General features: G+C 73.2%; 54 protein-coding genes and 2 pseudogenes (1 of these 56 running past the window's edge). 33 read left to right on the top strand and 23 right to left on the bottom strand.

Annotated features, from left to right (window positions below):
* The 8 genes from ACZ5OX_RS04835 to era form a co-directional block, all read left to right on the top strand.
* Positions 1-736: the 3' portion of a PhoH family protein gene (locus ACZ5OX_RS04835; protein WP_465628896.1), read on the top strand. It extends 305 nt beyond the left edge of the window; only the last 736 of its 1041 coding nucleotides appear in the window; its start codon lies beyond the left edge, outside the window; its stop codon occupies positions 734-736.
* A gap of 14 nt (positions 737-750) precedes the next feature.
* Positions 751-1245: an rRNA maturation RNase YbeY gene (gene ybeY / locus ACZ5OX_RS04830; protein WP_207816018.1), complete on the top strand. Its 495-nt coding sequence runs from the start codon at positions 751-753 to the stop codon at positions 1243-1245.
* 19 nt (positions 1246-1264) lie between these two features.
* Positions 1265-2590 carry a hemolysin family protein gene (locus ACZ5OX_RS04825; protein WP_465628723.1) on the top strand — a complete coding sequence of 442 codons (1326 nt, stop codon included), beginning with the start codon at positions 1265-1267 and terminating at the stop codon, positions 2588-2590.
* A 33-nt stretch (positions 2591-2623) separates the two neighbouring features.
* Positions 2624-2860, top strand: a complete 237-nt coding sequence (locus ACZ5OX_RS04820) for a hypothetical protein (protein ID WP_392869851.1) — start codon at positions 2624-2626, stop codon at positions 2858-2860.
* Between the two features lie 26 nt (positions 2861-2886).
* Positions 2887-3438, top strand: coding sequence for a DUF4383 domain-containing protein (locus ACZ5OX_RS04815; RefSeq protein ID WP_465628722.1), 552 nt, complete (start codon positions 2887-2889; stop codon positions 3436-3438).
* Positions 3439-3466: 28 nt separating this feature from the next.
* On the top strand, positions 3467-3820 hold the full coding sequence (locus tag ACZ5OX_RS04810) for a cytidine deaminase (RefSeq protein WP_189917993.1): 354 nt from the start codon (positions 3467-3469) through the stop codon (positions 3818-3820).
* Positions 3821-3993: 173 nt separating this feature from the next.
* Positions 3994-4182, top strand: coding sequence for a hypothetical protein (locus ACZ5OX_RS04805; protein ID WP_465628721.1), 189 nt, complete (start codon positions 3994-3996; stop codon positions 4180-4182).
* 80 nt (positions 4183-4262) lie between these two features.
* On the top strand, positions 4263-5192 hold the full coding sequence (gene era / locus ACZ5OX_RS04800; RefSeq protein WP_270147040.1) for a GTPase Era: 930 nt from the start codon (positions 4263-4265) through the stop codon (positions 5190-5192).
* 108 nt (positions 5193-5300) lie between these two features.
* On the opposite strand, the gene ACZ5OX_RS04795 is transcribed toward era, so the two are convergent.
* Entirely contained in the window at positions 5301-5567 is a 267-nt protein-coding gene (locus tag ACZ5OX_RS04795) for a protealysin inhibitor emfourin (protein ID WP_465628720.1), read from the bottom strand.
* Positions 5568-5687: 120 nt separating this feature from the next.
* Positions 5688-6713, bottom strand: a complete 1026-nt coding sequence (locus tag ACZ5OX_RS04790) for a M4 family metallopeptidase (RefSeq protein WP_465628719.1) — start codon at positions 6711-6713, stop codon at positions 5688-5690.
* Positions 6714-7052: 339 nt separating this feature from the next.
* Here ACZ5OX_RS04790 and leuA point away from each other — a divergent pair, with 339 nt between their 5' ends.
* The 4 genes from leuA to ACZ5OX_RS04770 all read left to right on the top strand — a co-directional run bounded on the left by leuA (position 7053) and on the right by ACZ5OX_RS04770 (position 11609).
* On the top strand, positions 7053-8849 hold the full coding sequence (gene leuA, locus ACZ5OX_RS04785) for a 2-isopropylmalate synthase (RefSeq protein WP_465628718.1): 1797 nt from the start codon (positions 7053-7055) through the stop codon (positions 8847-8849).
* Positions 8850-9088: 239 nt separating this feature from the next.
* A complete protein-coding gene (locus ACZ5OX_RS04780; protein ID WP_465628717.1) occupies positions 9089-9754 on the top strand; it encodes a TerB family tellurite resistance protein in 666 nt (221 codons plus the stop codon).
* 270 nt (positions 9755-10024) lie between these two features.
* Positions 10025-10771 (top strand): DNA repair protein RecO, encoded by a 747-nt coding sequence (gene recO, locus ACZ5OX_RS04775; protein ID WP_380542322.1) that lies wholly within the window; start codon positions 10025-10027, stop codon positions 10769-10771.
* Between the two features lie 4 nt (positions 10772-10775).
* Positions 10776-11609 (top strand): isoprenyl transferase, encoded by an 834-nt coding sequence (locus ACZ5OX_RS04770; RefSeq protein ID WP_402409751.1) that lies wholly within the window; start codon positions 10776-10778, stop codon positions 11607-11609.
* 116 nt (positions 11610-11725) lie between these two features.
* On the opposite strand, the gene ACZ5OX_RS04765 is transcribed toward ACZ5OX_RS04770, so the two are convergent.
* The 4 genes from ACZ5OX_RS04765 to ACZ5OX_RS04750 are packed head-to-tail and all read right to left on the bottom strand — an operon-like array spanning position 11726 to position 14919.
* Positions 11726-12136: a Fur family transcriptional regulator gene (locus ACZ5OX_RS04765; RefSeq protein ID WP_188298282.1), complete on the bottom strand. Its 411-nt coding sequence runs from the start codon at positions 12134-12136 to the stop codon at positions 11726-11728.
* Positions 12137-12171: 35 nt separating this feature from the next.
* Positions 12172-13098, bottom strand: a complete 927-nt coding sequence (locus ACZ5OX_RS04760; RefSeq protein ID WP_465628895.1) for a metal ABC transporter permease — start codon at positions 13096-13098, stop codon at positions 12172-12174.
* The gene (locus ACZ5OX_RS04755; RefSeq protein ID WP_392869831.1) at positions 13098-13862 is read right to left on the bottom strand and encodes a metal ABC transporter ATP-binding protein; all 765 of its coding nucleotides are present in this window, start codon (positions 13860-13862) and stop codon (positions 13098-13100) included. The genes ACZ5OX_RS04760 and ACZ5OX_RS04755 overlap by 1 nt, the downstream gene beginning before the upstream one ends.
* Before the next feature lie 13 nt (positions 13863-13875).
* The gene (locus ACZ5OX_RS04750; RefSeq protein ID WP_465628894.1) at positions 13876-14919 is read right to left on the bottom strand and encodes a metal ABC transporter substrate-binding protein; all 1044 of its coding nucleotides are present in this window, start codon (positions 14917-14919) and stop codon (positions 13876-13878) included.
* A gap of 194 nt (positions 14920-15113) precedes the next feature.
* Between ACZ5OX_RS04750 and ACZ5OX_RS04745 the strand changes: the two genes are divergently transcribed.
* Positions 15114-16496 carry a glycine--tRNA ligase gene (locus ACZ5OX_RS04745; RefSeq protein WP_449789105.1) on the top strand — a complete coding sequence of 461 codons (1383 nt, stop codon included), beginning with the start codon at positions 15114-15116 and terminating at the stop codon, positions 16494-16496.
* A gap of 106 nt (positions 16497-16602) precedes the next feature.
* On the opposite strand, the gene ACZ5OX_RS04740 is transcribed toward ACZ5OX_RS04745, so the two are convergent.
* From ACZ5OX_RS04740 to ACZ5OX_RS04720, 5 genes are all read right to left on the bottom strand, one after another.
* Positions 16603-17763 carry a hypothetical protein gene (locus ACZ5OX_RS04740; RefSeq protein WP_465628716.1) on the bottom strand — a complete coding sequence of 387 codons (1161 nt, stop codon included), beginning with the start codon at positions 17761-17763 and terminating at the stop codon, positions 16603-16605.
* A gap of 68 nt (positions 17764-17831) precedes the next feature.
* Entirely contained in the window at positions 17832-18998 is a 1167-nt protein-coding gene (locus tag ACZ5OX_RS04735) for a hypothetical protein (RefSeq protein WP_465628715.1), read from the bottom strand.
* The gene (locus tag ACZ5OX_RS04730) at positions 18995-19573 is read right to left on the bottom strand and encodes an NADAR family protein (RefSeq protein ID WP_465628714.1); all 579 of its coding nucleotides are present in this window, start codon (positions 19571-19573) and stop codon (positions 18995-18997) included. Before ACZ5OX_RS04730 ends, ACZ5OX_RS04735 begins: the two co-directional genes overlap by 4 nt.
* A 178-nt stretch (positions 19574-19751) precedes the next feature.
* Positions 19752-20858 carry a threonine aldolase family protein gene (locus ACZ5OX_RS04725; RefSeq protein ID WP_465628713.1) on the bottom strand — a complete coding sequence of 369 codons (1107 nt, stop codon included), beginning with the start codon at positions 20856-20858 and terminating at the stop codon, positions 19752-19754.
* A gap of 216 nt (positions 20859-21074) precedes the next feature.
* A complete protein-coding gene (locus tag ACZ5OX_RS04720; protein ID WP_449807378.1) occupies positions 21075-21677 on the bottom strand; it encodes a DUF6939 family protein in 603 nt (200 codons plus the stop codon).
* Positions 21678-21866: 189 nt separating this feature from the next.
* Between ACZ5OX_RS04720 and ACZ5OX_RS04715 the strand changes: the two genes are divergently transcribed.
* Complete coding sequence (locus ACZ5OX_RS04715; RefSeq protein WP_465628712.1) at positions 21867-22307, top strand: hypothetical protein; 441 nt, start codon at positions 21867-21869, stop codon at positions 22305-22307.
* Here ACZ5OX_RS04715 and ACZ5OX_RS04710 read toward each other — a convergent pair.
* Together ACZ5OX_RS04710 and ACZ5OX_RS04705 are read right to left on the bottom strand one after the other, a co-directional pair.
* Positions 22304-22762 carry a nucleoside deaminase gene (locus ACZ5OX_RS04710; protein ID WP_465628711.1) on the bottom strand — a complete coding sequence of 153 codons (459 nt, stop codon included), beginning with the start codon at positions 22760-22762 and terminating at the stop codon, positions 22304-22306. The two genes, ACZ5OX_RS04715 and ACZ5OX_RS04710, sit on opposite strands and share 4 nt — an antisense overlap.
* The gene (locus ACZ5OX_RS04705) at positions 22759-23568 is read right to left on the bottom strand and encodes an LLM class flavin-dependent oxidoreductase (RefSeq protein ID WP_465628710.1); all 810 of its coding nucleotides are present in this window, start codon (positions 23566-23568) and stop codon (positions 22759-22761) included. The genes ACZ5OX_RS04710 and ACZ5OX_RS04705 overlap by 4 nt, the downstream gene beginning before the upstream one ends.
* Positions 23569-23661: 93 nt before the next feature.
* Between ACZ5OX_RS04705 and ACZ5OX_RS04700 the strand changes: the two genes are divergently transcribed.
* The 4 genes and pseudogenes from ACZ5OX_RS04700 to ACZ5OX_RS04685 all read left to right on the top strand — a co-directional run bounded on the left by ACZ5OX_RS04700 (position 23662) and on the right by ACZ5OX_RS04685 (position 26953).
* Entirely contained in the window at positions 23662-24108 is a 447-nt protein-coding gene (locus ACZ5OX_RS04700) for an Lrp/AsnC family transcriptional regulator (protein WP_449789113.1), read from the top strand.
* 97 nt (positions 24109-24205) lie between these two features.
* A pseudogene (locus tag ACZ5OX_RS04695) lies at positions 24206-24376 on the top strand (serine hydrolase); the annotation flags it as partial.
* Positions 24377-24651: 275 nt separating this feature from the next.
* Positions 24652-26187 (top strand): sensor histidine kinase, encoded by a 1536-nt coding sequence (locus ACZ5OX_RS04690; protein ID WP_465628709.1) that lies wholly within the window; start codon positions 24652-24654, stop codon positions 26185-26187.
* Positions 26188-26248: 61 nt separating this feature from the next.
* On the top strand, positions 26249-26953 hold the full coding sequence (locus ACZ5OX_RS04685) for a response regulator (RefSeq protein ID WP_465628708.1): 705 nt from the start codon (positions 26249-26251) through the stop codon (positions 26951-26953).
* Positions 26954-27076: 123 nt separating this feature from the next.
* Here the strand turns inward: ACZ5OX_RS04685 and ACZ5OX_RS04680 are convergent.
* The 4 genes and pseudogenes from ACZ5OX_RS04680 to ACZ5OX_RS04665 all read right to left on the bottom strand — a co-directional run.
* Positions 27077-27666, bottom strand: a pseudogene (locus ACZ5OX_RS04680) (phosphatase PAP2 family protein); the annotation flags it as partial.
* A 171-nt stretch (positions 27667-27837) separates the two neighbouring features.
* Positions 27838-28254: a type II toxin-antitoxin system VapC family toxin gene (locus tag ACZ5OX_RS04675; RefSeq protein ID WP_465628707.1), complete on the bottom strand. Its 417-nt coding sequence runs from the start codon at positions 28252-28254 to the stop codon at positions 27838-27840.
* Positions 28251-28544, bottom strand: coding sequence for a type II toxin-antitoxin system Phd/YefM family antitoxin (locus ACZ5OX_RS04670; RefSeq protein WP_465628706.1), 294 nt, complete (start codon positions 28542-28544; stop codon positions 28251-28253). Before ACZ5OX_RS04670 ends, ACZ5OX_RS04675 begins: the two co-directional genes overlap by 4 nt.
* A 53-nt stretch (positions 28545-28597) precedes the next feature.
* On the bottom strand, positions 28598-29827 hold the full coding sequence (locus ACZ5OX_RS04665) for an MFS transporter (RefSeq protein WP_465628705.1): 1230 nt from the start codon (positions 29825-29827) through the stop codon (positions 28598-28600).
* A gap of 78 nt (positions 29828-29905) precedes the next feature.
* Between ACZ5OX_RS04665 and ACZ5OX_RS04660 the strand changes: the two genes are divergently transcribed.
* Positions 29906-30268 carry a MerR family transcriptional regulator gene (locus ACZ5OX_RS04660; RefSeq protein ID WP_449789118.1) on the top strand — a complete coding sequence of 121 codons (363 nt, stop codon included), beginning with the start codon at positions 29906-29908 and terminating at the stop codon, positions 30266-30268.
* Between the two features lie 70 nt (positions 30269-30338).
* Positions 30339-31214, top strand: coding sequence for an alpha/beta fold hydrolase (locus tag ACZ5OX_RS04655; RefSeq protein ID WP_465628704.1), 876 nt, complete (start codon positions 30339-30341; stop codon positions 31212-31214).
* 176 nt (positions 31215-31390) lie between these two features.
* On the opposite strand, the gene ACZ5OX_RS04650 is transcribed toward ACZ5OX_RS04655, so the two are convergent.
* The gene (locus ACZ5OX_RS04650; protein ID WP_465628703.1) at positions 31391-32872 is read right to left on the bottom strand and encodes an MFS transporter; all 1482 of its coding nucleotides are present in this window, start codon (positions 32870-32872) and stop codon (positions 31391-31393) included.
* A gap of 102 nt (positions 32873-32974) precedes the next feature.
* On the opposite strand from ACZ5OX_RS04650, the gene ACZ5OX_RS04645 reads away from it, so the two are divergent.
* Complete coding sequence (locus ACZ5OX_RS04645) at positions 32975-33910, top strand: helix-turn-helix transcriptional regulator (RefSeq protein ID WP_465628702.1); 936 nt, start codon at positions 32975-32977, stop codon at positions 33908-33910.
* A gap of 34 nt (positions 33911-33944) precedes the next feature.
* Here the strand turns inward: ACZ5OX_RS04645 and ACZ5OX_RS04640 are convergent, their stop codons facing one another.
* Together ACZ5OX_RS04640 and ACZ5OX_RS04635 are read right to left on the bottom strand one after the other, a co-directional pair.
* On the bottom strand, positions 33945-34331 hold the full coding sequence (locus tag ACZ5OX_RS04640) for a hypothetical protein (protein WP_465628701.1): 387 nt from the start codon (positions 34329-34331) through the stop codon (positions 33945-33947).
* Entirely contained in the window at positions 34328-34867 is a 540-nt protein-coding gene (locus ACZ5OX_RS04635) for a hypothetical protein (protein ID WP_465628700.1), read from the bottom strand. The genes ACZ5OX_RS04640 and ACZ5OX_RS04635 overlap by 4 nt, the downstream gene beginning before the upstream one ends.
* A gap of 135 nt (positions 34868-35002) precedes the next feature.
* Between ACZ5OX_RS04635 and ACZ5OX_RS04630 the strand changes: the two genes are divergently transcribed.
* The 6 genes from ACZ5OX_RS04630 (at position 35003) to ACZ5OX_RS04605 (ending at position 43049) form a co-directional block, all read left to right on the top strand.
* Complete coding sequence (locus tag ACZ5OX_RS04630; RefSeq protein ID WP_465628699.1) at positions 35003-36217, top strand: sensor histidine kinase; 1215 nt, start codon at positions 35003-35005, stop codon at positions 36215-36217.
* Positions 36205-36849: a response regulator gene (locus ACZ5OX_RS04625; protein WP_449789125.1), complete on the top strand. Its 645-nt coding sequence runs from the start codon at positions 36205-36207 to the stop codon at positions 36847-36849. Before ACZ5OX_RS04630 ends, ACZ5OX_RS04625 begins: the two co-directional genes overlap by 13 nt.
* 2 nt (positions 36850-36851) lie before the next feature.
* Positions 36852-37682, top strand: coding sequence for a DUF4097 family beta strand repeat-containing protein (locus ACZ5OX_RS04620; protein WP_465628698.1), 831 nt, complete (start codon positions 36852-36854; stop codon positions 37680-37682).
* A gap of 88 nt (positions 37683-37770) precedes the next feature.
* Complete coding sequence (dusB, locus tag ACZ5OX_RS04615) at positions 37771-38940, top strand: tRNA dihydrouridine synthase DusB (RefSeq protein WP_449789127.1); 1170 nt, start codon at positions 37771-37773, stop codon at positions 38938-38940.
* 564 nt (positions 38941-39504) lie between these two features.
* Positions 39505-42213 carry a pyruvate, phosphate dikinase gene (gene ppdK / locus ACZ5OX_RS04610; RefSeq protein ID WP_465628697.1) on the top strand — a complete coding sequence of 903 codons (2709 nt, stop codon included), beginning with the start codon at positions 39505-39507 and terminating at the stop codon, positions 42211-42213.
* A 299-nt stretch (positions 42214-42512) separates the two neighbouring features.
* A complete protein-coding gene (locus ACZ5OX_RS04605) occupies positions 42513-43049 on the top strand; it encodes a ribonuclease (protein ID WP_465628696.1) in 537 nt (178 codons plus the stop codon).
* 63 nt (positions 43050-43112) lie between these two features.
* Here the strand turns inward: ACZ5OX_RS04605 and ACZ5OX_RS04600 are convergent, their stop codons facing one another.
* On the bottom strand, positions 43113-44108 hold the full coding sequence (locus ACZ5OX_RS04600) for a hypothetical protein (protein ID WP_465628695.1): 996 nt from the start codon (positions 44106-44108) through the stop codon (positions 43113-43115).
* Between the two features lie 112 nt (positions 44109-44220).
* On the opposite strand from ACZ5OX_RS04600, the gene ACZ5OX_RS04595 reads away from it, so the two are divergent.
* The gene (locus tag ACZ5OX_RS04595; protein ID WP_465628694.1) at positions 44221-45489 is read left to right on the top strand and encodes an ADP-ribosylglycohydrolase family protein; all 1269 of its coding nucleotides are present in this window, start codon (positions 44221-44223) and stop codon (positions 45487-45489) included.
* Here ACZ5OX_RS04595 and ACZ5OX_RS04590 read toward each other — a convergent pair.
* Positions 45479-46213, bottom strand: coding sequence for a GNAT family N-acetyltransferase (locus ACZ5OX_RS04590; protein WP_392869775.1), 735 nt, complete (start codon positions 46211-46213; stop codon positions 45479-45481). The genes ACZ5OX_RS04595 and ACZ5OX_RS04590 overlap by 11 nt on opposite strands.
* A gap of 773 nt (positions 46214-46986) precedes the next feature.
* On the opposite strand from ACZ5OX_RS04590, the gene ACZ5OX_RS04585 reads away from it, so the two are divergent.
* From ACZ5OX_RS04585 to ACZ5OX_RS04565, 5 genes are all read left to right on the top strand, one after another.
* On the top strand, positions 46987-47931 hold the full coding sequence (locus tag ACZ5OX_RS04585; RefSeq protein ID WP_449789132.1) for a PAC2 family protein: 945 nt from the start codon (positions 46987-46989) through the stop codon (positions 47929-47931).
* A 225-nt stretch (positions 47932-48156) separates the two neighbouring features.
* Complete coding sequence (locus ACZ5OX_RS04580) at positions 48157-49164, top strand: SGNH/GDSL hydrolase family protein (RefSeq protein ID WP_465628693.1); 1008 nt, start codon at positions 48157-48159, stop codon at positions 49162-49164.
* Positions 49165-49323: 159 nt separating this feature from the next.
* A complete protein-coding gene (locus ACZ5OX_RS04575) occupies positions 49324-50634 on the top strand; it encodes a deoxyguanosinetriphosphate triphosphohydrolase (protein WP_449789134.1) in 1311 nt (436 codons plus the stop codon).
* Between the two features lie 139 nt (positions 50635-50773).
* The gene (gene dnaG / locus ACZ5OX_RS04570; protein WP_465628692.1) at positions 50774-52681 is read left to right on the top strand and encodes a DNA primase; all 1908 of its coding nucleotides are present in this window, start codon (positions 50774-50776) and stop codon (positions 52679-52681) included.
* A 142-nt stretch (positions 52682-52823) separates the two neighbouring features.
* Entirely contained in the window at positions 52824-54062 is a 1239-nt protein-coding gene (locus ACZ5OX_RS04565) for an RNA polymerase sigma factor (protein WP_465628691.1), read from the top strand.
* Here the strand turns inward: ACZ5OX_RS04565 and ACZ5OX_RS04560 are convergent.
* Positions 54059-55258 (bottom strand): helix-turn-helix domain-containing protein, encoded by a 1200-nt coding sequence (locus tag ACZ5OX_RS04560; protein ID WP_465628690.1) that lies wholly within the window; start codon positions 55256-55258, stop codon positions 54059-54061. The genes ACZ5OX_RS04565 and ACZ5OX_RS04560 overlap by 4 nt on opposite strands.
* Between the last annotated feature and the right edge of the window lie 422 nt (positions 55259-55680).

Genomic DNA, 55680 nt, shown 5'->3' with positions numbered 1-55680 from the left:
GAAGACCCTCAACCAGCAGCGCTACGTCGAGGCGATCGACAAGCACACGATCGTCTTCGGCCTCGGCCCGGCCGGTACCGGCAAGACCTACCTGGCGATGGCCAAGGCCGTCCAGGCCCTCCAGGCCAAGGAGGTCAACCGGATCATCCTGACCCGCCCGGCGGTCGAGGCGGGGGAGCGGCTGGGCTTCCTGCCCGGCACCCTCTACGAGAAGATCGACCCGTACCTGCGCCCGCTGTACGACGCGCTGCACGACATGATGGACCCGGACTCCATCCCGCGCCTGATGGCGGCCGGCACCATCGAGGTCGCGCCGCTCGCGTACATGCGCGGCCGCACCCTCAACGACGCCTTCATCATCCTCGACGAGGCCCAGAACACCTCGCCCGAGCAGATGAAGATGTTCCTCACCCGCCTCGGGTTCAACTCCCGGGTGGTGGTCACCGGCGACACCAGCCAGATCGACCTCCCGGGCGGCACCCGCAGCGGGCTCAAGGTCGTCCAGGAGATCCTGGCCGACGTGCCCGACATCCACTTCTCCGTCCTCACCAGCACCGACGTGGTCCGCCACAAGCTGGTCGGCCGGATCGTGGACGCCTACGAGCGCTGGGACGCCCGCCAGGAGGTCGAGGACGCCGCCCCGGCGGCCCGCAAGCCCGCCCAGCGGCGGCCCGGCAAGGCCACCGCACCCCGCGCACCCCGCGCACCCCGACAGTCCCATCGCACCGAAAGCTGAGCACAGAGCCCGTCATGTCGATCGACATCGCCAACGAGTCCGGTTGGGAGGCCGATGAGGAAGCCATCCTCGACGTCGCCCGCTTCGCACTGGACAAGATGCGGATCCACCCGCAGTCCGAACTGTCCGTGATCCTGGTGGACGGAGCGGCGATGGAGGAGCTGCACATCCAGTGGATGGACCTGCCAGGGCCCACCGACGTGATGTCCTTCCCGATGGACGAGCTGCGTCCCGGCAAGGAGGGCGAGGAGCTGCCGCAGGGCCTGCTCGGGGACATCGTGCTCTGCCCCGAGGTCGCCGAGCAGCAGGGCAAGGCGGCTCCCTCCAAGCACTCGATGGACGAGGAGCTGCAGCTGCTCACCGTGCACGGCGTGCTGCACGTCCTCGGCTACGACCACGAGGAGCCGGAGGAAGAGGAGGAGATGTTCGCCCTCCAGAAGCGCATCCTGGACGACTGGCGGGCGGGCCGCGGCCTCGGCGGCATCTCCCCGGCTCCCACCACCCACTGAGCGCGGAGCCCGAACCCCTGTGAGTGGTGAGAGTACGAGCTTCATCCTCGGTGCCGTGCTGCTCGTCGTGCTCGGCTGGCTGGCCGCGTGCGCCGAGGCGGGCATCTCCCGGGTCTCCCGGTTCCGGGCGGAGGAGGCGGTGCGCAGCGGTCGGCGCGGTTCCGCGCGGCTGCTGACCGTCGCCTCCGACCCGATCCGCTACCTCAACCTGGCCACCCTGATCCGGGTGGCCAGCGAGATGGCGGCTGCGGTGCTGGTCACCGTGGTGTGCGTGCGCAACGTGACGCCCACCTGGCAGGCCGTGCTGCTGGCGTTCGGTGTGATGGTGCTGGTGTCGTTCGTCGCGGTGGGGGTCTCGCCGCGCACGATCGGGCGCCAGCACCCGGTCACCACCGCGGCCGCGGCCTCCTTCGTGCTGCTGCCGCTGGCCGCGGTGCTGGGGCCGATCCCGCGGTTGCTGATCCTGCTCGGCAACGCGCTGACCCCGGGCAAGGGCTACCGGGAGGGTCCGTTCGCCTCCGAGGCGGAGCTGCGGGCCCTGGTGGACCTCGCCGAGAAGGACGACCTGATCGAGGACGAGGAGCGCCGGATGGTGCACTCGGTCTTCGAGCTGGGCGACACCATCGTGCGCGAGGTGATGGTGCCGCGCACCGACCTGGTGATGATCGAGCGGCACAAGACCGTCCGGCAGGCGCTCACCCTGGCGCTGCGCTCGGGCTTCTCGCGCATCCCGGTGGTCGGCGACAACGAGGACGACGTGGTCGGCATCGTCTACCTCAAGGACCTGGTGCGGCGCACCCACATCAACCGGGAGGCGGAGTCCGAGGAGGTCGGCGCGGTGATGCGCCCGGCCGTCTTCGTCCCGGACTCCAAGGCGGCCGGTGACCTGCTGCGCGAGATGCAGCAGCGCCGCTCGCACGTGGCGATCGTGATCGACGAGTACGGCGGCACGGCCGGGCTGGTCACCATCGAGGACATCCTGGAGGAGATCGTCGGCGAGATCACCGACGAGTACGACCGGGAGATCGCCCCGGTGGAGGACCTCGGCGACGGCTCGTACCGGATCACCGCCCGGCTGCTGGTCGAGGACCTGGGCGAGCTGTTCGGCATCGAGTTGGAGGACGAGGACGTCGAGACCGTCGGCGGCCTGCTGGCCAAGCACCTGGGCCGGGTGCCGATCCCCGGTTCCTCCTGCGAGATCCCGCTGCCCGAGCCGGTCGACGGCGGCCTGACCGGCATTCTGCTGACCGCCGAGTCCTCGGCGGGCCGCCGCAACCGGATCGGCTCCATGGTCGCCGCCCCCGTCCGCCACACCGAGGGCCCGGAGGAGCCCTCGGGCGAGTAGCGGCCGGGCGGGCGCCGAGCGACCATGGAGGGCATGACGCACAAACTTCGCGCGGAGTACGGCCCGCAGGGGGCGGCCGGCGGAGTCAAGTCCTGGCACGTGGTGCGGGACGAGGACCTGTCGGTGGCGCTCTGCGGCCGGACCATGCCGGACGACGCCGAGACGCGGCCCGAGGAGGAGTGGGGCACCGGGCTGCGCTGCTGCCAGCAGTGCGGCTCGCTCTACATGCACGAGACGCCGCACATGGAGAAGCTCCATCCCTACAGCTAGACCATGGCCGAGCTCTGGAGGTCGCCATGAAGCTGCAAGACACGCTGAAGCCCGTCGACCGGCGGCTCGCCATGGTGTGGCGGATCGGGGCGGGGGGCGGGGGGATCTTCCTGATCGTGTTCGGGAGCCTGGGGCTGGCCGACCATCCCGGCTTCCTGGCCACCCACGGCGACCGGATCGCCGGGCTGTCGACCAACGGGGCGCTGAGCATCCTGTCCATCGTGGCGGGCGCGGTCCTGCTGGTGGGGGCGGTGATCGGCGGGAACTTCGCGTCCAACCTCAACATGGCGGTGGGCGTGCTGTTCGTCCTGTCCGGCTTCTACGGTCTGACGGTGCTGGAGCGGCCGGAAGCGAACATCCTCAACTTCCGGTTGTCGAACGTGCTGTTCGCGTTCGTCTTCGGGATCGTCCTGACGACCTTCGGGATGTACGGCCGGGTGAGCAGCCACCTGCCGCACGACAACCCGTACTGGCGCAAGCGCACCGAGCGCGAGGAGGACCTGCCGTCCGGTGCGGCGAAGACCTTCGTCAAGGTCATCCATCCGAACCGGGGGCGGACCCACCCGGTCGGCCACTGACCGGCGCCGGGTGCCTATGCTCGGCGGCATGAGTGACATCGTCGAGCTCGACCCCGAAGACAAGAAGATCATCACCCTGGCCCGCTCGGCCCGCGCCCGCAACGGCGTCGCCGAGGGGGCCGCGGTGCGTGACGAGACCGGGCGCACCTACGTGGCAGGGACGGTCGCGCTGGAGTCGCTGCGGCTGAGCGCCCTCCAGACGGCGGTGGCGATGGCGGTGGCCAGCGGTGCAAGGTCGCTGGAGGCGGCGGCCGTGGTGAGCGAGGCGGAGCAGCCGGCCGAGGCGGACCTGGCGGCCGTGCGGGACCTGGGCGGGGCCGGGACGCCGGTGCTGCTGGCCGGGCCGGACGGGGCGCTGCGGGTGGCCGCCGAGGCCCGCTGAGGGGCCGTACGGGCCCGTGTGCCGGGCCTGCGTGCGGGCCCGTGCCGGGCTCTTCCGGGGCGTCGGGGGGCCGTGGTGCGGGCCTTCGGCGGCCTCGCCGGAGGGCATGGTCTCGGCCCAGGCCCGGCAGATAGTCTCACCGGGGGAGTGGACTCGGTGAGGGGGACTGGGGCATGGGGGCGGTGGCGTTCTTCGCCGGGCTGCTGCTGTTCGTGATGGGGCTCGGCAAGTGGCAGGAGACCGGCTCGGACCTCTGGCTGTTCGGCTCGCTCGGTTTCCTGCTGGTGCTGGTGGTGGTCTCGCTGGTCCCCACCGACGGCAAGGGCGGCAAGGGCGGCAACAAGCCCGCCAAGAAGGGCTGAACGCGCCCCCGGATGCCCCCGGACGCCCCCGGAGGCGGGCCCGGACCGCGGGGCTCCGGTGATCAGGGAGAATGGAGCCCATGAATGCCCCTTCCTCCTCGTACCGCTCCGGGTTCGCGTGCTTCGTCGGCCGGCCCAACGCGGGCAAGTCGACCCTGACCAACGCCCTGGTGGGGACGAAGGTCGCGATCACCTCCGACCGCCCGCAGACCACCCGGCACACCGTGCGCGGCATCGTGCACCGCCCCGACGCCCAGCTCGTGCTGGTCGACACCCCCGGTCTGCACAAGCCGCGCACCCTGCTCGGCGAACGCCTCAACGATCTGGTCCGCACCACCTGGGCCGAGGTCGACGTGATCGGCTTCTGCCTGCCCGCCGACCAGAAGATCGGCCCCGGCGACAAGTTCATCGCCAAGGAGATCGCCGGGATCAAGAAGACCCCGAAGGTCGCCATCGTCACCAAGACCGACCTGGTCGACTCCAAGCGCCTGGCCGAGCAGCTGATCGCCATCCAGCAGCTCGGCGTCGAGCTGGGCTTCGAGTGGGCCGAGATCATCCCGGTCTCGGCGGTGGGCGACAAGCAGGTGGAACTGGTCGCCGACCTGCTCACCAAGCTGCTGCCGGAGGGCGACCAGCTCTACCCGGACGGCGACCTCACCGACGAGCCCGAGCAGATCATGGTCGCCGAGCTGATCCGCGAGGCCGCGCTGGAGGGCGTGCGCGACGAGCTGCCGCACTCGCTGGCCGTGGTGGTCGAGGAGATGCTCCCGCGCGAGGGCCGCCCGGCGGACCGCCCGCTGCTGGACATCCACGCCAACGTCTACATCGAGCGGCAGAGCCAGAAGGCCATCGTGATCGGTGCCAAGGGCTCGCGGCTCAAGCACGTCGGCACCACCGCCCGCAAGCACATCGAGGCGCTGCTCGGCACGCCGGTCTACCTGGACCTGCACGTCAAGGTCGCCAAGGACTGGCAGCGCGACCCCAAGCAGCTGCGCAAGCTGGGATTCTGAACCGGCGCTCCCGACAGGGGAGTTCGAGCCGCCGGAAGGCCCGGGCCCGTTCGGACGCGAATGCGTCCGGGCGGGCCCTCGCCGACTCCGGGGGCCCGGCCCCCGGTGCTACGCGCCCTCGCGCAGCACCAGGGAGACCAGTTCGCGCTGGGAGTCGGTGAGCTTCGGGTCGGCGCAGTACACCGACCGGCCGTCGACGGTGATCTCGTAGTGGAAACCGTCCGGCACCCCGTACGAGGGCGTGCGCAGCCCGCCCGCGACGGCCTCGCGGGCGAGTGCGTGCACGTGCGGGGCGTCCGTGCGGTCGGCGGTGTCGATCTCCGCCTGGCGGACGATCCCGGCGAAGCCGCCGGTCCGGGTCACCTGGATGCGCATGGTGTCCATGGTGCTACCTGGGGAGGGGGTTTGCCGGGTTTTTCCCGGACCGTGACCTCAAGCCCGCCTCGACCCGGATCAACCGTCCTCCGGGCGCGCTCCGGTGGCCCCGGCCGGCGCTCACCCAGGGCTGATCCCGACCTGCGCCCAGGAGGCCGTGACGGTGTCCACGACCGACCGGTCGTCGGGGTAGCGGGCCTTGGCGGCGGCCACGGTGGCCCGGGCGAAGGCGGTGAAGTCGGCGTCGGCGGGCAGCGTGCGCCCGGTCAGCGCGTCGTACCAGATCCGCCCCGCGCGCTCCCAGGCCGAGCCGCCGAGCGCGGTGGCCAGCAGGTAGAACGCGTGGTTGGGGATGCCGGAGTTGACGTGCACCCCGCCGTTGTCCTGGGAGGTGTGCACGTAGTCCCGCATGTGCGCGGGCTGCGGGTCCTTGCCGAGCTGCGGGTCGTCGTAGGCGGTGCCGGGCGCCTTCATCGAGCGCAGCGCCACGCCCTGGACGCCCGGGGCGAGCAGCCCGGCGCCGATCAGCCAGTCCGCGTCGGCGGCGTCCTGGTGCAGCGCGTACTGCTTGACCAGCGAGCCGAAGACGTCGGAGACCGACTCGTTGAGCGCACCGGGCTGGTCCTGGTAGTCCAGCCCGGCGGTGAACTGGGTGACGCCGTGGGTGAGTTCGTGGCCGATGACGTCGATGCAGGCGGTGAAGTCGCCGAACACCACGTTGTCGCCGTCGCCGAACACCATCTGGTGGCCGTTCCAGAAGGCGTTGTCGTAGTTGCGGCCGTAGTGGACGGTGGCGTCCAGCCGCAGGTTCCGGTCGTCGATCGAGTGCCGGCCGAAGACGTCGGCGTAGAGCGCGAAGGTGGCGCCGAGGCCGTCGTAGGCGTGGTTGACGGAGCTGTCGGAGGACGCGGCCCGGCCCTCGGTGCGCACGCTGCGCCCGGGCAGCCGCTGGCCGTGGCCGGCGTCGTACACCACCCGGTTCAGGCCGGGGACGGAGGCGGCGACGGACGGGGGCGCGTCGAGGCGGGCCGCGCGGTGCGCCGCGTCGAGGGCCAGGGAGTGGACGGCGGGCTCGTGACCGGCCTCGGCGAGGCGGTCCAGGACGTACGGCGGGACGATCGTGCAGATCGGTACTGCTGCAGTCATGTGACCCAGGGTGGGGCCTTCATGACCGGCTGTCACCACCTCCGGCGTGATCAGCCGCGTCTCAAGGAGTGGAACGGAAGCCCGGATCACTTCGGGGGCGCGCGGCGCTGGGTTACGCTGGGGCCATCATGCGCAACGGGCTGCTTCTTCTTAGCTGCCGCGTCGAGGGCCTGTAGTCCACCGGGCCGGCACCCTCGCCGCGGGGAACGAGCTGTGCGCGCAATCGGCGATCCGACGGTGTATCGCGAGCGACAGCCGAGGCCGGCCAGTCGGTACCGACCACGTGTCGACCACCCCGACCCGCCCGCATCACGCATCACAGGAAGCCGAGTCACCTCCATGACCGAGCAGAACTCCGCCGCGTCCGTCCCCGTCGGCCGTCCCTTCGTCGACCGCCCCACCCCGATCACCGCCGCCTCGGTGCGCCAGCGGCCCTCGGGCATGCGGCACGGGCGCTACCTGCCGTTCGGCACCGTCGACCTGCCGGACCGCACCTGGCCGAACGCGGTGATCACCAAGGCGCCGCGCTGGCTGTCCACCGACCTGCGGGACGGCAACCAGGCGCTGATCGACCCGATGTCGCCGGCCCGCAAGCGGATGATGTTCGACCTGCTGGTGAAGATGGGCTACAAGGAGATCGAGGTCGGCTTCCCCTCCTCCGGTGCCACCGACCACGCCTTCGTACGGTCGCTGATCGAGGAGGGGGCGATCCCCGAGGACGTCACCATCTCGGTGCTGACGCAGGCCCGCGAGGAGCTGATCGAGAAGACCGTGGAGTCGCTGGTCGGCGCCCCGCGTGCGACCGTCCACCTGTACAACGCGACCGCCCCGCTGTTCCGCCGGGTGGTGTTCCGCAACGACAGGGCGGCCACCAAGGCGATCGCCACCGACGGCACCCGGCTGGTGATGGAGTACGCGGAGAAGCTGCTGGGCGACGACACCGTCTTCGGCTACCAGTACTCGCCGGAGATCTTCGTCGACACCGAGCTGGACTTCGCGCTGGAGGTCTGCGAGGCGGTCATGGACGTCTGGCAGCCGGGCGAGGGCCGCGAGATCATCCTGAACCTGCCCGCCACCGTCGAGCGGGCCACCCCGAACGTCCAGGCCGACCAGTTCGAGTGGATGTCGCGGCACCTGTCGCGCCGCGAGCACGTCTGCCTGTCGGTGCACCCGCACAACGACCGCGGCACCGCCGTCGCCTCCGCCGAGCTGTCCTACATGGCGGGCGCCGACCGCATCGAGGGCTGCCTGTTCGGGCAGGGCGAGCGGACCGGCAACGTCGACCTGGTGACGCTGGGGATGAACCTGTTCTCGCAGGGCATCGACCCGCAGATCGACTTCTCCGACATCGACGAGGTGCGCCGCACCGCCGAGTACTGCAACCAGATGGAGGTGCACCCGCGCCACCCGTACGCCGGCGACCTGGTGTACACCTCCTTCTCCGGCTCGCACCAGGACGCCATCAAGAAGGGCTTCGACGTCCTGGAGGCGGACGCCGCGGCCGCGGGCGTGCCGGTGGAGGAGCACACCTGGGGCGTGCCGTACCTGCCGATCGACCCGAAGGACGTCGGCCGCACCTACGAGGCGGTCATCCGGGTCAACAGCCAGTCCGGCAAGGGCGGCGTGGCGTACGTGCTGAAGAACGACCACAAGCTGGACCTGCCGCGCCGGATGCAGATCGAGTTCTCCCGGATCATCCAGGCCAAGACCGACGCCGAGGGCGGCGAGGTCAGCCCGGCCGAGATCTGGCGGGTCTTCGAGGACGAGTACCTGCCGACCACTGACAATCCGTGGGGCCGGATCTCGCTGTGCGGCTCGCGCACCCTGACCACCGAGGACGGCCGGGACGCGCTGACCGCCGAGGCCCTGGTGGACGGCGCCCCGGTGACCCTGACCGGGGCCGGCAACGGCCCGGTCTCGGCCTTCGCCGACGCGCTGGCCCGGATCGGCGTGGACGTGCGCGTCCTGGACTACGCCGAGCACGCGCTGAGCGAGGGCGGCGACGCCCAGGCCGCCGCGTACGTGGAGTGCGCGGTGGACGGCAGGGTGATGTGGGGCGTGGGCATCGACGGCAACACCGTGCTGGCCTCGCTGAAGGCCATGATCAGCGCCGTCAACCGCTCGCAGCGCGGCTAATTCGAACGGGTGGTATGCGAAGGGCCGTCCTGCGGGGCGGCCCTTCGTCGCGCCCACCTGGCACTGTGGCCTGCGCCACATTTTTTCGAATCGGAAGCCGTTCGAGGTACTGACACGTGCCGGTAACCGTGGCAACATCGATCCACCGGAAAGCCGGGTCGGTGGGACGGCCTCGGTGTCCGGTCGCGTGACCTGCCCATTGTCGAGCAGGCCGCCTGCCATGTCTGGGGAGTGGCGCCGTGACCAAGTTGTGGGGTGTTCGCCCGCGGTGGCGGACTGACGTTCTCGGTGACTTCTTCTGCCCGGGCTGCGGCGGGGACCGCAACTACCGCCGGCAGCACGGCCGGCGGTGGCTGCGGTTGCTGGGGACCCCGGTGGTCCCGCTCGGTCCGGTCATCGGCAGCGTGCAGTGCACCGGCTGCCACGGCCGGTACGGCGTCGAGAGCCTGGAGCAGCCCACCAGCGTGCGCCTCGGCGCGATGCTGCGGGACGCCCAGTACACCATCGCGCTGGCCCTGCTCGCGGCCGGCGGCACCGCCCACCGGGCGGCCCGCGAGGCGGCCTGCGCGGCGGTGCGCGAGGCCGGGTTCGAGGACTGCGGCGAGGCCCAGGTGCTGGCCGCGCTCGCCGCGCTCTCCGGGCTCGGCGGCGAACTCCACGACGCCCGCGGGATGTCCGGCGGCCTGGCCGTCGAACTGCACGCGGTGCTCGAACCGCTCACCCCGCACCTGGCCCACCACGGCCGCGAGCGGCTGCTGCTGCAGGGCGCGGCGATCGCGCTGGCGGACGGGCGCTACCTGCCGCAGGAGCGCGACGCGCTGGCCGCGGTCGGGGGCTGCCTGGACCTGCCGAAGGCCCGGGTCGGGGCGCTGCTGGAGGCGGCGGCCAGGGCGCCGTACAAGTAGCACCGTCCGACGAGCACACCGCTCGTGGCACTGTCCGTCGAGCACACCGTCCGTCGAGCACACCGTCCGTCGAGTACGCCGGCCGTCGATCACCGCGCACCGCGGTCCGCGACTCCGGAATCCGTAGACCACCTCCGAATCCCCCACAACGGGCCCCGGACTCCCCACCCCGGGCCCGCCGTGACCCGCACCGCAGGCCTCCCCCACGGCCGCCGGTGCGGGCAACACGGCTGTCCGGCGCGGGGCGAGGGGTGGGGGACAATGGTCCCCATGAGTCTTTTCCGGGACGACGGCGTCGTGCTGCGGGCGCAGAAGCTCGGCGAGGCCGATCGGATCATCACCCTGCTGACCCGCCAGCACGGCAAGGTGCGGGCGGTGGCTCGCGGGGTGCGGAAGACCAAGTCCAAGTTCGGCGCCCGCCTGGAGCCGTTCTCGCACGTGGACGTGCAGTTCTTCAGCCGGGGGAGTGAGCTGGTCGGCCGCGGATTGCCGCTCTGCACCCAGGTGGAGACCATCGCCCCGTACGGGGGCCCGATCGTCGCCGACTACGGCCGCTACACGGCCGGCACCGCGATGCTGGAGACCGCCGAGCGGTTCGCCGAGAACGAGGGCGAGCCGGCCGTCCAGCAGTACCTGCTGCTGGTCGGCGGACTGCGCACGCTGGCGGCCGGGCTGCACGAGTCGCACCTGGTGCTGGACGCCTTCCTGCTGCGCTCGCTCGCGGTGAACGGGTACGGCGCGAGCTTCACCGACTGCGCCAAGTGCGGCCTGGAGGGGCCGAACCGTTTCTTCTCCCTTCCCGCGGGCGGGGTGCTCTGCGGCGACTGCCGAGTGCCCGGATGTGCCGTACCCTCCCCTGAGACACTGGTACTGCTCGGGGCGCTGCTGTCAGGGGACTGGCAGACGGCCGACGCCTGCGAGCCGCGGTACTGGCGGGAGGGCAGCGGCCTGGTCGCGGCCTATCTGCAGTGGCACCTGGAGCGGGGCATCCGCTCGATGAGATACGTGGAGAAGTGAGCACATGGCAGCGCGACGGCTCTTCGGCGGCGGCAAGCAGCGGGCGTACGTCCCCCCGACCCCGCACCCCAGCGGCGCACAGCCCCCGAAGCTCCCCGGCGAGCTGATCCCCCAGCACGTCGCGATCGTCATGGACGGCAACGGCCGCTGGGCCAAGGAGCGCGGACTGCCGCGCACCGAGGGCCACAAGGTCGGCGAGTCCGTGGTGCTGGACGTCCTCAAGGGCGCCATCGAGCTCGGGGTCAAGAACATCTCGCTGTACGCGTTCTCCACCGAGAACTGGAAGCGCTCGCCCGACGAGGTGAAGTTCCTGATGAACTTCAACCGGGACGTCATCGCCCGCCGCCGCGACGAGATGGACGCCATGGGCGTGCGGATCCGCTGGGCGGGCCGGATGCCCAAGCTGTGGAAGAGCGTCGTCCAGGAGCTGCAGGTCGCCGAGGAGCAGACCAAGGGCAACGACGCCGTCACGCTCTACATGTGCGTCAACTACGGCGGCCGGGCCGAACTCGCCGACGCGGCGCAGGCGATCGCCATGGACGTCGCGGCCGGGAAGCTCGACCCGAAGAAGGTCAACGAGAAGACCCTGGCCAAGTACATGTACCACCCGGACATGCCGGACGTGGACCTGTTCCTGCGCCCCAGCGGCGAGCAGCGCACCTCCAACTTCCTGCTCTGGCAGTCGGCTTACGCCGAGTTCGTGTTCCAGGACGTGCTCTGGCCGGACTTCGACCGCCGTGACCTGTGGCGCGCCTGCGAGCAGTACGCGATGCGTGACCGGCGCTTCGGCGGGGCGATCCCCAACGAGGTCGGCGCGCCGGTGCCGTCCCAGCGCTGAGGAGCCCTCGGAGCTGGGGAGCCCCTCGCTCCCGCGTCACCCGGACGACGGAGAGGACCCACCGGGATCATCCCGGTGGGTCCTCTCCGTCGCGCACGGGCCGTCGCGCACGGGGCTCAGATCCGCTTGGCGCACTCCGCGCAGGTCCCGAAGATCTCCAGGGTGTGCGCGATGTCGCTGAAGCCGTGCTCGGCGGCGACCGAGTTGGCCCAGCGCTCCACCGCGGGGCCCTCCACCTCGACGGTCGCGCCGCAGTGCCGGCAGACCAGGTGGTGGTGGTGCCCGCTGCTGCACCGGCGGTAGACCGCCTCGCCGTCGGCGGTGCGCAGCACGTCCACCTCACCGGCGTCCGCGAGCGACTGGAGCGTGCGGTAGACCGTGGTCAGACCGACGGAGTCGCCGCGGTGCTTGAGCAGGTCGTGAAGCTCCTGGGCACTGCGGAAGTCCGCGATCTCGTCCAGGGCCGCCGAGACGGCGGCACGCTGCCGGGTCGATCGGGCGCGCGGCGACGGGCCTGCGGTGGTCACCGTGGGTCCTCCTGGGGTCGTGGGCGTCTCGCACATCATTGTGCCAGCCCCGCCCGCCCCTCAGGGGTGCTCGTGCCGGAGGGCCCGGAGGTGGCCTGTCCCGGCAGTTCGACGTCGCAGACCTTCGGCCCCTGCTCGACCGCGCCGCGGTGGCGCCGCCGGGCCAGTGGCGCGGCGAGCAGGCTGAACACCGCGAAGACCGCGATGGCGAGCAGCACGATGGCCGGGCCGGAGGGCACGTCGAGGTGGTAGGAGCCGGTGACGCCGGCCAGCGAGACGACCACGCCGAGCGCGATCGAGGCGGCCTGGGTGGCGGCGAAGGAGCGGGTGAGCTGCTGGGCGGCCACCACGGGGACCACCATCAGCGCGCTGACCAGCAGCAGCCCGACCACCCGCATGGCGACCGTGACGGTGACCGCGGCCATCACCGCGAGCAGCAGGTTGAGGGTGCGCACCGGCACCCCGGTGACCCGGGCGAAGTCCTCGTCCTGGCAGATCGCGAAGAGCTGGCGGCGCAGGCCGACGGTGACCGCGATGACCACCGCGCCGAGCACCGCGATGGTGGCCAGGTCGGCGGGGGCGACGGTGAGGATCGAGCCCCACAGGTAGCTCTCCAGCGAGCCGGCCCCGGCCTGGGCGGACATCGAGACCAGCAGCTTGCCGCAGGCCATGCCGCCGTAGAAGAGCATCGCGAGGGCGATGTCGCCGCGCTGGTTGCCGCGCGAGCGGACCAGCTCCATGGTGACGGCGCCGAGCACGCAGACCAGCACGGCCATCCAGACCGGGCTGGTCTGGAAGATGAAACCGAGGCCGACGCCGGTCATCGCGACGTGGCCCATGCCGTCGCCCATCAGCGCCTGGCGGCGCTGCACCAGGTAGATGCCGACGGCCGGGGCGGTGATCCCGACCAGGACGGCGGCGAGCAGGGCGCGCTGCATGAAGTCGTAGGAGAACATCTCGATCATGCGAGCAGCCTCGGCGGGGTCAGGTCGGCGTGCGGGTGGACGTGGTCGTGGCCGGGCAGCGCGTGCAGGCCGGTGTTGGGCACCGGCGGGCCGTCGTGGGCGACGCAGCCGTCCCGCAGCACCACGGCGCGGTCGATCAGCGGCTCCAGCGGCCCGAGTTCGTGCAGCACGAGGAGGACGGAGGCGCCGCGGCCGACCTCGGCGCGCAGGGTGTCGGCGAGCACCTGCTGGCTGGCGGCGTCCACGCCGGCCATCGGCTCGTCCATGATCAGCAGGTCGGGGGAGCCGACCAGGGCGCGGGCGATCAGCACCCGCTGCTGCTGGCCGCCGGAGAGGTCGGCCACGCCGTCCGAGGCCCGCTCCAGCATGCCGACGGCGGCCAGCGCGCGGTCGACCGCCTCGCGGTCCCTGCGGCGGAAGGGCAGCAGCCGGTGCTGCGGCAGCCGTCCGGTGGAGACCACCTCGCGGACGGTGGCGGGGACGCCGGAGGCGGCGGTGGTGCGCTGCGGGACGTATCCGATCCGGTGCCAGGCGCGGAAGGAGCCGAACGGCGTGCCGAACAGCTCCAGGGTGCCCTGCTCCAGTGGGACGGAGCCGATCACGGCCTTGACGGTGGTGGACTTGCCGGAGCCGTTGGCGCCCAGCAGGGCGACGACCTCGCCGGGGCGGACGGTGAGGTCGACGCCGCGCAGCACCGGCCGGCCGCCACGCGAGGCGACGGCGTCACGGAGGCGGACGGCCGGGGGTATCGGGTCGGTCATGGTGCTGGTCCCGTCAGCTGGTGGCGGCAGGGGTGGCGGCGTCGGTCGCGGGGGCGGTTCCGGCGGGGGTGGCCGGGGTGGCCGGGGCGCCGAGGGCGGCCTGGAGGTTGGCCAGGTTCTGCTTCATCACCGTCAGGTAGTCGTCCTTGGAGGGGTCCTTGACGCCCTCCAGCGGGTCCAGGACGGCGGTCTTGAGGCCGAGGTCCTTGGCGACGGTGTCGGCGAGCTTGGGGCTGACGAGGGTCTCGAAGAAGACGGTGGTGACGCCGTTGTCCCTGGCGGCCTTCTGCACCGCGGCGAGGCGGGCCGGGGTGGGCTCGGACTCCGGGTCGACGCCGTTGATGGCGACCTGGGTGAGGCCGTAGTGGTCGGCGAGGTAGCCGAAGGCGGCGTGGCTGGTGACGAAGGTCCTGGTCGTGGCGTCCTTCAGCCCGGCCTGGAACTCCTGGTCGAGCGCGGTGAGCTTGGTGACCAGCTCGTCGGTGTTCTTCCGGTAGTCCTCGGCGTGCGCCGGGTCGGCCTTGGCGAACTCGTCGCCGACGCTCTTGGCGATCGCCGCGTAGCGGGTCGGGTCGAGCCAGATGTGCGGGTCGCCGGCCGGGCCCTCGTGCCCGTGGCCGTCGCTCCCGTGGGCGTTGTCCTCGGTGCCCTCGTCGAGGTGGTGGTCGACCAGCGGGCTGGCGGCGGTGGCGTCGATCTTGTGCTTGCTGGACGACTGCGCGACGGCCTGGTCGACGGTGGGCTGCAGGCCCTTGAGGTAGATGATCGCGTCGGCCTTCTGGACCGTGCCGACCTGCTTGGCGGTGAGCTCCAGGTCGTGCGGCTCGACGCCGGCGGCGGTCAGATCGGTGACCGCGACGTGCTCCTTGCCGATCTGCTGGGCCAGGAACTCCATCGGGTAGAAGGACGCGACGACCTTCAGCCGGCCGGTGCCGCTGTCGGCGCTGCTGCTGCCTCCGCAGGCCGTGAGGGCGAGTGAGGCGGCCAGGGCGGTGGCGCCGAAGGCCAGGGAACGACGGGTCCGGCGAGTCAGTCCGAGGTGAGGCAGTCCGATCATCATGACAATCATTCTCATCTCACATGGAAATGATTGTCAAATCACTCGGGTGGGTGAACGGAGGGTGGCCGAGGGCGGGGGCGGCCGGACGATACCGATTTGAATCACGTACCCGTATGGCCGGTAACCTGAGGTATTCGGGTACGCGCAACCAGCCGTGCCCTGACCGTGCCGTACGTACTGAAGAGAGCACTGTGGCCGCCGACAAGATCGACACGATCGTCAGCCTGAGCAAGCGCCGTGGCTTCGTCTACCCCTGCAGCGAGATCTACGGCGGCACGCGTGCCGCCTGGGACTACGGGCCGCTGGGTGTCGAGCTCAAGGAGAACATCAAGCGCCAGTGGTGGCGCACGATGGTCCAGGCCCGTGAGGACGTCGTCGGACTCGACTCGTCGGTGATCCTCGCGCGCGAGGTGTGGGAGGCCTCCGGCCACGTCGCCACCTTCAACGACCCGCTGACCGAGTGCCTCTCCTGCCACAAGCGCCACCGGGCCGACCACCTGGAGGAGAAGTACGAGGCCAAGCACGGCTTCCCGCCGCCGAACGGCCTCAAGGACGTCAACTGCCCCGACTGCGGCACCAAGGGCCAGTTCACCGAGCCCAAGGACTTCTCGGGCATGCTGAAGACCCACCTCGGTGTCACCGAGGAGGCGAGCGGCCTGGCGTTCCTGCGCCCGGAGACCGCCCAGGGCATCTTCACCAACTTCAGCGCCGTCCAGACCACTTCGCGCAAGAAGCCGCCGTTCGGCATCGCCCAGACCGGCAAGAGCTTCCGCAACGAGATCACCCCCGGCAACTTCATCTTCCGGACCCGCGAGTTCGAGCAGATGGAGATGGAGTTCTTCGTCAAGCCGGGCGAGGACGACCAGTGGCACGAGTACTGGCTCCAGCAGCGCTGGGACTGGTACGTCGACCTCGGCATGCGCACCGAGAACATGCGCTTCTTCGAGCACCCGAAGGAGAAGCTCTCCCACTACGCCAAGCGCACGGTGGACATCGAGTACCGCTTCAACTTCGGCGGCAGCGAGTTCTCCGAGCTGGAGGGCGTCGCCAACCGCACCGACTACGACCTGCGGGTGCACAGCGAGGCCTCCGGCAAGGACCTCCGGTACTTCGACCAGGAGTCCGGCGAGCGGTACTTCCCGTACGTCATCGAGCCGGCGGCCGGCCTCAACCGCGCCATGCTGGCCTTCCTGATCGACGCCTACTTCGAGGACGAGGCGCCGAACGCCAAGGGCGTCATGGAGAAGCGCGTCGGCATGCGTCTGGACCCGCGCCTGGCCCCGGTCAAGGTCGCCGTCCTGCCGCTGTCGCGCAACGCCGAGCTCTCCCCGAAGGCCCGCGGCCTGGCCGCCGACCTGCGCACCGCGTGGAACGTCGAGTTCGACGACGCCGGCGCCATCGGCAAGCGCTACCGCCGCCAGGACGAGATCGGCACGCCGTTCTGCGTCACGGTCGACTTCGACACCCTCGAGGACAACGCGGTGACCGTCCGCGACCGCGACACCATGTCGCAGGAGCGCGTCTCGCTGGACCAGGTCAAGGCGTACCTCGGCGCGCGGCTGATCGGCTGCTAGCGGGGGCCTGATCGGCTCGGGAGCCCTCGTCCGCCCTGGTGGGGCGGGCGGGGGCTCCTTGCTGTCCGTGGAGCGGGGTGGTCGGGGTGGACCCGGCGGCGGGCCGCTAGCGCCGTCCCCAGCGGGAGCGCGGGGCCGTGGGCGGGCGGGTCGGCAGGCCGGCGGTGCGCAGGGCGGCGAGGGTGGTGCGGTGGCGGGCCTCGTCGGCGAGCAGTGCGGCCAGCAGCTGCGCGTACAGCTCGGAGGTGCCGGCGCCGTTCAGGGCGGTGGCCAGCCGGACCACCTCGACGGGCGGGCGCAGCACGGCCAGTTCGTTCAGCAGCAGGGTGGCGAGCGCGGGTGGCAGCCCGGCCGCGAGGTCCGCGAGGTCGGCGGTGGAGCGGCCGGCGGCCTGGCGCAGCAGGGTCCGGACGTCGGCGGCCCGGCCGTGCTGCTGGAGACAGGCGGCCAGGGAGGTCAGCTCGGCCATCGGCGCCGACCCCCACTCCCAGAGCAGCGTCGCGCTGTCGGCGGCCAGTCCGGCCCGGTCCAGCGCGGAGAGCAGGCCGGGGACGGAGGCGGCCGGGTAGCTCCAGAAGGCGTGGAACACCTCCGCCGCCTCCTCGGCCAGGCCCAGTTCGCGCAGCTCGGCGAGCACGGCGACGGAGTGGTCCGGAGCGGACCGGGAGATGCTGCGGGCGAGGTGGAGCGAGCTGCCGTTCGGGCCGTACCGGGTCAGCATGCCGACCAGCAGCGAGGCGTCGGCGGGGGCGAGGCGGGCGGCGGCCGTCTCGATCACCTCGGCGACCTCGGTGAGGGAGCCGGCCCGGTGGAGGGCGATGATCCGCTCGGTGAGGGCGCCGAGGTCGGGGCGGGCGGGTGGCGGCGGGGCCTGCTGTTGTGAGGGTTGTTGTGAGGGCTGCTGTCGTTGCTGTTGCTGTTGCTGTTGCTGTTGCGGGAAGTGGGGGTGCTGGGGTTGCGGTGGTGGCGGAGGCTGCTGCCGGTGTCTGATCCGGCTCTCCAATGCCTCCAGCTGGTCGCTGAGTTGGAGGCAGCGGGCGCCCAGCCCCTCACGGAGGGTGCGGGCCTGGGCGAGTTGGCGCAGCAGCTCCCCGTCCGGCCGCTGTCGACCGGGGGTTGCGCGGATCGCCTCGTTGAGGCGCCGTTCCCGCTGACTCGCGTAGCGGCTCGCACGGAGTAACTCGTCCAGTTCTGCGCGGAGTTCGGCGGCTTGCTGCTCGCCTTCCGGCTGCTGGCCTGCGGGTTGTGCCGTCGGCCGCATGCGCATGATCGCCCCAACCTGTCCATTCGGACCCTGACTGTGTGACATCCTCGCGTCAGTATGTGGCGTAGGAGTTAAGAGCGCACGACCAGTCGTGTCCGAGTGGTGTCAAGGAGCGCGCAGACGGCGGTCGTTGTGAGAAGTGCGCCGGTCGCGCTCCGTAGCAGGGTCGCCTCGTAGTACGAGCCGGGGGCGAGCGCCGCGACGGCGCATCCGACCGCGCCGCCGGCGAGGGCGGGCAGCAGGAGGAGCAGCGCGTCCCGGCGGGCCGCCGCCCCGATCACCAGGAGCCCGGCCAGGGCGGCGAGTTCGGGCGTTCCGAAGGACTCCGCGTAGCGGATCGCCAGGGCGGGGACGAGGAACAGCGCGAGCGCCCGGCCGATCGTCTCGGCGAGTGCGGTGGTGTGCGGGCCCGGCTGCCGGTGCGGGAGTCGGGGCCGGGGCGGGGTGGTGCGGGTGGCGACGAGCACCGTCAACGCGGCCGCGGCGGACGGGAGATGGTCGCCGAGCCGGGCGAGGTTGTAGAGCAGTGCGGTGTCGTAGAGCACCAGCATCAACTGGCCGTACGCCCACAGGTCGAGGGCGAAGCGGAACAGGCTCCGGGCGGGCTCGGGCTCGGGCTCGGGCTTGGCGTCGGGTTCGGGCTTGGCGTCGGGTTCGGGCTCGCGGCGGGCCAACCAGGCGATCAGCGGGGGCGTGAGGCAGGCGGCGAGCGTGCGCAGCACGAGGTCGTCCACCGTGTACGGGTTGCGCAGGTCCCACTCCACCGCGCAGAACGCCACCGTGTACGAGGCGGCGGCGAGCGGGATCAGGGGCGAGCGGGCCAGCCGGACGTACAGCGCGCGGTCCAGCCGCCGGACGACGGCGACGAACGCCAGCAGCACCAGCGGCAGTTCGAGGAGCGCCGGCACCCGGAGCACGGACGGAGCCAGCAGCTCCGGGGCCGGGAAGCGGGCGGCGAGGGGGTCCAGTCGGGGCACGTCGAACCACCCGGGCGGCAGGTGGCGGGCGATGAAGGAGGCGTCCCCGTGGTGCACCCGGTTCACGTAGACGGCGACGAGCACCTGGTTGAGGTAGATCAGCGCGACGACCACCGCCAGCACCGGCTCCGGCCCGGGCCGGCGCGTGCCGACGCGCCGCCCCTCCGGGGCCCTGCGTCGCAGAACTCCCGGCACCAGGAACAGGGCGGCCGCGACCGAGGCCACCACCGTTCCGTCCAGCAGTGGAGCGATCGTGCTCACGCGCCCAGCCGCGTCCGTGCCTCCATCAGCGCGAAGCCGAGCAGGTTCGACCCGCGCCACTCGGCGGGCTGCTGGGCCCGGATGTCGTCGGCGGCCAGCCCGATGCCCCAGATCCGGTCCAGCGGGCTGGCCTCGACCAGCACCCGGTCGCCCGTGCCCAGCAGGTAGTCGCGCAGCGCCTCGTCCTGCCCGAACTTCGCGACGTTGCCCGCCACCACCAGCTCGAAGCGGCCGGCCGTCCAGGTCTCGTTGTCGAAGTCCCTGACCAGTCGACCCAGCTTCTTCGCCTCGCCGGGCGTCCGGGCCTCCAGCACCCGCTGAGCGATCTCCTCGTCGCCGAACATCCGGGCCTTGCCGGCCATCATCCAGTGCTCGGCGGAGGCGTAGTCGACCCCGTCGACGGTGAACTCGCCGGGCCACCACTGGCTCAGGCACTCCTGGCGCGTCCCGCCGCCCTTGCGCTCGGTGTGCCCCCAGAACATCACCCACTTCGGCCGCACCCCGTCGGCCATCAGCGCGACCAACTCCTCGCGGCTGCGGACGGCGGCCAGGTCCCCCACGTGCATCTCGCTCATATCGTCAGTCTGACATGAAGGGTGATTCACCGCGAACCGTTTCGCGGTGAATCACTCCTCGGAGTGGAGGTCCGGATTCCGGGAACTCCGCAGGGGCGCCGGCCGGCGAGGCCGGAAGGTCCGGGTGCCGGCTGACGAGCAGCCAGTCCGGGCCTGGTGCCTCGGGAGGTCCCTTCCGTCAGGACTTGGCGGCCAGCTCCAGGAAGCGCAGTCCGACCTCCCGCACCTGCGCCGCCGTCCATGCCAGCGCCGGCTCGCCGAGGCTGACTTCGGCCATGGCGAGGCCGGGGGCGGCGTCCTGCCAGGACGAGACGAACCAGATGTCCTCCTTCTCCGCGAGCGCCAGGTGGGCGGCGTTCAGGGCCTCGGCCGGGTGCGGAAGCCAGAGCTGGAACTCGTGGGTGGGCGGGACCTCCGGGTGGAGCCGGGCGCCCGGCAGCGCGGCCAGGGCCGGTGCGAGGGTGGCCGCGTGGCGGGTGCAGTCGGCCAGGCGGGGCAGCGCCGTGTCCAGGCCGTGGAGGGCGGCGAGAGCGGCGGGCCACTGCTGGAAGAGCTGGCCGCCGTAGCGGTGGCGCCAGGTGCGGGCGTGGGCGGTGAGGGCGGCGTCGCCGGCGAGGGCGGCTCCGCTGAGTCCGCCGAGGTCCTTGTAGTACGACACGTAGACGCTGTCGGCGAGGGCGGCGATCTCGTCGAGCCGCTTGTCGAAGTGGACCGTGGTGTTCCAGAGGCGTGCGCCGTCGAAGTGCACCCGGGCGCCGGCCTCGCGGGCGGCGGCGACCAGGGCGGTCAGCTCGTCCCAGTCGGGGAGGAGGTAGCCGGGGTCGCGCAGCGGGAGTTCGACCGCCAGGGTGCCGAACGGCTCGCCCAGCGCGGCGAGTTCCTCGGGCGTCGGCTGGCGTTGCGCGGTGGTGGGCCAGAGGCCGCGCAGGCCGGTGAGCTGAGTGTAGGCGTGGCGCTCGTGCCGCTCGATGTGGCTGAGCGGGTGCAGGGCGACGGCCGTGTTGCCGGTGTGCTCGGCGTGGTGGCGGAGGGCGACCTGCTGGGCCATCGTCCCGGTGGGGAAGAAGACCGCGTCTTCCTTGCCGAGCAGTGCGGCGGTCCTTTCCTCCAACTGCCGCACCGGGCCGTCGTTGCCGTAGAAGTCGGGACAGGTGTCCAGGCCGTCCATGGCGGAGAGCTGGGCGAGGCGCTCGCGGATGCTGAGGACGCGGTCGGTGGAGAGGAAGCGCTTGCAGGTCATGCGGGCTGCGCGGCGCCGCTGGAACTCGCTCTGGTCATCGGTCATCCGGCGATTGTCGGACTCCTCCTTTGTTCGGACCAACTGCTTTTCTCGGCAAGGATGGAGAGGCGTTCCGGAGCGGGCGACGGCACCGCCCGCCCGGGTGGTGCCGTCGGTGGGGAACGGAGGGAACGCGGTCGCCTGCCGACGCGGTGCCGCAGCCGGAACACGGCCGACGGGCCCGGAACGCGGCCGACGGGCCCGGAGGGCTCAGCCCGGGGCTCAGGGCGTTCGGGGCGCAGGGTGTTCGACCGGCCGCGGAGCCGGAGCGTCCGGGTGCTCCTCGGCGGGCCAGCGGCCCTCGACGTACAGCCGGATGAGCGCGGCGTGGGAGAGGGGGCTGGAGGGGTCGGCGACATCGCCGTTGGTGGTGTAGTCGAGGAGCACGACCTCGTCCATCCCCCGGAGCCGCTCGACCAGGTCGGCGGTGCGGTGTTCCAGGACCCACCGGTAGGCGGGCAGGTAGATGCGGCGGCGGGCCGTCTCGTACGACAGGAGCCGGTCGCCGTGCGGGCCGGTTCGGTGGCCCTCGACGGGGCCGAACCGGCGCACCGTCCGCTTGAGGCCCTTCATCGAGGTGATGCGCAGCTTCGCGGGGTCGACGTCGGCGTCCCGGAAGACCTTGAGGGCCTGCCAGATCCCCTCCACCGACTCGCTGGTCAGGCCGTCGCCGTACGGGACGGGGATGCCGCCGTGCGGGAAGAACGGGCTCAGCCGGACCCACGGGTCCGGTGCCTTGGAGGTGACGTCGACGATCTCCGCACCGGGGAACGCGGCGTTCAGTGCGGCTGTCGTGCGGCGGCGGCCGGCGATGTGGATCGGCATCCGTGGGTTGCCCTTCTCGGTGGCGCGGACCACCGAGTGTGCCCGGTGCCACTGACATCGGTGCCGAAACCGGAACCGAGAGCGACACCGACACCGGCGCCGACGGCAGGGCCGGGAACCGGGGCCGGGCCGGTCGATGTCCACACCGGTGGATCGTGACACGGGTTCCCGGGGCGGGAGGGGAGAAGCATGGCGTCGGTTCCGGCGAGTGCCCGGGGGTTCGTCGGGGTGGCGATCGCGGTGGTCGCCTTTCCGATGCTGCTCGTCACGGCGAGGTTCGGCCTCCGCCTCTCGATCGCGGCCGTGGCCGTGACGGTCTGCGTCCTCCTGTGCGCCGTGCCGCTCGGCTGCGCCCGTCCGGACGGCTTCCGGACCGCCACCGTCGTCGCCGGGTGCGCGGTCGGGTTCGCGACGGTGGTCGCGGGAGTCTTCCTGCTTCTGGGTGGAGTCGGGTTCGGTCGCCCGGACTGCCTGTTGCTCGGGATCGTGCTGCCGATCGCGGGGATCGCCCCGCTGGTCGCCGCCTTCCAACGGGTCCGGGGCGCCGAGTACGGCCGCCGACCGGCCGTGCTCGGCGGGTCTGCGGCCGTCCTCTCGGCCGTCGGCTGGCTCCTGATGGTCTTCGTCTAGGGAACGGCCTCTGCGGTCCGACCGGGCCGGTAGTAGGCCGAGATCGGGGCCCCGGCTTCGGCGGGCAGGGCCGGGCCGTCCGTCGTCACCGGCGGCCAGGCGCCCGAGTCGGGGTTGAGGGCGACGAGTTGCTCCGTGGAGAGCGCGTGGACGACCCGGCCGATGCCGGAGCGGAGGATGGCCCCTTCGCACATGCCGCAGGGCTGGCAGCTGGTGTACATCGTGGTGCGCGCGGCGGTGTCCGGGTCGAGTTCGCGGGCGGCCCAGCGGGCGAGCTTCAGTTCCGGGTGGGCCGTGATGTCGTCGTCGCGCCGCACGGTGTTGTGGGCCTCGGCGAGGATCTCGCCGTTCGGGCCGGCCAGCAGGGAGCCGTACGGGGCGTCGCCCCGGGCGACCGCCCGTACGGCGATGGCGATGGCGCGGCGCAGGAGGGTTTCGTCGGCTTCGGTGATCACGCGGTCCTCCAGTGGGTGGCGACGGTGGCGAGGGCCTGCCAGGCCCGTTCCGGTCGACGGGTCTCCTCCGGGTCCCCGTGGTAGGGGTCCAAGACCACGGTCTCGGCGCCGAGTTCGCGCAGTCGGCGGAGGTCGTCGAGGATCTGTTCGACGGTGCCGACGCCGGCGGGCCGCTCGGGGTCGTCGACCGGCGTGGTGGTCGGCCGCAGGGCGATGCGGGGTGCGAAGCCCGGCATCGGGTGCTCGGCCAGGACGGACCGCATCCGGTCGACGGGGAGCCGTAGCGGGTGCCAGGCGTCGCCGAACCGGACCGCCCGGCGTAGCGCCGCCTCGCTGTGGCCGCCGACCCAGACCGGCACCTTCCGGTGTCCGGACGTGTTTGCCCAGGTGTCCCGCAGGGTCTCCAGGTGCTCGTCGGTCAGTCTGCCGCGCGCGTCGAACGGGACGCCGAGGGCGTCGAACTCCCGGCGCGCCCAGCCGACTCCGACGCCCAGGACGAACCGGCCGCCGCTGAGCCGGTCGAGGGTGGTCGCCATCCGTGCCACCAGCAGCGGGTTCCGGTACGGCAGGACGAGCACGGTCGTGCCCAGCCGCAGGCAGGGGGCGACCGCGGCGAGCCAGGACAGCGTGGTGAACGGCTCGTGGAACGGCTCCGGGTACCGCTCGGCCACGTCCGCGGTCACCGCCACGTGGTCCGACACCATGAGGAGGTCGAAGCCGAGACCCTCCGCGGTCCGGGCCCACTCGCGCAGCACGCCGGGGTCCGTCCCGGGGCCGAAGTTCGGTACGTTGACGCCAAGTTGCATGCCCCGAGGCTATCCCCGCGATCATGGCGGACGGAACGGACTCTTCCCGGTTCCGACCGTCGTCGGCCGCGGTTCTCCCGGTAGATTTCCGGAATGGCCGTGAATCTTGACGACACCGACTGGGCGATCATCGAGCAGCTGCAGCGGGAGGCCCGCATCTCCCTCAGCGAGCTGGGGCGTCGGGTGTCCCTCAGCCCGTCGGCGACCACGGAACGGGTGCGGAACCTGGAGTCGCTGGGCGTCATCACCGGCTACCACGCGACGGTGGACCTGTCGAAGGTCGGCTATCCGGTGCTCGCCGTCGTCCGGCTGAAGTACCCCGGCAACCGGCACGAGCCGCTGCGGCGACTGCTCGCCGAACGGCGGGAGATCCTGGAGTGCCTGCGCACCACCGGAGACGACTGCTACACGCTGAAGGTGGCCGCGACCTCCATGGAACACCTGGAGACCCTGGTGGACGAGCTGGCCGGCTTCGGCAGCACCACCACGAACGTCGTCTACAGCCGGACGCTGCCGCTGCGCGGGCCCGGTAGGCCCTGACATCGGGGCGGGCGGTGCTCCCTCGATCGGGGGAGGCCGGCCGCACGCCGCGCGAGCAGACTGGCGATCGTGCCCCGGTGGTCTTCGACTCCCCACGGGGGAGGAGTTCGGCTATAGCAGCACCAACTACGTGCTGGCGGGCCTGATCGTCCGGCGCATCGGGTTGCGGCACACCTACTTCCCGGCCGTGGGCGACCGCACCATCCGGGAGCCCCGCCCCGAGGGCTACCGCAGGGAATCCGCCGACGGGCCGCTGACCGACTTCACGGTGCCGACGAGTGCGAGCAGGAACACCGTGACGAGACCCATGACGTCACTCTTCCCCCGGTTCGAGTGCGTCCGACTTCTGTCTCACGGGAATCGGGCGGACGCACCCGAAGCATCGGAACGAGTCGAACCGTCCTTCAGTGGGCCGACGACGTCGCGGACGAGCGGTCCCGGGCAGGGGAGCCGCCCGCGCTCCGCGTCGTGGGGATGGGTTGGCGCACCGGGCATGACTTTCGACAGATCCGCCGCGACGGCGGCGCTCATAGGGTCGTGGGCATGCGGATGAGTGGGGTGGCGCTGCCCGTGGTGGCGTCGGTGTGTATCGGGCTCGGTGTCACCAGCCTCTGGTGGGCGCTGCCCGCGATCGGGTTCTCCTTCCTGGCCGGGCTGCGGATGGAGCGGGTACGGCCGGCGGCGGTGGTGTTCGCCGTCCTGGTGGCGGCCGGGGTGCTGATGGTCGGGTCGATGCCCTCCTGGATCGTTCTGGGCCTGCGGTTCGTCGCGCTCGCCGTGAGCGCCGGGATGGGGCCGTGGTTGCTGGGCAGGTTCTGGCGGCAGTCGCAGGAGCTGGTGCGCGCCGGCTGGGAGCGGGCCGAGCGGCTGGAGCGCGAGCAGCAACTCGTCGCCGAGCAGGCCCGCCTGCGTGAACGTGCCCGCATCGCCCAGGACATGCACGACGCCCTCGGGCACGACCTCAGTCTGATCGCTCTGCGCGCCGGGGCCCTCAAGCTCGCTCCCGGCCTGGCCCGGCCCCACCGGGAGGCCGTCCAGGAGATCCGGGCGGGCGCGGCCGCCGCCGTCGACCGGCTCGGCGAGGTGATCGGCATCCTGCGCGCCGGGGACGAGAACGGCGAGGGCACCTCCGTGGCCCACGGGCCCGCGGACTCGGACATCCCGCAGCTCGTTGCCGAGGCGGCCGCCGCCGGCCTGGACGTCCGCTCGGAGATCATCGGGGAGCCGGACGGGCTCCCGCGCGCCACCGAGCACGCCGCTTTCCGGGTGGTGCAGGAGGCGCTGACCAACGCCGCCAAGCACGCACCGCGGGCGGCCGTCACCGTGGAGGTGGCCTACGCGGCGGACGGCGCCCGCCTCCGGGTGGTCAACGGGCCCGTGCCCGTGTCCGCCGGCGCCCGTGCCGGCGCGGCGTCGTCGGCCCCCGGGTCAACCCCTCGCAGCGCAACGCCCACCGCGACGTTCGTCGAGACGTTCGCCGGTACCTCCACCTCCGCCGCAGCGCAGACCGCGGTGCCCGCCGTGCCGTCCACCGGCGGCCGCGGCCTGGTCGGCCTGACCGAGCGCATCCGGCTCGCGGGCGGCACCTTCGCCCACCGGGCCCGCCCGGACGGCGGGTTCGAGGTCGTGGCCGACCTGCCGCGCCGTGCCGCGGGGCCCGTCCCGCCGGTGCCCGCGGCCCCGCCGTCGCCGGTGCGCGAGCTGCGGCAGGCTCGGCGCAGGGTGGGGCGAACACTGGCCGCCGTGGTGCTCGTCCCGCTGGTGACGGCCGTGCTGCTGACCGTGGCCCTGCGAGTATGGACGCTCTACGTGGTCAGCCTGTCGGTGCTGGACCCGGAGGTCTACGCCTCCCTCCAGGTGGGGCAGGAGCAGGCCTCGGTCGAGCGCCTGCTGCCGGGCCACCGGCTGCCGTACCGCCCGCCGGCCGGGTCGTCGACACCGGCGCCGCCGTCGGGGGAGGGGGTCTCGTGCACCTACTACGCCATCACCGCCCAACTGTTCGTGGACCGGGCCGGCGACGCCTACCGGCTCTGCTTCCGGGACTCCCGGCTCGTCTCCCGCGACGTGCTCGTCTCCTGACCTCCCGTCGCACCTCCCTTTCCGCACCACCTCCGTCCCGAGCGACCGACAGGAGCTGCCGATGACCACCGCACCGATCCGGGTGCTGCTCGCCGACGACGAGCCCATGATCCGTGCCGGACTGCGCGCCGTGCTCGCCACCGACCCGGGCATCGAGATCGTCGCCGAGACCGGGGACGGCCGGGAGGCCGTCGAACTCGTCCGGCGCCACCGGCCGGACGTCGCCGTGCTGGACATCCGGATGCCCGGGACGGACGGCATCACGGCCGCCGCCGAGATCCGCCGCAACGGTCTGGCGACCGGAGTGCTCATGCTGACCACCTTCGGTGAGGACGACTACATCCTGCGCGCGCTCAGCGGCGGCGCGAACGGCTTCCTGATCAAGTCCGGAGAGCCCGAGGAACTGCTCGCCGGGGTGCACGCGGTGGCGGGCGGTGCGGCCTACCTCTCACCCAAGGTGGCCGCCCGGGTGGTCGCCCACCTGGCCGCCACCGGAGCCGGCGGCCCCGCCGACCGGCGCGCCGGTGCCCGGGAACGGGTGGCCGCCCTGACCGCCCGGGAACGGGACGTACTGACGCTGATCGCCGCCGGGCTGTCCAACGGTCAGATCGCCCGCCGACTGGGGGTGGTGGAGGGCACCGTGAAGGCCCATGTGAGCTCCATCCTGGCGCGGCTGGGCGTGGCCAACCGGGCGGCCGCCGCCGTCCTCGCGCACGAGGCCGGGCTGACCCTCGGCGCCACCTGCGCGGGTGGCCCGCGGGACTGAGACCGTCACGCCCGAGCCAGAGTTCACGCCCGAGCCCGAGTTCGCGCCCGAGCCCGAGTTCGCGCCCGGGGCCGACGGTATCGCCGGCGCCGACAGCAGCCGCCCGAGGACGGGCACCCCGGTCAGCGCCGTCACCACGGTGGTGGCCGCAGGCCGCAGGGTGAGGACGACCGCCGCCGTGACCGTGCCGCCGAGCGCGGCACCGGCGAGCACGTCGTGCGGATAGTGCACTCCGGCCGCCACCCGCAGCGCGGCCGTGGCACCGCCGACGGGTATGGCCGACAGCGCCCAGCGCGGGCGCAGCAGCACCAGCCCCGTCGCCAGCGCGACCGCCAGGGTGGCGTGGTTGCTGGGGAACGACCAGTCACCCGGCGGCGGGCACTCGGCCGCCGCCGGGCCCGGGCCGTCCACCAGCAGAACGCCAGCAGCAGCCCCAGCACCAGCAACCCCACCTCGGTGGCCGGCTCCAGCAGCGAGGCCACCGCACGCGGGGCATCGGCGACGGCCTCCGCCACCCGCCGGTAGCCGGCCGCCGACCACCCGGCCGACACCCGCACCGGCCCCGCCCCACCACCCCGCTCCGGCGCCAGCCACGCCACCACCCCGGCCCCCGCGCAGAGCAGGGCCGCGGCCGGGACGGGCCTGCCCGCCCCCGCGGTCCGGATCCTTCGGCCGGCCGTGGACTTCCTGGATTTTCTGTCCGTGTACGTCATGGTCCGGACGGTAGAAGCCGAGGAGCCCTTTCCACCCGACCCGAAAGTCAGGCAACGACCATGACGATGGTCAGGGTTGACACCACTGGTCGAGCCGCGCGGAGGGGCCGGGCGGGCGAACGGCCGGTGTCGAGACGAGCAGCGCGACCCGGCCGGGGCCCTCGTGTCCGCCTACCGGGAGCCGGCCGGCTGCCCGGGCATCACCACCGGCAGGTCCCGCTCCTCCGCCGCGTCGGCCAGGCGCTTGTCGTACGTGACGAAGGCGGTGAGCGCGTGCTCCAGGTGCTCGGCGCTGGCGAGGTGAATCGCGTCGAGTGTGCGCAGGTGCCGGGTGGGGAACCGGCAGGCAGCCCTGAGTACGGGATCGGAAAGCCGGACGCGGAGCAGCCGGTCGAGCAGGTCGGCCGACGTGTCCAACAACTCCTGCGGTGCACCGATCCGGATCAGTGCGCGTGGCACCTCGACCTGGGCCAGCGCGCTGGTCGCATGGCCCTCGGAACCGTGGGAGGAGAGGAACGTGCGCAGAGCGGTGGATTCGTTCTCGGGAACCAGGAGCTTGAGGATCGCGCAGGAGTCGAGGTAGATCAACGGTCCTCCTCCTCCCGCATGGCGAGCAGGGCCTCGGAGGCCGATCCGAGCCCGATGCCGGCCTCGGGCAGCGTCCAATCGGCCAGGCCGCGTGCGGTGGCGGCGTTCTCCGGGTCGATGGTGCCGTCGCGAACGAGGTCCTCCAATACCCGTTGCTCGGGGTCGGGAGGTGCGAGGACGGCGATCAGCCGTCCGTTGCGGGTGATCTCGACGCGCTCGCCGGCCGCGACCCGGTCGATCAACTCGCTGGCGTGCTGCTGGAGCTGGCGGATGGGGACTCTGGCTGTCATGCGACTCACGGTACGGCGGACCGTGCGGCGGCCACGAGGAACGTGCGTCGATTTCACACGGAAGAGTGCTCACCCCGCGTCGGGAAGGCGTGGCGCCGTCCGCCGAGGGTGACGGTCAGTGCGGCGGCCAGCAGGACGAGGGCGGACCAGGGCAGGGCCGTCGGCCCGGCGTGGTCGAGGAGGAGGCCGCCGGCCAGGCCGCCGACTGCGATGCCGAGGTTCCAGCAGGTGACGAGCAGCGACTGGGCGATGTCCCCGGCCGGCCCGGCCGCGTCGGCGACGGCGGTCTGGAGGAGGGTGGCGGCGCCGCCGAAGCCGAGGCCCCAGAGCGCGGCGGCCGCGTAGACGGGTCGGCCGTCCGCGCCGAGCAGGGCGGCGGCGAGGAGTAGTGCGGCGACGGCGAGGAGGACGGAGGCGGCGATGGTCAGCGGCCGCAGGTGCCGGTCGATCAGGGCGCCGGTGCCGAGGATGCTCGCCAGCGAGGACAGCCCGATGACGAGCAGGACGGTGTCCGTCCGGCCGTCGAGCCCCAGTGGTGCGAGCAGCGCGGCGACGTACGTGTAGAGGACGTTGTGGGCGAGCACGAAGGTCGCCGTGACGGCCAGCACGGCGGCGACGCCCGGCGTCCGCAGCACCCGCCGGACCGGAGTCCGGGCCCGGTCGGCCCGGTCGGCCCGGCCGGGCGGTTCCGGCAGCACGAACAGCATCCAGCCGGTCAGCGCCAGGGCGATCGCGCTCATCAGCCCGAAGGTGGCCCGCCAGCCCACCAGGCTCGCCAGCAGGGTGCCGGCGGGCACGCCCACCGACAGGGCGACCGTCGAGCCGGTCATGGCGACGGCCATCGCCCGCCCGCGCTGCTCCGGGGCGACGATGCCCCGGGCGTACCCGGCCAGCAGCGCCCAGAGCAGCCCGGCGACCAGGCCGGCCGCGAACCGGGCGGCCATGGTGAGCGGATAGCTCGGCGAGACGGCGGTGACGGCGTTGGCCGCGGCGAAGCCTCCGACGGCGACCAGCAGCAGGGGCTTGCGTGGCAGGCGGCCGGTGACGGCGGTCAGCGGGACGGCGGCCGCGATGGAGCCGACCGCGTAGAGCGTGACGGACTGCCCGGCGGCGGACTGGCCGACGCCGAGGTCGGCACTCATCGCGGGCAGCACCCCGGCGGGCAGGGCCTCGGTCATGATCGTGACGAATCCGCCGGCGCTCATGGCCAGCAGCGCGGGCCAGGGCAGCCTCGGTGCCGCGGCCACCGGCCGCGCGGGGGCGTGGAGTTCAGGAGTGGGCATGGGCCCGATCGTTTATCGTTGACATCCGTGTCAAGGTCCAGCCGGGAGGGCGCCGGCCCGGGGTGAGGATGGTCACACATGCGCATCGGCGAACTCGCCCGGCGGGCGGAGACCACTCCGCGCCTGCTGCGCTACTACGAGCAGCAGGGGCTGATCACGCCCCGCCGCGAGGCGAACGGCTACCGCGCGTACGACGAGTACCTCGTGGACCGGGTGCTGCAGATTCGCGGGCTGTTGGACGCGGGGCTGCCGACCCGGATCATCAAGCAGATCCTGCCCTGCCTGGACACCCCGCGGACGATCCACTTCGCCGACGCCACACCGGAGATGCTCACCGCCCTGGAGACCGAGACGGACCGGATGACCCGCCGGATCCTGTGCCTGACGCGCAACCGGGACGCCATCCGGGAGTACCTGGACGTGGTCAAGAGCCTCTCCTGAACTCTCCTGGACCGGCTGTCGGAACCGCCGCTTGACCTTGCCACCGGTGTCAGCGTTGGACGCTGTCGCCATGACCGACACCAACGACACCAACGACACGAACCACGCGACTGACGCGGCCGGCGCGACCGGCGCGCCCGGCTCCGCGATCCGCCACACCGCCTTCGGCGACGGCACCCCGATCGTCCTGATCCACGGCTACACCGTCGACCACCGCGTCCTGCTCCCGCTCGAACCCGCCTTCACCGACCGCCCCGGCTGGCGCCGCCTCTACCTCGACCTCCCCGGCCACGGCAGCAGCCCCCGGCTGCCGGGCCCGGCCTCGGCGAGCGCCCTGGCCGAGGCCGTCTCCGGGTGGATCGAGGAGCAGGTCGGCCGTCGCCCCTTCGCCGTGGTCGGCCAGTCCTTCGGCGGCCAGCTGGCCCGGGCGGTGACCGCGCGGTTCGGCGAGCAGGTGCTGGGCTCGGCGCTGTTGGTGCCGGTGGTGCGCTGGGGCGCCGACCGGGCGCTGCCCGAGGAGTCCGTGGTCGAACGCGACGAGGGCCTCCTCGCCCGCCTCCCGGCCGAGGACCGCGAGCTGTTCCGGTACGTCATGGCCCGCCACACCGAGGCGAGTCGGGAGCTCTTCGAGCGCTACGTCCGGCCCGGCTGGGAGGCGCACGACCGGGCGGCCGCCGCCGAACTCGAAGCCGACTTCCTGCTGCCGCACTGGCCCGAACACCGGGCCCCGCAGCACCGCGGCCACCACCTGCTGGTCACCACCCGGCAGGACGCCCTGGTCGGCTGGCGCGACCAGCTCGCCCTGCTCGACCACTACCCCCGGATGGCCGCCGCCGTCCTCGACGGCGTCGGCCACAACCCCCAGGTCGAGGCCGCCGGAGCCGTCCGCACCCTGTTCGGCCACTGGCTCGACCGGCTCGGCCCCCACCGAAGCCCGCGCCACTGAGACCCGCGCCGCCGGGAAAGCCGCCGGGAAAGCCACCGGGGAGCCGAGGGAACGCCGACGGCCCCGCGACCGGTCGTCCCGGTCACGAGGCCGTTCGCCGAGCCGTCGCCGTCGCCGACGCCGCCCCGCCGCAGCCCGCAGCCCGCAGTCCACAGCCCGGACCCCGGATGCCCGGGTCACCCGATGGAGCGGGGGAGCCGGGTGGTCAGGTACAGGATGGTGAAGGAGCCGAGGAGCTGGATGCCCAGGCACAGCGCGAGGGCCCGGTCCATGCCCAGGACGGGGGAGAGCGAGAGGTAGAGGGTGCCGAGGGTGGCGACGCCCAGGGCGAGGCTGGACTGCTGGCCGGTGGCGAGGACACCGCTGCCGACGCCGGCCCGGGCGGCCGGCACCTTGGCGAGGACGACCCGGAACAGCGGGGTGCCGATCAGGCCCTGCCCGATGCCGGCGAGGGCGACGCCCGGGGCCATCCGGAGCGGGGAGAAGTGCGCCCAGTCGGCCAGGACGGTCAGGGCGAGGGTGCCGAGGCCGGTGGCCTGGACGACGGCGCCCGCGCTGAGCACCCGGCTGCCCCAGCGGCCGATCAGTCGCGGCCCGGCGAGCGAGGCGGAGAAGTAGCCGACCGCCATCGGGACGAGCGCCCAGCCCGCCGCGACCGGGCCGAGCCGGAGGCCCTGCTGGAGGGCGACCGCGATGACGAACATGAAGCCGCCGAAGCCGGCGAAGTAGGGCAGCGCGATGCCGAGGCCGCGCCGCATCTCCGGGATGCGCAGCAGGGACGGCGGCACCAGCGGGGTGTCCCCGCGCCGCTCGGCGCGGCGCTCGACGACGCCGAAGGCGACGGCGAGGACGGGGAACAGCGCCAGCAGTACCCAGGACCAGAGCGGCCAGCCGGCGGCCCGGCCCTCCATCAGCGGGATGAGCAGGGAGAGCAGGGTGGCGGTGAGCAGGACGGTGCCGGGGACGTCGACCCGGGCGGCCGTGGCGGCCCTGTTCTCCGGGACGTAGCGGACCGCGAGCACCACGGCGAGCAGCGCGAACGGCACGTTCAGCAGGAACACCGAGCGCCAGCCGGTGCCGAACAGGTCGGCGGCGACCAGCATCCCGCCGAGCACCTGCCCGATCACCACCGAGATCCCGCCGACGGCGCCGTAGACGCTGAGCGCGCGGCCGCGCCGGGCGCCCTCGGTGGCGGCGGTGATGGTGCCGAGGACCTGGGGGATCAGCAGCGCGGCCGAGGCGCCCTGGGCGGCCCGGGCGGCGACCAGGGACCACGCGCCGGGGGCGAGGCCGCAGGCCAGCGAGGTGAGGGCGAAGGCGACGGCGCCGACGACGAAGAGCCGGCGGCGGCCGTAGTTGTCGCCGAGGCGCCCGCCGAGGACGAGCAGCACGGCGAAGGCGATGCCGTAGCCGGCGGCGACCAGTTCGAGGACGGCGGGCCCGGCGGCCAGGTCGTGGTCGATGGTGGGCAGGGCGACGTTGACGATGAAGAAGTCGAGCATCGGCAGGAAGGCGCCGAGCAGCACGGTGACCAGCCCGGCGGTGCCGAGGGTGGCGGCGGGTCCGGCGGAGCCGGGCGAGGTGGTACGGGCGGCCGCGGTGCCCGGAGTGGTGGCGGTGCGGGCCGATGCGGGGGCGACGGCGAGTTGTTGGGTCACGGGTCATACGATCCGTCGCTCCGTACCCTGGTACCAGAGTGTGGTTATCCAGGTATAAGAAGTACCTGGCAACAGGCTGACGGCTGCCGCATGCTGGGGAGCATGAGTCTCGCCACGCCTCCCGCGCAAGCCCGCACCGGTCCGGCCGGCCCCGCGCGAGCCCGCACCGGTTCGACCGGTCCGACCGGTCCGACCGGTCCGGGCCCGGCCACCCCCGACGACGCCCGCCGCCACGAGCTGGCCGGGTTCCTGCGCAGCCGCCGCGAGCGCCTGGCGCCCGAGCAGGTGGGCCTGCCGATGACCGGACGCCGCCGGACGCCGGGGCTGCGCCGGGAGGAGGTCGCGCAGCTCGCCGCGGTCGGGGTGACCTGGTACACGTGGCTGGAACAGGGACGGGACATCCAGGTGTCCACCCAGGTGCTGGACTCGGTGGCCCGGGCGCTGCTGCTGGATCCGAGCGAGCGCGCCCACCTGTTCACCCTGGCCGGCGCGGAGGACCCGGCGCCGGTGCGGGACTGCCCCTCGGTGACCCCGGGCGTACGGCTGCTGCTGGAGCAGCTGGCGCCGTTCCCCGCCATGGTGGTCAACTCCCGCTACGACGTGCTGGCGTACAACGCCCAGTACACCGCGATCGTCGGCGATCTCGACGAACTGGCCCCCGCGGACCGGAACCTGATGTGGATGGCGTTCACGCCCTCGCAGTTCCGCGAGGTGCTGGTGGACTACCGCACCGAGCGCCTCGGCATCGTGGCCCGGTTCCGCTCGGCGATGGCCGACCACGGCTCGGAGCCGGCCTGGAAGGCGCTGCTGGCCCGGATGCTCAAGGCCTCGCCCGAGTTCGCGGAGCTCTGGCAGCGGCACGACGTGATGCGGCCGGGCAACGGGATCAAGCGCTTCCAGGTACCGGGCGTCGGCCTGTTGCGCTGTGAGTACACCAACTTCTGGCTCAGCCCGCAGCTGGGGACGCGGATGATCACGTACACCCCGCTGGACGACGAGACCCGCGCGCTGATGGACCTGCTGCCCACCCGCGTCTGACCGGCGCACCCGCGCCTGACCGGCGCACCCGCGCCTAGGCCCGCAGCGCCGCGTCCCGCCCGAGCCACAGGCACACCGCGGCCAGCGGCAGTTCGATGCAGGTGGCCATGGCCAGCGCGGCGAGCACCGCGTGGCCCGGCCCGGCGCAGGCGATGTCGGCCAGCGCGTCCCCGGTGAGCAGCAGGGCCACCGCCGCGCCCGCCCAGAGCGCGGCGGGGCTGCGCCGGCGCAGCAGCGCGTCCAGCGAGAGCAGGGCGGCGAACTCGGTGAGGTCGAGCACGACCCACGGGGTCTCGTGGCAGACGGCGAGGACCGCCAGCCAGGGCAGCAGCGCGACGGCCGCCAGGACCGGAAGCCGGGCGAAGCGCGCGGGCAGGACGTACGAGGGGGCGGGGCGGGCGGCGAGGACGGCGGTGGTCACGCGGCACCCCGGCCCAGGCCCCGCACCCGCTCCAGCGGCAGCCGCTCGGCCGCCCCGCCCGCCGGGTGTGCGACCCGTACCGCGTCGAACGGCCCCTCGGCCCAGGCTATCCAGAACCGCCCGGCCACCGTGACCACCTCGGCCGTCGACCGCACCCGGCGGAACGGCCGCCGCCCGGTGAACTCCACCGCGGGCGCCGCACCGTCGGCGGCCAGCCGGCCCCAGGCCAGCACGTGCCGGCTCCGCCCGGTGGACGGGCAGTGCCGGGCACCGCGCAGCAGCTGCGGGGTGAGCCGGGCGGCGACCAGGACGTCGGTCAACTCCCCGTGCTGGTACAGCTCCAGCGCGGCCCGGCCGCGTCCTGACCGCACGCTGCGGACCGACCAGGGCCCGGCCCCGGCCGGCAGCGTGCCATCCGCCGCCGAAACCGACTCCCCCTCCGGCAGCGCCACGTCCGCCGCCGGCGTTCCGGAAGCACCCCCGGGGCCGGGCCGCCCGTGCGGCGGAGTGGCGGAGTGCGATGCAGTGCTCGTCATGCCCTCAAGCCTTCCGCCGGGACCCCCGTCCTGTCGGTAGTGCCCCACACCGAATCGGGGGTGTACCTAGCTACACCCCCACCCGGAACCCCCCTTCATGGCGGCCCGTGATCACGGAGCCCTACGCTGTCCGGCATGCCCTCCACCACGTTGCGCCGAGCGCTCGTCAGGAGCCTCCGGCGCCCACCGTGGTCGCCCGAGGCCTGGCGTGACGTCCGCTTCACCGCCGCCGGAATACCCATGGCGCTGCCGGTCTGGCTGTCCGTCACCGAGTCGAGCCTGCTCTTCCCGCTGCTCGCCGCCGTCCTGCTCTGCGCCCGCCCGTTGACCGCCCTCCAGCGCGGCCGGCTGCGCGCCCTGCGGGGAGTGGAGGTGCCGCCGCTGCGCCCGCCGACGGGGCGTCAGGTCTGGCTGCTGGGGATGACCTGGCGCCAGGCCCTGCACCACCTGGTGGCCGGGCCGCTGCTCGCGGCGGGCGCGCTGGCGGTGCTGTACGCCTGGGCGGCCGCCGTGGTGCTGGCCACCGTGTACGGCTGGATCTGGCTGCTGCCCGCCGGCACCGCGCTGCGCGCCGGCCTGGCCGGGGAGGACGTCCTGCTCACCCTCGGCGGGGTGGTGCTGCTGGTGGTGCTGCCCCCGGTGGGGACGCGACTGGCCTGGCTGGAGGTGTGGGTGGCCCGGCGGCTGCTCGGCCCGGACCGGGCGGAGGCGCTGGAGCGGCGGGTCGAGGAGATCGCCGAGAGCCGGGCCGGGCTGGTCGACGCGGTGGACGCCGAGCGCCGCCGGATCGAGCGCGACCTGCACGACGGCGCCCAGCAGCGGCTCACCTCCCTCGCGATGAACCTGGGCCTGGCCCGGCGCACCCTCAAGGACGTGCCGCCCGAGGTGATGCAGGTGATCGTCGACGCGCACGAGGAGGCCCAGGCGGCCATCGACGAGCTGCGCGACCTGGTCCGCGGCCTGCACCCCGCCGTCCTGGAGGACCGCGGCCTGGACGCGGCGCTGTCCGGCGTCGCCGCCCGTGCCCCGCTGCCGGTGCGCCTGGACGTCGACCTCTCCGAGCAGGTCGCCCCCACCGTCGAGGCGGTCGCCTACTTCACCGTCTCCGAGGCGCTCACCAACGTGGCCAAGCACGCCAGGGCGAACCGCGTCGACCTCTCGGTGCGGACGGCCGACGGCCGGCTGCGCCTGGTCATCAGCGACGACGGCGTGGGCGGCGCGGACCCCTCGCGCGGCACCGGGCTCACCGGTCTGCGCAAGCGCGCCGCCTCGGTCGACGGCACGCTGTCCGTTCTCAGCCCCCTCGGGGGCCCCACCACCATCACCGTGGAGTTGCCGTGCGCGCTGTGATCGCCGAGGACTCGGTCCTGCTGAGGGTCGGCCTGGTCAAGGTCCTGGAGGCGGTGGGCTTCGAGGTCGTGGCCGCCGTCGGGGACGCCGTGGAACTGCTGGCCGCCGTCGAGGAGCACCGCCCGAAGGTGGTGGTGGCCGACGTCCGGATGCCCCCGGGGTTCCACGACGAGGGGGTGAAGGCGGCGATGGTGATCCGCCGGCAGTGGCCGGACACCGCCGTCCTGCTGCTCTCCCAGTTCGTGGAGGAGCGCTACGCCGCGGACCTGCTGGCAACCAACACCAGCGGTGTCGGCTACCTGCTCAAGCAGCGGGTGGCCAATGTGGACGACTTCGTGGACGCGCTCCAGCGCGTCGCCGAGGGCGGCACCGCGCTGGACCCGGAGGTGGTCGCCCAGCTGCTGGTGCGCCGCCACCGGGACCCGCTGGAGAAGCTGACCCCGCGCGAGCGCGACGTGCTCGCCCTGATGGCGGAGGGCCGTTCCAACGCCGCGATCGCGGGCTCGCTGGTGGTCAGCGACAGCGCGGTGGCCAAGCACATCAACTCGATCTTCACCAAGCTCGACCTGCCGCCGGCCGAGGACAGTCACCGCCGGGTGATGGCGGTGCTGCGCTTCCTGGAGGTCGGGTAGCCGTGAAGGGGGCGAGGGCCTGGCGGGCCGCCGGGACGGTCGTGGTCGTCCTGGTCATGATCGGTGCCGGACTGCAGACCTGGTCGATGGCGGTGCAGCAGCGCACCAGCACCAGCCGGCCGTACGACCGGGCGATCCACCGGCTCCAGCTGGAGACCGGCAACGCCTCGGTCCGGGTACGGGCGGGGCGGGAGGGCCACGTGGTGGTCCGGCAGAGCCTGGACTGGCTGGTGCGCAAGCCGGTGGTGTCCACCGTCTTCGATGGCGACGTGCTCACGGTCGGGCTGCACTGCCGGCTGGTGCTGCCGCTCTCGGACCTCGGCTGCGGTGCCGAGATCGAGCTGGAGGTGCCGGCCGCGACGGAGGTGTCCGGCTCGGTGGGCTCCGGGTCGGTCCGGGTGGAGGGACTGAGCGGGGACGTGCGGATGGAGCTCACCTCCGGCCAGCTGTTGCTGTCCGACACCTCCGGGAACGTGTCCGTGCACGGCACCTCCGGGATGGTGCAGGGCACCAACCTGAGCATGTCGCGGGTGGCGGCGCAGTTCACCTCGGGCACCGTGCAGCTGGGCTTCGCGAGGACCCCGCGCGAGGTGGACGCCACGGCCACCTCCGGCTCGGTGGAACTGACCCTGCCGAAGGACAGCCGGTACGCCGTCTCCAGCGAGATCGGCAGCGGCAACGGCCGGATCGACCCGGTGCTGGCGGACTCGGCCAGCCCGAACCGGCTGCACGCCACGGTCACTTCGGGGACGATCACCATCGTTCCGTCGACGTCCTCGCAGCCGGAGCCGTCGTTCGCGCCGGAGCCCGCGGCGCCGCCGTCGGCCCCGTAGCGGGGGCGCCCCGGAGCGGGCGGGGGGCCGCTCACCCGGGTGGGGGACAATGGAGAGTCCCGTCCCCATCACCCGAGGTCAGCCGCGCATGACAGCCACGCCCGCACCCACCGCGCCCGACACCGAGTTCGCGCCGCTCGACATCGGCCCGATCCGGGTGTGGCCGCCCGTCGTGCTGGCGCCGATGGCCGGCATCACCAACGCGCCGTTCCGCACCCTGTGCCGGGAGCAGAGCGGCGGCCGGGGCCTGTACGTCTCGGAGATGATCACCACCCGGGCGCTGGTCGAGCGCAACGCCAAGACCATGCAGCTGATCAAGTTCGACCCGAGCGAGAAGCCCCGCTCGATCCAGCTGTACGGGGTGGACCCGGTGACCGTCGGCAAGGCCGCCCGGATGATCTCCGAGGAGGGCCTGGCCGACCACATCGACCTCAACTTCGGCTGCCCCGTCCCCAAGGTCACCCGCAAGGGCGGCGGCTCGGCGCTGCCGTACAAGCGCAACCTGCTGCGCGAGATCCTGCGCGAGGCCGTCGCCAACGCGGGCGACCTGCCGGTGACGATGAAGATGCGCAAGGGCATCGACGACGACCACCTCACCTACCTGGACGCCGGCCGGATCGGCGCCGAGGAGGGCGTGGCCGCGATCGCCCTGCACGGGCGCACCGCCGCCCAGCACTACGGCGGGACGGCCGACTGGTCGGCGATCGCCCGGCTGCGCGAGTCCGTCCCGGCGCACATCCCGGTGCTGGGCAACGGGGACATCTGGTCGGCCGACGACGCGGTGCGGATGATGCGCGAGACGGGCTGCGACGGCGTGGTGGTGGGCCGTGGCTGCCTGGGGCGGCCGTGGCTGTTCAAGGACCTGGTCGCGATCTTCGAGGGCGACGTGGACTACGCCCGCCCCGACTTCGGCTACGTGGCCGCGGCGATGGTGCGGCACGCGCAGCTGCTCGGCGAGTGGCTGGGCGACGAGGCGCGCGGCGTGATCGACTTCCGCAAGCACGTCGCCTGGTACACCAAGGGCTTCTCGGTCGGCTCCGAGCTGCGGGTGCGGCTCGCCGGCTCCTCCTCGTTGGCCGAACTGGCCGAAACCCTCTCCCAGGTGGAGCAGTCCCAGGGCTGGCCGGAGGGCGCGGACGGCCCGCGCGGGCGGACCAGCGGCAACAACCGGGTGGTCCTGCCCGAGGGCTGGTTGGACGATCCGTACGACTGCGCCCGACCGGGTGTCGACGCCGAATCGGACACATCCGGCGGTTGATCTGTACGGACCGGCGAAATCGACCCCTCGGGGTCGATGGCCATCAGGTCCCAGCCCTCTTGTCCATCCTGGACAAGAGGGCTCCTTTTCGGCGCTAGGAGATCACGGAGAGAGCACGTTTCTGGACGGAGTGCGACGATCGGCGCAGGAGTTCTACGTTCGACCCGTGAGATGCGCTGGTGACGCTTGCCACATACGGTGGGGACTGACGGCCGGTCAGTGGACGAAGTGGACAGGTCGGCTGTGAATCGCTTCCCGAAGTCGGTCGGCCGGTGATCCGCCCATCCGGGTGCAGGAAATCAAGCCGGGGCAACGCGATGGCTCCGCGGTCGCTACGGTGCGTCCGGATCGTGCGATCTGAGAGCCTGCTTGTCTTCAAGAATTGAACACTTGCTCGCGTCAGGCGGACGATTTCACCAACAGAGGTGAACGCCTTTATGTGCATTCGATCTAGCGGGTTACCGCTCGGTACCGGCCTCGTGTGGCCTATTCAGGGCAGAGAAGCGCCTTCGAAATGGGTATGTTCTCCGGCGTCAGGGCAACCGCGTACGAGGAGACCGACCCGTGCCGTCCCAGCAGAAGTTTGTTTACTCCTTCACCGAAGGAAACAAGGACCTCAAGGATCTTCTTGGCGGCAAGGGCGCGAACCTGGCCGAGATGACCAACCTGGGCCTCCCCGTCCCTCCGGGGTTCACCATCACCACCGAGGCCTGCAAGGTCTTCCTGGAGACCGGCAGTGAGCCGTCCTCGCTGCACGAGGAGATCAGCGCCCACCTGGACGCCCTCGAGCAGGAGATGGGCAAGAAGCTCGGCCAGGCCGACAACCCCCTCCTGGTCTCGGTGCGCTCCGGCGCGAAGTTCTCCATGCCCGGCATGATGGACACCGTCCTCAACATCGGTCTCTCCGACGTCTCGGTGGCCGGCCTCGTCGCCCAGTCCGGCAACGAGCGCTTCGCCTGGGACTCCTACCGCCGCCTGGTCCAGATGTTCGGCAAGACCGTGCTGGGCGTCGACGGCGAGCTCTTCGAGGAGGCCCTGGACGAGGCCAAGCACGCCAAGGGCACCGTCAACGACCTCGACCTGGACGCCGCCGACCTCAAGGCGCTCGTCGAGGTGTTCAAGGGCATCGTCGAGCGCGAGACCGGCCGGGCCTTCCCGCAGGACCCGCGCGAGCAGATGGACCTCGCGATCCACGCCGTCTTCCACTCCTGGAACGGCGACCGCGCCCGGCTGTACCGCCGCCAGGAGCGCATCCCGAACGACCTGGGCACCGCGGTCAACGTCTGCACCATGGTCTTCGGCAACCTCGGCGAGGACTCCGGCACCGGCGTCGCCTTCACCCGCGACCCCTCCACCGGCACCCAGGGCGTCTACGGCGACTACCTGTCCAACGCCCAGGGCGAGGACGTCGTCGCCGGCATCCGCAACACCCTGCCGCTGGCCGAGCTGGAGAAGCTCGACAAGAAGTCGTACGACGAGCTGATGGCGATCATGCAGAAGCTCGAGAACCACTACCGCGACCTCTGCGACATCGAGTTCACCATCGAGCGCGGCAAGCTCTGGATGCTCCAGACCCGCGTCGGCAAGCGCACCGCCGCGGCCGCCTTCCGGATCGCCGTCCAGCTGGTCGACCAGGGCCTGATCGACCTGGACGAGGCCCTGATGCGGGTCACCGGCGGCCAGCTCTCGCAGCTGATGTTCCCCCGCTTCGCCCCCAACACCGAGTCGCAGCAGATCGCCTGGGGCCTGGCCGCCTCGCCGGGCGCCGCGATCGGCAAGGTCGTCTTCGACTCGTACACCGCCGTCAAGTGGTCCCGCTCCGGCGAGAAGGTCATCCTGGTCCGCCGCGAGACCAACCCGGACGACCTGGACGGCATGATCGCCGCCGAGGGCATCCTGACCTCGCGCGGCGGCAAGACCTCGCACGCGGCCGTGGTCGCCCGCGGCATGGGCAAGACCTGTGTCTGCGGCGCGGAGGAGCTGGAGGTCGACACCAAGGCCCGCCGCTTCACCACCGCCGACGGCCAGGTGGTCCACGAGGGCGACGTCGTCTCGATCGACGGCGCCACCGGCAAGGTCTACCTCGGCGAGGTGCCCGTCCTGCCGTCCCCCGTGGTCGAGTACTTCGAGGGCACCCTGCACGCCGGCGCCGACGTCCAGGGCGGACTGGTCCAGGCCGTGCACCGGCTGATGTCGCACGCCGACGGCCGCCGCCGGCTGGCCGTGCGCGCCAACGCCGACAACGCCGAGGACGGCTCGCGCGCCCGCCGCTACGGCGCCCAGGGCATCGGCCTGTGCCGCACCGAGCACATGTTCCTCGGCGAGGAGCGCCGCAAGGAGGTCGAGCACCTGATCCTGGCGGACAACGACAAGGACCGCGAGCTCGCCCTCTCCACCCTGCTGCCGCTGCAGAAGGGCGACTTCCTGGAGCTCTTCCAGGCGATGGACGGCCTGCCGGTCACCGTCCGTCTGCTCGACCCGCCGCTGCACGAGTTCCTGCCGGACATCACCGAGCTGTCGGTGCGCGTCGCCCTGGCCGAGGCCCGCAAGGACCCGAACGAGAACGACCTGCGCCTGCTCCAGGCGGTGCACAAGCTGCACGAGCAGAACCCGATGCTCGGCCTGCGCGGCGTCCGCCTCGGCCTGGTCATCCCCGGCCTGTTCGGCATGCAGGTCCGGGCCATCGCCGAGGCCGCCGCCGAGCGCAAGCTGGCCGGCGGGGACCCGCGTCCCGAGGTGATGATCCCGCTGGTCGGCACCGTCCAGGAGCTGGAGCTGGTCCGCGACGAGTGCGAGCGGGTGCTCGCCGAGGTCGCCCGAACCACCGGCGTCCAGCTGGACATCAAGCTCGGCACCATGATCGAGCTGCCGCGCGCCGCGGTGACCGCCGGGCAGATCGCCGAGGCCGCCGAGTTCTTCTCCTTCGGCACCAACGACCTGACCCAGACGGTCTGGGGCTTCTCCCGGGACGACGTGGAGGCTTCGTTCTTCACCGCCTACCTGGAGAAGGGCATCTTCGGGGTCTCCCCGTTCGAGACCATCGACCGTGACGGCGTCGGCTCGCTGGTCAGGCACGCCGTCGAGGCCGGCCGGGCCACCCGCCCCGACCTCAAGCTCGGCGTCTGCGGCGAGCACGGCGGCGACCCGGACTCGGTCCACTTCTTCCACGAGGTGGGGCTGGACTACGTCTCCTGCTCCCCCTTCCGGATCCCGGTGGCGCGCCTGGAGGCCGGCCGCGCCGCCATCGAGTCGGCGGGCAGCGACTCGCGCTGAGGAGGGTAGGCATCCCCTCCGCACGCGCGGGTACGACTGACCGCTCCCCCTCCCGTCGGGAGGGCGTACACCGGAGCTCGGCGCAGGAGAACCGGCGTACGTGACACGGCCGGGCGGGAACGGACAACGGCGTCCGTTCCCGCCCGGCCGTACGTCTGCCCCGCCCGGCCGTGCTTCCGCGCACGGGCCGGGGCGCGGACCGGCCCCGGGCACGGCACGGCCGACGCACCGTCCGGTGTGGTGGCGGCCACGTGTGTAGCTGTGCAGGCGCGGCCCGGTCGCCTGCCAAGCTGGAACGCATGACCAACCGCAGAAACCCGCTCGTCGTCGTGGCCGTGCTGATCCTGGCGGTCCTGGCCGGGGTCGGGTACCTCCTCACCGACAAGGGGAGCGGCCACCCCAAGGCCGCCGCGAGCTCCACCGCGGCCGCCACCGCCGGTCCTTCGACGTCCGGGTCCTCGGCGCCCAAGCCCTCGGCCCCCAAGCCGACCCCGCCCGCCGGGGGCGCCTCGGCCCCCGCCCCGGCCGGCACCTGGGTGCCCACCGACGCGGCCCTGGCCGACGTCTGCCGCAGCAAGCTCCCCAGCCAGGCCGTGGACACCCTCACCCTGATCGCCAAGGGCGGGCCCTACCCGTACAACCGGGACGGCATCGTCTTCGAGAACCGGGAGAGCCGCCTCCCCAAGAAGGCCGGCGGCTACTACCACGAGTACACCGTGGTCACCCCGGGTTCCGACGACCGCGGCACCCGCCGGGTGGTGACCGGCGACGCCGGCGAGCAGTACTGGTCCGCCGACCACTACGCCACCTTCCTGGAGATCGACTCCCGCTGCTGAGCGCGGCCGCACAGGCCCCCGCGCCCGCCGCTCACAGCGCCCGCCGCCCGCCGCGCCCGCCGCTCACCGCGCCCGCCGCCAGGTGATCCGGGGGTGCGGCGGGTGCGGGCCGGTGGTGACCAGGGCGGTCAGCTCGTGGAGCACCGGGGACGGGTCGCGGCGGAGCTGGGCCGGGGTGGTGCGGACCACCGGGAGACCGGCCGCGGCGAGGCGGTTGGCGCGGGCCAGGCCCCGTTCGTGCTCGGCCGGGCGCAGGTGCCAGGCACGGGAGTCGATCTCCAGGGCCACGCAGGCGTGCGGCCAGTAGGCGTCCGGGACGGCGAGGAAGCGGCCGTCCAGGAACAGCACCGGGCTCCACAGCGGCTCCGGGAGGCCCGCGTGCGCCAGCACCTCGCGGGCCTCGCCCTCCACCACCGACCGCACCCCGACCGTCAGGTCCTCCACCACCTGGGCCACCTGGGGCAGCCCGAGCGCACCCGGGCGGGACAGCAACTGGTCGAGCAGTTCGCCGAGTTCGCAGTGTCGGCGCTGGACCGCCTCCGCGCACAGCGCCCGGAACCGGCGCTGCCCGGTCTCCTTCGGCGCGAGGTCCGCCAGCGCCCGGGCGACCGTGGTGCTCCACAGCCCGTCGCTCCGCTCGAAGCCGCCCGGCATGGCCCCGGAGGCGCGGTGGATCCGGACGAACTCCCTGTCTCCTACGCGTCGTTGAGCCGGGATCAGGATGTCGACGGAGTTCAGGTCGGCCGGGTGCCCGGCGCTCGGCAGTCCGGCCTCGGCCAGCACTGTGAAGCCGGTCAGCAGCACCTCGCCGGTCCGCGGCTCGCGCCCCTTCGGCGTCGCGTACGCCAGTGCCGCCCGCATCTTCTGATGGAACGTCAGTCGCCCGCTCTGGAGGCAGATCACCCGGGGCAGCACCTGTTGCCAGGGCCCGCCCGGCCGCAGCCGGTGGGCGATGGTGCCGGAGGGCACCCCGAGCCGGCGCAGCTGTGCCCGGGTGGCGATGTGCTGCTGGTCGGCGCCCAGCAGGGCGACCGGGTCGAGGGGGTGTGCGCGGGTCATGCCCCGGTGCCTGCCCGCCCGGATCGGAGGTATGCGAAACATCCCCCGTCGGTGGGGGTGGCGGTCACGGGTGTTGACGGACCGGCAGCTCAGCCGCTGAGCTGGAGTCCATATGACCATTCCATCCACGCACGCCGGCCCCGCGCTGGACGCGCTCCTCGGCCTCGCCGTCGGCGACGCCCTCGGCGCCCAGTTCTTCGTCCCGGAGACCGCCCGGGCCCACCTCGCCGACCGCACCGAACCCCCCGGCCCCTGGCCCTGGACCGACGACACCGAGATGGCCTGCTCGGTCCACGCCGCCCACACCGAGCGCGGCGCGATCGACACCTTCGACCTCACCCACGCCTTCGCCCTGCGCCACGACTTCGACCGCGGCTACGGCCCGGCCGCCAACCGCCTGCTGCGGCTGATCCGCGAGGGCGGCGACGCCGAACTGCTGGCCGCCGCACTCTTCGACGGCCAGGGCTCCTACGGCAACGGCGCCGCGATGCGGGTCGCCCCGCTCGGAGCCGCGTACGCCGAGGACCCGAAGGCCGTGGTGGGCCCCGCCGCCCGCACCGCCCTGACCACCCACACCCACCCGCAGGCCGTGGACGGCGCGATCGCGGTCGCGGTGGCGGCCGCGTACGCCGCGCGGACCCGCACCCGGCCGATGACGCCGGACCGCTTCCTGGAGGCGGTGGCCGCCCTCACCCCGAACGGCGCCGTCAAGGACGGCCTCCGGGAGGCCCGCGGACTGCTCGCCGGGGCGGACTTCCGGCTCGCCGCACGGATGCTCGGCAACGGCAGCCGCACGTCCGCGGCCGACACCGTCCCGTACGCGCTGTGGTGCGCGGCCCGGAACCCGGCCGACTACCGCGCCGCCGTCCGGGACGCGATCGCGGCCGGCGGCGACATGGACACCGTCGCCGCGATCACCGGCGGGGTGGTCGCCGCGCGCACCGGCACCGCGGGCATCCCGCGCGAGTGGCTGGACGCCTGCGAACCACTGCCGGACTGGGCGTTCCCCGAGCCTGGCAGCGTCCGGGCGGCCGGTGAACCGCACCTGACGCCGATCAGCCTTCCCCGCCCGCACCCGGTGCCCGACCTGCTCTGGTCGGACGCCGACTGGGAGCGGATCAGGCGCGGCCTGCGGGCCCGGGACGCGGACGAGCGCTGGGTCGCGTTCACCTCCGAGGGCGTCCTGCACCTGCACCGCAGCGCGGGCGGCGCGGAGATCTACCGGGTCCGGGTGGCCCGGGTGCGGGGCGGCTGGCGGCCGACCGAGGTGCTGGTGGAGGCCGACCCCGGCCGCCACCGCGGCTGGGACGACCACACCGTCCTGCCGGTCGTCCTGGACCTGGTGCGGTCCGGCTACGGGCTGCCCGGCCTCAGGCCGTGATCATCAGCTGCCCGGTGCCGCTGCCGCCCTGTCTAAGGCACTCCTGGTTGATCGCCGGATCCGGGGCGCTCGGCGAGGTGGCGGCGGCGATCCGCAGCTCGATGATGTCCCGCACGGCCGGCCACTCGTCGTCGAGGATCGAGTAGAACGCGGTGGAGCGCACCACGCCGTCCAGCCCGCGCGAGTGCGCCCGGCGGACGCCCTCGGAGGTCGCGCCGAGCCGCTCGATGGCGGTGCGCGAGCGCAGGTTGCGGGCGTCCGCGCGCAGCGAGATCCGCTGCACGCCCCAGGTCTCGAAGGCGTGGCGCAGCATCAGCAGCTTGGCCTCGGTGTTGATGCCGGTGCCCTGGGCGCGCGGCGAGAGCCAGGTGTTGCCGATCTCGGCCGCGTCCGGGACGGCCGTGTCCGGGTCGCCGAACGGGACCCCGGGCGTGGGCGGCCACACCAGCGGCCCCCGCCAGTAGTCGAGTTCCAGGAACCGGGTGGAGCCGACGACCCGGCCGTCGGCGACGCTCACCGTCGCGAACGGCAGCGACCGGCCCGCGGCCTGGTCGGCGAGCGCCCGCGCGACGTAGTCGCGGGCGGCTTCCAGACCGTGCGGGACGGGGGTGAAGGCGTAGGTCGTACGGTCCTCGGCGCCGGCCTCGGCGATGGCCTCGGCATGGTGCGCGGCAAGGGGCTCCAGCCGCACGGTGCGGCCGGTGAGGATGACAGGTACGGGCACGGAACCTTGGTCCTTCATCGGTCGGAGGGTTGCCTCCCGTGCCGGGGTGCGGCGCGGGGTGCTCTGGGCTGGGTACGCCTGGGCCCGGGCCCGCCGGCCGGGTGCCCGCGCACGCCGGAGGTCCGGTCGAACGGGGTGGGGGCGGCGGCCCGGAACGGGCGGCGCGGGTGCCGGAACGGGCACGGGTCCTCGGACCGGTCCGGCGGGAAGAGCGAGGGGACAGTGTGCGTCCGCGAAATGGCCGAGAAGGGTACGAGAGCGCGAAGGGAAGCAGGCGGCCAGGTGAAGGCAAGATGCGTCGTGGGTGGCTGGCCGAGCACCGGACCGGGACGTGGCCGACGGCGTTACGGACGACGTGACGACGACGCGACGATGCGAGGCAGCGAGAGGACGATACCCGCCAGAAGGCGGTGCGTCACTTCGCGGCACGCGAATGGCCGCGCGGGCCGTTTCCGGACCCCGCGGACGGGCCCGTTCCGGGGGCGTGACCAGGGGCTCTTCCTTCGGGTGCGATCATGGTCCGGAACGGTCGCCGGAGGCGGTCGGACGAGCCCTCCGAAGGGCCGTCGGACGGGCTCGGGAGCGGTCCTGCGGCCGGATCGTCCACCGGACCGGGCCAGGGCCGGGCCGGGTCCAGGACCGGGCGGAAACAGGACGGACCGGGGGCGGAACCGGTCCGGTGGCCGGGGACGGGAATTCCGGCGGCGCCCGGCACGCTGAAAAGACGAGAAGCCGGTCGACCGGGACGAGCAGAGAACGGGGTTGGGTGCGCGGTGCGGGACTTCCAGGCGCTGTACGAGCTGGACCAGCAGGGCGTGGCCGCCGTCGCCGCGGCCAACGAGCGGTTGCGCGACACCGGTGCCGGCCTCGTGCTGCTCCAGCACTACGAGGGCTTCATGGACGCCGGGGAGGCCGGCGGCCAGGTGGTGGCCCACCTGCTGGAGACGGGCTCGCCGCTGGTGGTGGCCCGCTTCGACCACGACCGTCTGGTGGACTACCGGGCCCGCCGCCCCGCGATGGTCTTCGACCAGGACAGCTGGACGTCCTACGACCCGCCGGAGATCCTGCTCCAGCTCGTCCACGACGCCGCCGGCGCGCCGTTCCTGCTGCTCACCGGCCCCGAGCCGGACGTCGAGTGGGAGCGCTTCGCGCGCGCCGTCCGCGAGCTGGTGGAGCGGTTCGAGGTCCGGCTCTCGATCGACTTCCACGGCATCCCGATGGGCGTGCCGCACACCCGCCCGGTCGGCATGACGCCGCACGGCAACCGGCTGGACCTCGCCCCGGGCTACCCGCAGTGGTTCGAGCAGGCGCAGGTCCCGGGCAGCGCCCAGGCGCTGGTGGAGTACCGGCTGGCCGAGGCCGGGCACGACGTCCTCGGCTTCGCCGTGCACGTCCCGCACTACGTGGCCCGCTCCGCCTACCCGGCGGCGGCCGTGCAGATCCTGGAGGCGGCGCAGTCCGCCACCGGCCTGGTGCTGCCCGGCACCCAGCTGCGCGAGCGGGTCGCCGAGGTCTACGCCGACATCGAGGAGCAGCTGTCCCAGGGCGACGGCGAGCTGCGCTCGGCGATCCGCGGCATGGAGGGCCAGTACGACGCGGTGGCGGGCGCGGAGGGCCGGGAGAGCCTGCTGGCCGAGCCGGTGGACCTGCCCTCGGCGGACGAACTGGGGCGGCGCTTCGAGCAGTTCCTGGCCGAGCACGAGCGCGGCGCGGAGTAGCGCGGCAGCCGTACCGGCGGCCGCGCGGCCGCCGCCGCTTGACCGCGCGCGGGGGGCCGGAGTCGGACGGGCCCGGGGGTCGGATTCCGGCCGGTTCGGGCCCGTCGGGAGACGAATCGCCCGGGGCGGGAGTCATCGGCCTGGATCGTTCGTTGGCCCCTGGTGTGCCCGGGGGACGGGCCGCCGTGAGGAGCCGACCGTGACCCGCATCCCCGGGGGGAGACCATGCCGAGGACCGCACGCCCGACCATCGCCCTGACCGTCGGACTGGCCGCAGCGCTGCTGGCCGGCTGCACCGACGACGCCGGCTCGGACAGCCGGAACAACGGCGCCGCGGGCGCGACGCCCGCCCGCGCGCAGGCCGGCGCGGCCTCCTCGCCGGCCGCCGCCCCGCCGCCCACCGGCCCGTACGTCGCGCTCGGTGACTCGTACACCGCCGGGATGAGGATCCCGCCGCAGGTCGGCGAGCCGGGCGGCTGCTCCCGCTCCGGGGTCAACTACCCGTCCCTGGTGGCGAAGGCGCTCTCGCTCGGCGCCGGGCAGTTCAAGGACGTCAGCTGCAGCGGCGCCCGCACCGGGGACCTGACCGGCCCGCAGAAGGTCGCCGACGGCACCAACCCGGCCCAGCTGGACGCGCTGACCGCGGACACCCGGCTGGTCACCCTGGGGATCGGCGGCAACGACGCGGGCTTCATGGAGGTCGTGACGGAGTGCGCCAAGGCCAACCTGGTGGACATCCTCAAGGGTGTGATCACCGACAGCGCGGAGCGGATCAGCGACTCGCCCTGCCGGGACCACTACGCGGCCGGCAACGGCACCGACGAGGTCCAGCGCAAGGTGGACGCGGCCGGCGACCGGCTCGGCCAGGCGCTCCAGGACGTCAGGAAGCGCTCACCGAAGGCCAAGGTCTACGTGATCGGGTACCCGGGGCTGCTCCCGGCGGACCCGGCGAGCTGCGTGCCGGTGCTCGGCAACGCCGTGTCCGCCGCCGACCTCGGCTTCCTGGTGGAGAAGCAGCAGCAGCTCAACGGCATGCTCAGGAAGCGCGCCGAGGCGGCCGGCGCGGTCTTCGTGGACCTCGCCGGGCCCTCGTCCGGGCACGACATGTGCGCGGGGGAGGACCAGCGCTGGGTGGAGCCGCCGCTCCCGGCCAGGGGGCTGGCGCCGATCCACCCCAACGCCAAGGGCCAGGAGGCGGTGTCCGGGGTCGTCCTGAAGGCGATCAGGGGCTGAGGACGCCGACGGCCTGCCGCGGCCCCGGCACGACCGGGGCCGCGGCGAGGGCCCGCACGCCCGTAAGGGGTTTGTGGGCGAGGATTCACGCTCCCGTCCGCGCTCCTTCGTGCGCGGCACACCCGGCGTGTCGGGGGCCGGGCGTACCGTGAGAGCCATATGGACGACACCACGCACCGCCTCGCCGCCCCGATCCCGTACGACCGCTCCGCCGAGGCCCGCTGGGTCCCCGAACCCGACAAGCGCCCGGGCCGCACGGCCTTCCAGCGCGACCGCGCCCGGGTGCTGCACTCGGCCGCGCTGCGCCGGCTGGCCGGCACCACCCAGGTGGTCGCCCCGATGCAGAGCGACTTCCCGCGCACCAGGCTCACCCACTCCCTCGAATGCGCCCAGGTCGGGCGGGAGTTGGGTGCCGCCCTGGGCTGCGACCCGGACCTCGTGGAGACGGCCTGCCTGGCCCACGACATCGGCCACCCGCCGTTCGGCCACACCGGCGAGGAGGCCCTCGACCAGGCCGCCGAGGCCTGCGGCGGCTTCGAGGGCAACGCCCAGTCGCTGCGCATCCTGACCAGGCTCGAACCCAAGCGCTTCGCGCCCCGGGAGGAGCAGCCCACCGCCCGGCTCGCCCCCTGGCCGGGCCGCAGCGTCGGCCTCAACCTGAGCCGGGCCGCCCTCGACGCCGCCACCAAGTACCCGTGGACCAAGGGCGCCCACCCCACCGACCCGGCCTCGCCCAAGTACGGCGTCTACGCCGACGACCTGCCGGTCTTCCGCTGGCTGCGGGCCGGCGCGCCGGCCGGCCGCAAGTGCTTCGAGGCCACCGTGATGGACTGGTCCGACGACGTGGCCTACTCCACCCACGACGTCGAGGACGGCCTCCAGGCCGGCCACATCGACCCGGCCGCCCTGCGCGCCCCGAGCGAGCGCGCCGAGCTCTTCAAGGTCGCCGAGCGCTACGCCGGGGACGCCGAGCCGGAGGAGCTGACGGCCGCCCTGGACCGGCTGCTCGCCCAGGAGTGGTGGCCCAGCTCCTACGACGGCACCGCCCGTGCCCGGGCCGGGCTCAAGGACCTCACCAGCCAGCTGATCGGCCGCTTCTGCCTGGCCGCCGAGCAGGCCACCCGCGCCCGCTACGGCCCCGGCCGGCTCACCCGGCACGGTGCCGAGCTGGTGGTGCCGAGGGACGTCCGGCTGGAGTGCGCGGTGCTCAAGGCGGTGGCCGTCCGCTACGTGATGCAGCGCGACGAGCAGGCCCAGCTGCGGGCCCGCCAGCGGATCGTGATCGCCGAGCTGGCGTACGTCCTCACCCAGCGCGCCCCCGAGGGGCTGGACCCGGTGTTCGCCGCCATGTACCGCGAGGCCGAGGACGACCGCGCCGCCCTGCGCACGGTCATCGACCAGATCGCCACCCTGACCGACGCCTCGGCCCTGGCCCTGCACGCCAGGCTCGTCGGCGCCGCCTGGGCGTAGCCGCCCGGCCCCGGCCGGCGCGGCCGGGAGGCCCCGCTCGCCCTCTCCCCTCCCTCCCCCGCCGGGAGGTGCCCCCGGCCCCACCGGGCCGCGCCCCCGGCGCAGCCGGAAAGCCCGGCCACCCCAGTAGACTTCCGGGGTGGCCGGGCGGATCAGGGACGAAGACGTACAGGCGGTGCGCAGCGCACTGCCGATCGACGCGGTGGTCGGCGACTACGTACAGCTGACCAACGGTGGCGGCGGCGAGTACAAGGGCGTCTGCCCCTTCCACGACGAGAAGTCCGCCTCCTTCTACGTGAACCCCGCCAAGGGCGTCTTCCACTGCTTCGGCTGCCAGGAGAACGGCGACACCATCGCCTTCCTGATGAAGATCGAGCACTTCACCTTCGCCGAGGCCGTCGAGCGGATGGCCGCCCAGGCCGGCATCACCCTGCGCTACGAGGAGGGCGGCTACAGCCCGCGCCACCAGCAGGGCGAGCGGACCCGGCTGGTCGAGGCGCACAAGGTGGCCGCCGCCTACTACCGGGAGCAGCTGGCCTCGCCGGAGGCGGAGATCGGCCGCCGCTTCCTGGCCGAGCGGGGCTTCGACGAGGAGGCCGCGACGGCCTTCGGCGTCGGCTACGCCCCCGCGGGGTGGGAGCACCTGGTCCGCTACCTGCGCGGCAAGGGCTTCACCGACAAGGAGATCCTGCTGGGCGGCCTCGCCTCACAGGGCCAGCGCGGCGGCCTGATCGACCGCTTCCGGGGCCGGCTGGTCTGGCCGATCCGGGACATCGCGGGCGAGGTGGTCGGCTTCGGCGCCCGCCGCCTGCGCGAGGACGACAACGGTCCCAAGTACCTCAACACCCCCGAGACGCCGATCTACAAGAAGTCCCACGTGCTGTACGGCATCGACCTGGCGAAGAAGGAGATCGCCAAGTCGGGCCGCGCGGTGGTGGTCGAGGGCTACACCGACGTGATGGCGTGCCACCTGGCCGGGGTCACCTCGGCGGTGGCCACCTGCGGTACCGCCTTCGCCGAGGACCACATCAAGATCATCCGCCGGCTGCTGATGGACACCTCGCAGTACCGGGGCGAGACCGTCTTCACCTTCGACGGCGACGCGGCCGGCCAGAAGGCCGCCCTGCGCGCCTTCGAGGACGACCAGAAGTTCGCCGCCAAGACCTCCATCGCGGTCAGCCCGGGCGGCATGGACCCGTGCGAGCTGCGCCTGGCCCAGGGCGACGAGGCGGTCAAGCACCTGATCGACAACCCGGTCCCGCTGTTCGAGTTCGCGCTGACCTCGGTGGTGGCCCGGCACCGGGTGGACACCCCGGAGGGGCGTTCGGCGGCGCTGGAGGAGGCGGCCCCGATCGTCGCCAAGATCAAGGACCGCTCGATCCAGCACGAGTACGCCGTCCGGCTGGCCGGCATGCTCGGCATCCTGGACGAGCAGTTCGTCGTCCGCCGGATCTCCCAGCTGGCCCGCTGGGACCGCGAGCGCCAGCAGAACCCGCGCGGCGCGGCCGCCCAGCGCCGCCCCGAGCCGGTCCAGCCGCAGCGCCCCGCGCAGCCCGTCTTCCGGCTCAACCCGCGCGACCCGGCCCAGTTCGTCGAGCGGGAGCTGCTCAAGCTGGCGCTCCAGCACCCGGACCTGGTCAGCCCGGCCTTCGACCACTACGGCGACGACGAGTTCCCGACCCCGCCGTACGCCGCCGTCCGGCAGGCCATCGCCAAGGCCGGCGGCGCCGCGTACGGGGCGACCCTGCCCGACTTCACCAGCGCGGTGCGCGAGGCGTCCCCGGACGACCGGGTGCGCTCGCTGGTCACCGAGCTGACCGTCGAGCCGGTGCGCTCGCGCCGCAAGGCGGACGCGATCTACGCGGGGGAGTTCCTGGTCAAGCTGCGCCTGCTGGCGGTGGACCGGCGGATCACCGAGGTCCGCGGCTACCTCCAGCGGCTCGGCCCCCGGGCCGAGGCCGAGCAGCTGCACGCGGTGCAGACCGAGCTGTGGCAGCTCCAGCAGTACGGGCAGCAGCTGCGCAGCCGGGGTGCGGCGGCGCTGTAGCGCCTCCCACGGACCACCACGGGAACCGCACGCAGAAAGTCGGCGCACGAGTCTCGGCCACGGAGTGTGGCGTACCGCACACTGGAGGGCGTCCCACCTCCGTACAGCGCGGGTCCGCCAGGGTCGCGCCCGCCCCGAGGGGATGCCCGTGGAGCAAGGCGTCGTCGCAGCGACCACCACCAGTACGAGAGCGAACCCGGCCGGGCGGCAGGGGGCCGGGGAGCAGGAGACCCACCACGGCCGGGCCGGGGCGCCACCCCCGGACGGTGCCCGGGTCCCCGCCCAGGGCCTGCCGGAAGGCCACCCGGACGGCCTGGACGGTCCGGACGGCCTGGACGGTCCGGACAGCCTGGACGGCCCGGACGGCCTGGACCCCGGGCCGGGGTCCGAACCCGGGGCCGAGCCGGGCTTCGACGCGGGGGCCGGGGCCGAGGACCAGGACGAGCGCCGCGGGCCCGTCGACGACACAGGGCCGGCCGCCGACCTGCTGCGCCAGTACCTGCGCGAGATCGGCCGGATCCGGCTGCTCACCGCCGAGGAGGAGGTCGAGCTGGCCCGCCGGGTGGAGGCCGGCGTCTTCGCCGAGGAGCGGCTGGACGGCGACCCGCCGCCGCCCGACCCGCTGGCCGGCGAGCTGGACGCCCTGGTGGTGCGGGGCCGGATCGCCAAGCGCCGGCTGATCGAGGCGAACCTGCGGCTGGTGGTCTCCGTCGCCAAGCGCTACGTAGGCCGCGGACTGACCCTGCTGGACCTCGTCCAGGAGGGCAACCTGGGCCTGATCCGGGCGGTGGAGAAGTTCGACTACACCCGCGGTTTCAAGTTCTCCACGTACGCGACCTGGTGGATCCGGCAGGCGATGAGCCGGGCGCTGGCCGACCAGGCCCGGACGATCCGGGTGCCGGTGCACGTGGTCGAGCTGATCAACCGGGTGGTCCGGGCGAAGCGCGCCCTGCTCCAGGAGCGCGGCCGGGAACCGACGGCGGCCGAGATCGCCGCCACCCTGGAGCTGACCGAGGAGCGGGTGCGCGAGCTGCTCCGGCTGGCCCAGGAGCCGATCTCGCTGCACACCCCGGTCGGCGAGGAGGACGACGTCGCGTTCGGGGACCTGATCGAGGACGCCGACGCCGCCTCGCCCGCCGAGTCCGCGACCTTCCTGCTGCTGCGCCAGCACCTGGAGGCCGTCCTGGCCACCCTGGGGGAGCGGGAGCGCCAGGTCGTCCAGCTCCGCTACGGGCTGGACGACGGCCGCCCGCGCACGCTGGAGGAGATCGGCGCGGTGTTCGGCGTGACGCGGGAGCGGATCCGCCAGATCGAGTCGAAGACCCTGGTCAAGCTCCGCGACCACGCCTACGCCGAGCAGCTGCGCGGCTACCTCGACTAGGAGGCGGGCTGGGACGGGCCCGCCGACTGGGACGGGCCCGCCGGCTCGGTGGGAGTCACCGGCTCGGTGGGCGCCGCCGGTTCGGTGGGCGCCGGGGCGGCCGGCGTGGCCGGGGCCGGGGTCGTGGGGGCTCCCGCACCGGCGCCCGGCGGGGGAGAGGCCGCTCCGATCGGGATCGGGGTGGAGGCCACCACCGCGGCCAGGTCGGCGACCACCGCGGTGCAGTCGTGTCCGGCCGGCTGGTACCCGCAGACCTGGAAGGTGACGGCCGGGTCCGCCGCGTTCAGCATCGGCGAGTAGTTGTCGTAGCCCCAGTGGATGAGCGCCGTCTCGCTGTCGCCGTTTCCGTCGGTGATCGTCGCGTAGTCCTTCGGCTGGCCCTCGGTGATGGCCGCCCAGGCGGCCCGGCAGGTCTGGCTGTACCGGAGGTAGACGACCACCTTGCCGATCACCTGGGTCTGCAGGGTCCGGGCGTCCTTGCCGCAGCCGGTGGTCTTCGGGTCCTTGTGGGCGCAGCCGACGCCCTGGCAGGCCGGATCGCTCTTGGCGGTGGCAGCGGTGGCAGCGGTGGCGGCGGGCGACACGGCCGGTTCGGCGGCCGCCGAGGCCTGCCCGTCGTGCCGGTCGAACCGCAGGCCCACCAGCACCAGCAGCAGCGCCAGCCCGGCCGCGCCGGCGAGCAGCGCCGCCGGGCGCCGCCACCAGGGGAGGGGGGCGGGTCCCGGCTCCTGCCCGGACACCGCTGCCTCGTCGGCGGGTTCCTCCGCGGGGGCTTCCCCGGCGCCCGGGGGCTCCTCGGCGACGGCCGGCCGCTCCAGGCCGCCGCCCTCGCTCTCGCCTTCGGCCCTGCCTGCGTCCGCGTCCGCGTCCGTGGCCGTGGCCGTGGCCGTGCCCGCGTCTGCGTCCGTGGCCACTGCCGGGGCCGCCGTCGCCGGCTCCGCCACCGCCCTGCGCCACAGCGCCCGCAGCGCGGCCCCGTCGCAGTCGACCGTCCCGACCAGTGCCTCCAGCGCCTGCTCGGTGACGATCCGTTTGCCGTTGAGCCAGCGCTCCCAGGAGGCCCGGCTGTAGTGCGTCCGGGTGGCCAGCTCGGACAGCGAAAGCCCGGCGGCGTCCTTGATCGTCCGGAGCTCCTCCGCCAGGCGTCGGGCGGGCTCGGTCAGCTCCTCGGGCAGCTGCTTCCAGGCGGAACCCACTGCGGCGCTCCAAACTCGAGAAACGGGGGGCGGGGAACGGGTGAGCGACGGGGTCCGGGCCCGGGCCGTCCGGCGTCTGCGCTTCTCAAACCTGACCGGCCTGCCGTCCCAAACCCCAGGTCATGGCGCTGAGACGGACGGAAGTGTCTCACAACCCCCGGAGGTGCTCGAACATTCACGTGATCGTCGTGCAGAGTTCTCTGGCCGATGCGGTTCGCCCGTCGGCGAACGGTTCGGACACCGATCGACGACACGTCGTCGATCCGCATCCGGTCCCGGTCCCCCACCGGGCCGGGGGGGGGGGGGGGGGGGGGGGGGGAGGGGGGGGGGGGGGGGGGGGGGGGGGGGGGTGTGGGGGGAGGGGGGGGGGGGGAAAAAGAAAGAGAGAGGTGGTGGGGAGGGGCGGTCGACGCGGAGATTCC

The sequence above is a fragment of the Kitasatospora sp. NPDC032121 genome, from assembly GCF_055580145.1.
Note: the sequence above shows the minus strand (reverse complement) of the source record. Positions and strands in the feature narration are given on the sequence as shown.

Coding starts and splice junctions, on each gene's coding strand:
- ybeY (WP_207816018.1), top strand. CDS start 751: ATGTCGATCGACATCGCCAACGAGTCCGGTTGGGAGGCCGATGAGGAA.
- ACZ5OX_RS04820 (WP_392869851.1), top strand. CDS start 2,624: ATGACGCACAAACTTCGCGCGGAGTACGGCCCGCAGGGGGCGGCCGGC.
- ACZ5OX_RS04815 (WP_465628722.1), top strand. CDS start 2,887: ATGAAGCTGCAAGACACGCTGAAGCCCGTCGACCGGCGGCTCGCCATG.
- ACZ5OX_RS04810 (WP_189917993.1), top strand. CDS start 3,467: ATGAGTGACATCGTCGAGCTCGACCCCGAAGACAAGAAGATCATCACC.
- ACZ5OX_RS04805 (WP_465628721.1), top strand. CDS start 3,994: ATGGGGGCGGTGGCGTTCTTCGCCGGGCTGCTGCTGTTCGTGATGGGG.
- era (WP_270147040.1), top strand. CDS start 4,263: ATGAATGCCCCTTCCTCCTCGTACCGCTCCGGGTTCGCGTGCTTCGTC.
- ACZ5OX_RS04795 (WP_465628720.1), bottom strand. CDS start 5,567: ATGCGCATCCAGGTGACCCGGACCGGCGGCTTCGCCGGGATCGTCCGC.
- ACZ5OX_RS04790 (WP_465628719.1), bottom strand. CDS start 6,713: ATGACTGCAGCAGTACCGATCTGCACGATCGTCCCGCCGTACGTCCTG.
- leuA (WP_465628718.1), top strand. CDS start 7,053: ATGACCGAGCAGAACTCCGCCGCGTCCGTCCCCGTCGGCCGTCCCTTC.
- recO (WP_380542322.1), top strand. CDS start 10,025: ATGAGTCTTTTCCGGGACGACGGCGTCGTGCTGCGGGCGCAGAAGCTC.
- ACZ5OX_RS04770 (WP_402409751.1), top strand. CDS start 10,776: ATGGCAGCGCGACGGCTCTTCGGCGGCGGCAAGCAGCGGGCGTACGTC.
- ACZ5OX_RS04755 (WP_392869831.1), bottom strand. CDS start 13,862: ATGACCGACCCGATACCCCCGGCCGTCCGCCTCCGTGACGCCGTCGCC.
- ACZ5OX_RS04750 (WP_465628894.1), bottom strand. CDS start 14,919: ATGATCGGACTGCCTCACCTCGGACTGACTCGCCGGACCCGTCGTTCC.
- ACZ5OX_RS04740 (WP_465628716.1), bottom strand. CDS start 17,763: ATGCGCATGCGGCCGACGGCACAACCCGCAGGCCAGCAGCCGGAAGGC.
- ACZ5OX_RS04730 (WP_465628714.1), bottom strand. CDS start 19,573: ATGAGCGAGATGCACGTGGGGGACCTGGCCGCCGTCCGCAGCCGCGAG.
- ACZ5OX_RS04725 (WP_465628713.1), bottom strand. CDS start 20,858: ATGACCGATGACCAGAGCGAGTTCCAGCGGCGCCGCGCAGCCCGCATG.
- ACZ5OX_RS04720 (WP_449807378.1), bottom strand. CDS start 21,677: ATGCCGATCCACATCGCCGGCCGCCGCCGCACGACAGCCGCACTGAAC.
- ACZ5OX_RS04715 (WP_465628712.1), top strand. CDS start 21,867: ATGGCGTCGGTTCCGGCGAGTGCCCGGGGGTTCGTCGGGGTGGCGATC.
- ACZ5OX_RS04705 (WP_465628710.1), bottom strand. CDS start 23,568: ATGCAACTTGGCGTCAACGTACCGAACTTCGGCCCCGGGACGGACCCC.
- ACZ5OX_RS04700 (WP_449789113.1), top strand. CDS start 23,662: ATGGCCGTGAATCTTGACGACACCGACTGGGCGATCATCGAGCAGCTG.
- ACZ5OX_RS04690 (WP_465628709.1), top strand. CDS start 24,652: ATGCGGATGAGTGGGGTGGCGCTGCCCGTGGTGGCGTCGGTGTGTATC.
- ACZ5OX_RS04685 (WP_465628708.1), top strand. CDS start 26,249: ATGACCACCGCACCGATCCGGGTGCTGCTCGCCGACGACGAGCCCATG.
- ACZ5OX_RS04670 (WP_465628706.1), bottom strand. CDS start 28,544: ATGACAGCCAGAGTCCCCATCCGCCAGCTCCAGCAGCACGCCAGCGAG.
- ACZ5OX_RS04665 (WP_465628705.1), bottom strand. CDS start 29,827: ATGCCCACTCCTGAACTCCACGCCCCCGCGCGGCCGGTGGCCGCGGCA.
- ACZ5OX_RS04660 (WP_449789118.1), top strand. CDS start 29,906: ATGCGCATCGGCGAACTCGCCCGGCGGGCGGAGACCACTCCGCGCCTG.
- ACZ5OX_RS04655 (WP_465628704.1), top strand. CDS start 30,339: ATGACCGACACCAACGACACCAACGACACGAACCACGCGACTGACGCG.
- ACZ5OX_RS04645 (WP_465628702.1), top strand. CDS start 32,975: ATGAGTCTCGCCACGCCTCCCGCGCAAGCCCGCACCGGTCCGGCCGGC.
- ACZ5OX_RS04635 (WP_465628700.1), bottom strand. CDS start 34,867: ATGACGAGCACTGCATCGCACTCCGCCACTCCGCCGCACGGGCGGCCC.
- ACZ5OX_RS04630 (WP_465628699.1), top strand. CDS start 35,003: ATGCCCTCCACCACGTTGCGCCGAGCGCTCGTCAGGAGCCTCCGGCGC.
- dusB (WP_449789127.1), top strand. CDS start 37,771: ATGACAGCCACGCCCGCACCCACCGCGCCCGACACCGAGTTCGCGCCG.
- ACZ5OX_RS04605 (WP_465628696.1), top strand. CDS start 42,513: ATGACCAACCGCAGAAACCCGCTCGTCGTCGTGGCCGTGCTGATCCTG.
- ACZ5OX_RS04600 (WP_465628695.1), bottom strand. CDS start 44,108: ATGACCCGCGCACACCCCCTCGACCCGGTCGCCCTGCTGGGCGCCGAC.
- ACZ5OX_RS04595 (WP_465628694.1), top strand. CDS start 44,221: ATGACCATTCCATCCACGCACGCCGGCCCCGCGCTGGACGCGCTCCTC.
- ACZ5OX_RS04580 (WP_465628693.1), top strand. CDS start 48,157: ATGCCGAGGACCGCACGCCCGACCATCGCCCTGACCGTCGGACTGGCC.
- ACZ5OX_RS04575 (WP_449789134.1), top strand. CDS start 49,324: ATGGACGACACCACGCACCGCCTCGCCGCCCCGATCCCGTACGACCGC.
- ACZ5OX_RS04565 (WP_465628691.1), top strand. CDS start 52,824: ATGCCCGTGGAGCAAGGCGTCGTCGCAGCGACCACCACCAGTACGAGA.